Annotated in this window: 51 protein-coding genes, 1 tRNA gene and 1 pseudogene (1 of these 53 running past the window's edge); 26 read left to right on the top strand and 27 right to left on the bottom strand. The window is 61.0% G+C overall.

Features of this window, described 5'->3' with window-relative positions; translation table 11 throughout:
- The 7 genes from VIO10_RS04825 to VIO10_RS04800 form a co-directional block, all read left to right on the top strand.
- Positions 1-2834, top strand: the end of a protein-coding gene (locus VIO10_RS04825) for a beta-ketoacyl synthase N-terminal-like domain-containing protein (RefSeq protein ID WP_331960176.1). It extends 3190 nt beyond the left edge of the window; 2834 of the gene's 6024 nt are visible here — the last part of the coding sequence; the start codon falls outside the window, past its left edge; its stop codon occupies positions 2832-2834.
- Positions 2831-4414: a condensation domain-containing protein gene (locus tag VIO10_RS04820; RefSeq protein WP_331960173.1), complete on the top strand. Its 1584-nt coding sequence runs from the start codon at positions 2831-2833 to the stop codon at positions 4412-4414. The genes VIO10_RS04825 and VIO10_RS04820 overlap by 4 nt, the downstream gene beginning before the upstream one ends.
- Before the next feature lie 16 nt (positions 4415-4430).
- Positions 4431-11660, top strand: coding sequence for an amino acid adenylation domain-containing protein (locus tag VIO10_RS04815; RefSeq protein WP_331960170.1), 7230 nt, complete (start codon positions 4431-4433; stop codon positions 11658-11660).
- Positions 11657-11896: an MbtH family protein gene (locus VIO10_RS16195; RefSeq protein WP_349259224.1), complete on the top strand. Its 240-nt coding sequence runs from the start codon at positions 11657-11659 to the stop codon at positions 11894-11896. Before VIO10_RS04815 ends, VIO10_RS16195 begins: the two co-directional genes overlap by 4 nt.
- Before the next feature lie 34 nt (positions 11897-11930).
- Positions 11931-12683, top strand: coding sequence for a thioesterase II family protein (locus VIO10_RS04810; protein ID WP_331960167.1), 753 nt, complete (start codon positions 11931-11933; stop codon positions 12681-12683).
- Between the two features lie 19 nt (positions 12684-12702).
- A complete protein-coding gene (locus tag VIO10_RS04805; RefSeq protein WP_414645317.1) occupies positions 12703-13485 on the top strand; it encodes a 4'-phosphopantetheinyl transferase family protein in 783 nt (260 codons plus the stop codon).
- Between the two features lie 324 nt (positions 13486-13809).
- Positions 13810-14814: a hypothetical protein gene (locus tag VIO10_RS04800; protein WP_331960161.1), complete on the top strand. Its 1005-nt coding sequence runs from the start codon at positions 13810-13812 to the stop codon at positions 14812-14814.
- A gap of 13 nt (positions 14815-14827) precedes the next feature.
- Here the strand turns inward: VIO10_RS04800 and VIO10_RS04795 are convergent, their stop codons facing one another.
- From VIO10_RS04795 to VIO10_RS04770, 6 genes are all read right to left on the bottom strand, one after another.
- Positions 14828-15544, bottom strand: coding sequence for an ABC transporter ATP-binding protein (locus VIO10_RS04795; protein ID WP_331960159.1), 717 nt, complete (start codon positions 15542-15544; stop codon positions 14828-14830).
- Between the two features lie 29 nt (positions 15545-15573).
- Entirely contained in the window at positions 15574-16845 is a 1272-nt protein-coding gene (locus tag VIO10_RS04790) for an ABC transporter permease (RefSeq protein WP_331960156.1), read from the bottom strand.
- Between the two features lie 23 nt (positions 16846-16868).
- Positions 16869-18059, bottom strand: a complete 1191-nt coding sequence (locus VIO10_RS04785; protein WP_331960153.1) for an ABC transporter permease — start codon at positions 18057-18059, stop codon at positions 16869-16871.
- A 68-nt stretch (positions 18060-18127) separates the two neighbouring features.
- A complete protein-coding gene (locus VIO10_RS04780; RefSeq protein WP_331960150.1) occupies positions 18128-18886 on the bottom strand; it encodes an outer membrane lipoprotein-sorting protein in 759 nt (252 codons plus the stop codon).
- Positions 18887-18891: 5 nt separating this feature from the next.
- On the bottom strand, positions 18892-19869 hold the full coding sequence (locus VIO10_RS04775; protein WP_331960147.1) for a lysylphosphatidylglycerol synthase domain-containing protein: 978 nt from the start codon (positions 19867-19869) through the stop codon (positions 18892-18894).
- A gap of 188 nt (positions 19870-20057) precedes the next feature.
- Positions 20058-20132, bottom strand: a tRNA-Gly gene (locus VIO10_RS04770).
- A 293-nt stretch (positions 20133-20425) separates the two neighbouring features.
- Here VIO10_RS04770 and VIO10_RS04765 point away from each other — a divergent pair.
- Positions 20426-20890, top strand: coding sequence for a hypothetical protein (locus tag VIO10_RS04765; RefSeq protein ID WP_331960144.1), 465 nt, complete (start codon positions 20426-20428; stop codon positions 20888-20890).
- A gap of 8 nt (positions 20891-20898) precedes the next feature.
- Positions 20899-21504 carry a DNA-3-methyladenine glycosylase gene (locus tag VIO10_RS04760; RefSeq protein ID WP_331960141.1) on the top strand — a complete coding sequence of 202 codons (606 nt, stop codon included), beginning with the start codon at positions 20899-20901 and terminating at the stop codon, positions 21502-21504.
- On the opposite strand, the gene VIO10_RS04755 is transcribed toward VIO10_RS04760, so the two are convergent.
- A complete protein-coding gene (locus tag VIO10_RS04755) occupies positions 21501-22973 on the bottom strand; it encodes a hypothetical protein (RefSeq protein ID WP_331960138.1) in 1473 nt (490 codons plus the stop codon). The two genes, VIO10_RS04760 and VIO10_RS04755, sit on opposite strands and share 4 nt — an antisense overlap.
- Before the next feature lie 77 nt (positions 22974-23050).
- Here VIO10_RS04755 and VIO10_RS04750 point away from each other — a divergent pair, with 77 nt between their 5' ends.
- From VIO10_RS04750 to VIO10_RS04715, 8 genes are all read left to right on the top strand, one after another.
- Positions 23051-23881 carry an SAM-dependent chlorinase/fluorinase gene (locus tag VIO10_RS04750; RefSeq protein WP_331960135.1) on the top strand — a complete coding sequence of 277 codons (831 nt, stop codon included), beginning with the start codon at positions 23051-23053 and terminating at the stop codon, positions 23879-23881.
- Between the two features lie 2 nt (positions 23882-23883).
- A complete protein-coding gene (locus tag VIO10_RS04745) occupies positions 23884-24966 on the top strand; it encodes a site-2 protease family protein (RefSeq protein ID WP_331960132.1) in 1083 nt (360 codons plus the stop codon).
- A gap of 36 nt (positions 24967-25002) precedes the next feature.
- On the top strand, positions 25003-25521 hold the full coding sequence (locus VIO10_RS04740) for a cytidine/deoxycytidylate deaminase family protein (RefSeq protein ID WP_331960130.1): 519 nt from the start codon (positions 25003-25005) through the stop codon (positions 25519-25521).
- 50 nt (positions 25522-25571) lie between these two features.
- A complete protein-coding gene (locus VIO10_RS04735) occupies positions 25572-26057 on the top strand; it encodes an HIT family protein (RefSeq protein WP_331960127.1) in 486 nt (161 codons plus the stop codon).
- Positions 26058-26241: 184 nt separating this feature from the next.
- Positions 26242-26364, top strand: a complete 123-nt coding sequence (locus tag VIO10_RS04730) for a hypothetical protein (RefSeq protein WP_331960124.1) — start codon at positions 26242-26244, stop codon at positions 26362-26364.
- Between the two features lie 81 nt (positions 26365-26445).
- Positions 26446-26841, top strand: coding sequence for a thioesterase family protein (locus VIO10_RS04725; RefSeq protein WP_331960121.1), 396 nt, complete (start codon positions 26446-26448; stop codon positions 26839-26841).
- 19 nt (positions 26842-26860) lie between these two features.
- Positions 26861-27742 carry an FAS1-like dehydratase domain-containing protein gene (locus VIO10_RS04720; protein WP_331960118.1) on the top strand — a complete coding sequence of 294 codons (882 nt, stop codon included), beginning with the start codon at positions 26861-26863 and terminating at the stop codon, positions 27740-27742.
- A gap of 29 nt (positions 27743-27771) precedes the next feature.
- Positions 27772-28002: a hypothetical protein gene (locus VIO10_RS04715; protein WP_331960115.1), complete on the top strand. Its 231-nt coding sequence runs from the start codon at positions 27772-27774 to the stop codon at positions 28000-28002.
- Positions 28003-28075: 73 nt separating this feature from the next.
- Here VIO10_RS04715 and VIO10_RS04710 read toward each other — a convergent pair whose 3' ends face one another.
- The 11 genes from VIO10_RS04710 to VIO10_RS04660 form a co-directional block, all read right to left on the bottom strand.
- Entirely contained in the window at positions 28076-28957 is an 882-nt protein-coding gene (locus VIO10_RS04710; RefSeq protein ID WP_331960112.1) for a carbonic anhydrase, read from the bottom strand.
- Between the two features lie 68 nt (positions 28958-29025).
- Positions 29026-30348: an aminopeptidase P N-terminal domain-containing protein gene (locus tag VIO10_RS04705; RefSeq protein WP_331960109.1), complete on the bottom strand. Its 1323-nt coding sequence runs from the start codon at positions 30346-30348 to the stop codon at positions 29026-29028.
- 52 nt (positions 30349-30400) lie between these two features.
- Entirely contained in the window at positions 30401-31243 is an 843-nt protein-coding gene (locus tag VIO10_RS04700) for an SMP-30/gluconolactonase/LRE family protein (RefSeq protein WP_331960106.1), read from the bottom strand.
- A 14-nt stretch (positions 31244-31257) separates the two neighbouring features.
- Complete coding sequence (locus tag VIO10_RS04695; RefSeq protein WP_331960103.1) at positions 31258-32502, bottom strand: CoA transferase; 1245 nt, start codon at positions 32500-32502, stop codon at positions 31258-31260.
- 2 nt (positions 32503-32504) lie between these two features.
- Entirely contained in the window at positions 32505-33710 is a 1206-nt protein-coding gene (locus VIO10_RS04690; RefSeq protein ID WP_331960100.1) for a CoA transferase, read from the bottom strand.
- Positions 33711-33741: 31 nt separating this feature from the next.
- Positions 33742-34014, bottom strand: a complete 273-nt coding sequence (locus VIO10_RS04685; RefSeq protein ID WP_331960097.1) for a YciI family protein — start codon at positions 34012-34014, stop codon at positions 33742-33744.
- 104 nt (positions 34015-34118) lie between these two features.
- On the bottom strand, positions 34119-34505 hold the full coding sequence (locus VIO10_RS04680) for a DoxX family membrane protein (protein ID WP_331960094.1): 387 nt from the start codon (positions 34503-34505) through the stop codon (positions 34119-34121).
- Between the two features lie 833 nt (positions 34506-35338).
- Positions 35339-36388 (bottom strand): 1,9-bis(guanidino)-5-aza-nonane synthase, encoded by a 1050-nt coding sequence (locus VIO10_RS04675; RefSeq protein ID WP_331960091.1) that lies wholly within the window; start codon positions 36386-36388, stop codon positions 35339-35341.
- 58 nt (positions 36389-36446) lie between these two features.
- Complete coding sequence (locus VIO10_RS04670; RefSeq protein WP_331960088.1) at positions 36447-37238, bottom strand: energy-coupling factor transporter transmembrane component T; 792 nt, start codon at positions 37236-37238, stop codon at positions 36447-36449.
- On the bottom strand, positions 37238-38983 hold the full coding sequence (locus VIO10_RS04665; protein ID WP_331960085.1) for an energy-coupling factor transporter ATPase: 1746 nt from the start codon (positions 38981-38983) through the stop codon (positions 37238-37240). The genes VIO10_RS04670 and VIO10_RS04665 overlap by 1 nt, the downstream gene beginning before the upstream one ends.
- The gene (locus VIO10_RS04660; RefSeq protein WP_331960082.1) at positions 38980-39765 is read right to left on the bottom strand and encodes a QueT transporter family protein; all 786 of its coding nucleotides are present in this window, start codon (positions 39763-39765) and stop codon (positions 38980-38982) included. The genes VIO10_RS04665 and VIO10_RS04660 overlap by 4 nt, the downstream gene beginning before the upstream one ends.
- A 53-nt stretch (positions 39766-39818) precedes the next feature.
- On the opposite strand from VIO10_RS04660, the gene VIO10_RS04655 reads away from it, so the two are divergent.
- The 3 genes and pseudogenes from VIO10_RS04655 to VIO10_RS04650 all read left to right on the top strand — a co-directional run bounded on the left by VIO10_RS04655 (position 39819) and on the right by VIO10_RS04650 (position 40997).
- Positions 39819-40592 (top strand): TatD family hydrolase, encoded by a 774-nt coding sequence (locus VIO10_RS04655; RefSeq protein WP_331960079.1) that lies wholly within the window; start codon positions 39819-39821, stop codon positions 40590-40592.
- 48 nt (positions 40593-40640) lie between these two features.
- Positions 40641-40778: pseudogene (locus tag VIO10_RS16190) on the top strand (FmdB family zinc ribbon protein); the annotation flags it as partial.
- Between the two features lie 24 nt (positions 40779-40802).
- On the top strand, positions 40803-40997 hold the full coding sequence (locus VIO10_RS04650) for a hypothetical protein (RefSeq protein WP_331960076.1): 195 nt from the start codon (positions 40803-40805) through the stop codon (positions 40995-40997).
- 21 nt (positions 40998-41018) lie between these two features.
- Here the strand turns inward: VIO10_RS04650 and ispF are convergent, their stop codons facing one another.
- Positions 41019-41504 (bottom strand): 2-C-methyl-D-erythritol 2,4-cyclodiphosphate synthase, encoded by a 486-nt coding sequence (gene ispF, locus VIO10_RS04645; protein WP_331960073.1) that lies wholly within the window; start codon positions 41502-41504, stop codon positions 41019-41021.
- A 126-nt stretch (positions 41505-41630) separates the two neighbouring features.
- Between ispF and VIO10_RS04640 the strand changes: the two genes are divergently transcribed.
- Positions 41631-41915 carry a hypothetical protein gene (locus VIO10_RS04640; protein WP_331960070.1) on the top strand — a complete coding sequence of 95 codons (285 nt, stop codon included), beginning with the start codon at positions 41631-41633 and terminating at the stop codon, positions 41913-41915.
- Here the strand turns inward: VIO10_RS04640 and glp are convergent.
- Positions 41831-43093: a gephyrin-like molybdotransferase Glp gene (gene glp, locus VIO10_RS04635; protein WP_331960067.1), complete on the bottom strand. Its 1263-nt coding sequence runs from the start codon at positions 43091-43093 to the stop codon at positions 41831-41833. The genes VIO10_RS04640 and glp overlap by 85 nt on opposite strands.
- Positions 43094-43184: 91 nt before the next feature.
- Complete coding sequence (locus VIO10_RS04630) at positions 43185-44168, bottom strand: lytic transglycosylase domain-containing protein (protein WP_331960064.1); 984 nt, start codon at positions 44166-44168, stop codon at positions 43185-43187.
- Positions 44169-44415: 247 nt separating this feature from the next.
- Between VIO10_RS04630 and VIO10_RS04625 the strand changes: the two genes are divergently transcribed.
- The 4 genes from VIO10_RS04625 to VIO10_RS04610 all read left to right on the top strand — a co-directional run bounded on the left by VIO10_RS04625 (position 44416) and on the right by VIO10_RS04610 (position 49315).
- Positions 44416-45516 (top strand): two-component system sensor histidine kinase NtrB, encoded by a 1101-nt coding sequence (locus VIO10_RS04625; protein ID WP_331960061.1) that lies wholly within the window; start codon positions 44416-44418, stop codon positions 45514-45516.
- Between the two features lie 1056 nt (positions 45517-46572).
- Positions 46573-48081, top strand: coding sequence for a sigma-54 dependent transcriptional regulator (locus tag VIO10_RS04620; RefSeq protein WP_331960058.1), 1509 nt, complete (start codon positions 46573-46575; stop codon positions 48079-48081).
- Positions 48078-48695 carry a thiamine phosphate synthase gene (thiE, locus tag VIO10_RS04615; protein ID WP_331960055.1) on the top strand — a complete coding sequence of 206 codons (618 nt, stop codon included), beginning with the start codon at positions 48078-48080 and terminating at the stop codon, positions 48693-48695. Before VIO10_RS04620 ends, thiE begins: the two co-directional genes overlap by 4 nt.
- 80 nt (positions 48696-48775) lie before the next feature.
- Positions 48776-49315: a hypothetical protein gene (locus tag VIO10_RS04610; RefSeq protein ID WP_331960052.1), complete on the top strand. Its 540-nt coding sequence runs from the start codon at positions 48776-48778 to the stop codon at positions 49313-49315.
- Positions 49316-49331: 16 nt separating this feature from the next.
- Here VIO10_RS04610 and VIO10_RS04605 read toward each other — a convergent pair whose 3' ends face one another.
- From VIO10_RS04605 to thiD, 4 genes are all read right to left on the bottom strand, one after another.
- Complete coding sequence (locus VIO10_RS04605) at positions 49332-50573, bottom strand: MFS transporter (RefSeq protein WP_331960049.1); 1242 nt, start codon at positions 50571-50573, stop codon at positions 49332-49334.
- Between the two features lie 94 nt (positions 50574-50667).
- Entirely contained in the window at positions 50668-51339 is a 672-nt protein-coding gene (locus tag VIO10_RS04600) for an SH3 domain-containing protein (protein ID WP_331960046.1), read from the bottom strand.
- 40 nt (positions 51340-51379) lie between these two features.
- On the bottom strand, positions 51380-53140 hold the full coding sequence (locus VIO10_RS04595; RefSeq protein ID WP_331960043.1) for a radical SAM protein: 1761 nt from the start codon (positions 53138-53140) through the stop codon (positions 51380-51382).
- Positions 53141-53350: 210 nt separating this feature from the next.
- A complete protein-coding gene (thiD, locus tag VIO10_RS04590; RefSeq protein WP_331960040.1) occupies positions 53351-54163 on the bottom strand; it encodes a bifunctional hydroxymethylpyrimidine kinase/phosphomethylpyrimidine kinase in 813 nt (270 codons plus the stop codon).
- 128 nt (positions 54164-54291) lie between these two features.
- Between thiD and VIO10_RS04585 the strand changes: the two genes are divergently transcribed.
- Positions 54292-56001, top strand: a complete 1710-nt coding sequence (locus tag VIO10_RS04585; protein WP_331960037.1) for a DUF6178 family protein — start codon at positions 54292-54294, stop codon at positions 55999-56001.
- Here the strand turns inward: VIO10_RS04585 and VIO10_RS04580 are convergent.
- Together VIO10_RS04580 and VIO10_RS04575 are read right to left on the bottom strand one after the other, a co-directional pair.
- On the bottom strand, positions 55998-56843 hold the full coding sequence (locus tag VIO10_RS04580) for a bifunctional nuclease domain-containing protein (protein WP_331960034.1): 846 nt from the start codon (positions 56841-56843) through the stop codon (positions 55998-56000). The genes VIO10_RS04585 and VIO10_RS04580 overlap by 4 nt on opposite strands.
- A gap of 63 nt (positions 56844-56906) precedes the next feature.
- Positions 56907-57500, bottom strand: a complete 594-nt coding sequence (locus VIO10_RS04575; protein ID WP_331960031.1) for an RlmE family RNA methyltransferase — start codon at positions 57498-57500, stop codon at positions 56907-56909.
- Positions 57501-57671 lie beyond the last annotated feature (171 nt).

Raw genomic sequence — 57671 nt, 5'->3', positions numbered from 1 at the left:
AAGGACTCGCGGTGCTTCCCGCCGCGCTCTATGTCGAGATGGCGTTGGAGGCCGCGGCTGAGGCGTTCCCGTCGCAGTCCTTTGTGCTGAAAGATGTGGAATTCCGCAAAGCGCTCTTCGTCCCCGACGGCGCAACTCTGACCCTTCAGGTGATCCTCTCTCCCGGCGCCGACGCCGCCGCATCCCTTCATATCTACAGTTGCCCGCGCGACGCGGAGCAAGCCAATCGATCGTGGACGCTACATGCGACGGCAAAGATTTGTCCTGAGCCGGCCCCCGGCATTGCCTCGGTTATCGAACCCGAAGCGCCGGCTCAAGTCCAGGCTCGATGCTCGGAACAGATCTCAGGACAAGACTACTACCTCAGGCTTGGCGAAAGTGGCGTCGCCTATGGCCCGTCTTTCCAGAGCATTACTCAGTTGTGGCGATGCAATGGTGAAATGCTCGGTGAAGTGCAAGTCCCCGATGGATCGCATCGAGAGTTCGACGCCTGTCAATTCCACCCTGCCCTCTTGGACGCTTGCTTTCAGACCCTAGGAGCGGGTGTAGCCGCTCAAGCGGCGGAAAACGACGAACAGGGCGCCTACATGCCCACTCATATAGATGAGATTCGGGTCCATGGTGCTCCGGCTTTGCATCTCTGGAGTCACGCCCATCTGCAAGAACCCGACGCCGGCAGCGTCAAGGGAGACGTGCGGCTCCTGGATGAAACTGGCCATGTTGCGGTCGAAATTGTAGGACTGCGCTTCGATAGCATCGGCCGCGATCCAAAGCGCGGCGCCGATGAGAATATTGACGACTGGCTCTACGAATTTCAGTGGCAGCCAAGAGAGCGTTCGAATGAGCAGCCGGCCCCGGAACCGTCCGCGCCCGCCAGCCCGGGCAACTGGCTTATCTTTGCCGACAGCAGCGGCGTCGGAGAAAAGCTTGGAGCACTGATCAAGGCGCAAGGAGACAACATCATCGTTGTCACGCGCGGCGAATCGTACGAGCGCACGGACGGCGAGCATTTTCGCATCAATGCCGAACGACCGCAGGACATGCGACAGCTTCTCGATGCGGCATTGGCGCAGGATCAGCCGATCTGCCGGGCGGTTGTGCATCTCTGGAGCCTTGATGCGTCCCTTCCACAGGACTCTACCGTCGCTTCGCTGAAGACAGTTCAGACTCTTGGCTGTAACAGTGTATTACAGTTAGTGCAGGAGCTGGCTCGGGTCGAACGCAGTAACTTACCCCGCCTGTGGCTGATCACACGCGGCGCACAGCCGGCGGGGGAAGAGACCTTGCCCCTGGACACGGCTCAATCGCCTCTTTGGGGATTGGGTCGCGTTGTCGCTCAGGAGCATCCCATGTTCTGGGGAGGTCTGATGGACCTGGAACCCAGGCCTTCGGTTCCCGGCGATGCCGCTCATCAGTTGTGGAAAGAAATCTCCGCTCCGGACGGCGAGGATCAGATTGCGTTCCGGCAAGGTCGGCGACACGCAGCCCGCTTGATCCGCAAACCTCGTTGCGCCACGCAGCGCGCTCCACTTGGCTGGCGCGCTGACTGCAGCTACTTGATCACCGGAGGGCTCGGAGACCTGGGCCTTTCGGTCGCCCGCTGGATGGTAGAGCAAGGGGCGCGCCGGCTGATCCTTATGGGACGCACCAGGCTTCCACCGCGCGCGCGATGGAACTCAGCGGAACCGGGAAGCCGCCTGGCCCATCAAATTGCCGCGATTCGCGAGCTGGAAGCTTTGGGAGCGAGCGTGCATCTGGCCTCGGTGGACGTGGCTGATGAAGGACAGTTACGCGCCTACATAGATGAGTTTCGAGCCGAGGGTTGGCCGCCGATCCGAGGCGTAGTGCACGCGGCGGGAGTATTGCAGGACGGACTGCTGGCGCAACTCGATACGGCGGCAATGGATTCGGTCATGCGGCCCAAGATGATCGGCGGCTGGCTGCTGGATCGACTCCTCAAAGACGACCCCTTGGACTTCTTTGTACTTTTTTCGTCCGCCGGTTCCCTCTTAGGCCAGCCTGGCCAGGGGAACTACGCGGCGGCAAACGCCTTCCTCGACGCACTGGCTCATCATCGACGGGCGCTAGGCAAACCGGCGCTGAGCATCAACTGGGGAGCATGGAGCGGATTGGGCTTCGCGGAAACTGCGGGAGGAAAACGCCTTGCCGCGCGCCTCGCGCTGGCGGGAATCAGGAGCATCGCACCCGCACAAGCGCTGGACGTGATGGAACGCCTGCTTCGTCAAGGCTCGACCCAGGTCGCGGCCGTACCCGTTGACTGGGCGCTCTATCGCCAGTTTTTTCCTGCGGGAACACAACCACCGCTGCTTTCTGAGCTCGCACGTGAGGAAGCAGACAACTCGCCCCAAGCGGGTCATTCCGCCGAGAAGCGAAATACGATCCTTGCCGCAGAGCCGGCGGAACGCCTTCAATTAATCCGGTCCCATCTGACTGAGCTGGTGGCTCGTGTGCTTGGGTTGCCCGCATCCAGGCTGGACCTAGAGCAACCGCTCAGCAATCTGGGACTGGACTCCTTGATGGCGGTCGAGTTGAAGAACCGGATCGCGGTGGAGCTGGGCGTGAACGTGCCGATGGTTACGTTTCTCTCGGGACCCAGCGTCGAACAGGCTGCGTCGCAACTGCTTCATCTGCTTACATCTGAGACTCCTGACTCATCAGCTGCTCTTGCCTCGGCAAATGGCCACCTCCAGGGGCAGCAAGGAAACGGCGGCGTCGATGAGCATCTGTTGGATAATCTCGACCAGTATTCGGATGAGGAAGTGAATTCGTTGCTCGCTGATCTATTGGCTAAAGAGGAAGTCGGTGGAAAGTGAATAGCAGCACTTCCAGGCGAATCACCGATCTTTCACCGGGCGAAAAGCGGGCGCTCCTTGCCGAGCTTCTTCGCAAGCAGGCGCGCGACTCCAAATCACTTTATCCTCTCTCGTACAATCAGCAGGGCATTTGGTTTCTTTATCAACTGGCGCCGGATAGCGCGGTTTACAACGTCAATTTTGCGGCACGTATCTCGTCCGGCGTAAATGTTGCGGCACTGCGACGCGCGTTGCAGAGGTTGGTCGATCGCCATCCTTCGCTGCGCACTACTTTTCCCGCACACTCCGGCAAACCGGCCCAGCAGGTCCACGAACACCTGAAGGTTAGCCTCGAGGAAGTGGATGGCTCGGCCTGGAGCGGCGACGAACTGAACGCCCGGCTGCTCGAGGAAGCGTATCGCCCGTTTGATCTGGAACGAGGGCCGTTGCTGCGCGTGAGCCTGATCATGCGCTCGGCGCGGGAACATATCCTTCTGCTGGTCGTGCATCACATAGCGATCGACTTCTGGTCTCTCGCGATACTTTTGGATGAACTCGGCGTCCTATACCCGGCGGAAAGCGCCGGTGTGAAAGCGCATCTGCCTCCTCTTGATCTGCAATACACTGACTATGTCCGTTGGCAGGCCGAGATGCTGGCAGGCCCGGATGGAGAGCGGCTATGGGCATACTGGCGCGAGCAACTGGCCGGCCAGCTGCCCATCCTGGACCTTCCGACCGATCGGCCGCGTCCGGCGGTTCCGACTTATCAGGGGGCATCGCACGACTTCACTATGGACGCGGAGCTGAGCTCCGGGCTCAAGGCTCTCGCCAAGGCTCATGGAGCGACGCTGTACATGGTGCTTCTGGCAGCGTTCCAGGTGGTGCTTTCTTACAATAGCGGCCAGGAAGACCTATTGGTGGGAACTCCTATGGTGGGTAGGAGCCGGGCGGAGTTCGAAGGTATAGTCGGCCTCTTTACGAACCCCGTAGTCTTAAGGGCGAATCTTTCCGGGAACCCTGCGTTCGGGGTATTTCTTGGCCAGGTTCGCCTCAATGTGCTGGCGGCTCTCGAGCATCAGGATTACCCTACCGTTCTATTGGTTGAGCGCCTACGGCCGCCCCGCGAACTCAGCCGCCCACCTCTGTGCCAGGTGATGTTCGTGCTCGACAAGCCCCACCGGATCGCGCAACAGGGCGCGTCTCCATTTCTGGCGGCCGAAACAGGGCTGCGCATGAATTCCGGGGGACTTGTTATGGAGTCGGTGGCGCTCGAACGCCGCGCCGCCACTCTCGACCTGGTGTTGTTGATAATCGAAACGCCCGAATCGCTTTCCGCCTCGATGCGCTACAACAGCGACCTGTTTGATAACGCGACGATTGCCCGCATGTCGCAGCATTTCGAAATACTTCTGCGCCGCATACTTCAAGAACCGACCACCAGACTGGACGCACTCAAGCTAACGCTCGCCGCAGCGGACCGGCAGCAACGGGTTGCTGTCCGCAAGGAGCAGCAGGAAGTTAATCTTCAAAAACTGAAACACGTCAAGCGCAAGAACCTCATACCGTCGCAACCGAGCATTGAAGCCGTCGCGCGAAAGTAGAATTACTCGAATGCAAATGGACGTGATCGAAGGGTTCCGGCTTTCACCTCAGCAGAGGCATCTGTGGTCACTGCAGCAGGCCGGCGACCAACTGCCGTATCGTGCGCAATGCGCCGTCCTCATCGAGGGCAGCCTCAACCTGCAGGTTCTAAAGGCTGTCCTGCGGGACATCTCCGACCGGTACGAGATCCTCCGAACCGGCTTTCGTTGTCCGCAGGGAACAAACATTCCTCTCCAGGCGGTGAACGAGCAAAGTGCGCCCTGGATAGAGGAATGCAACTTGAGCAACCGGGACACCTCACGCCAAGAGGCGGAAATCGAGGCGCTGTTTGAGAAGGTTGGCCGGATTCCCTTCGACCTTGCGAACGGTCCGGTTCTGCGCATCTCTTTGCTGACCCTTGCGGCCGACCGGCACATGTTGCTCGTCAATCTGCCATCGCTGTGTGCGGATGCGGCATCGCTCAGGATTCTGGTGCGTGAGATTAGCCGCCGCTATTCCGGTTTCGTACGTTGCGAGGAACCATCAGGCGACCCCAGTCAATATGCCGATCTCGCCGAGTGGGAAAATAACTTGTTGGAATCGGAAGAAACGCACGAAGGAAATAAACACTGGCGCGAAGCGGACGGCTCAGCTTTCCGCGTTCCGAAGTTTTCTTTCGAAAAGCGACCTTCCGCAAGGGCGGCCTTCGAGCCCCGGATTCTGGCGTCGCCGGTCAATCTTGAGTTGACCCCGAAGATTAAAAAGCTCGTGGCCAGGTATGATGCTTCGGCCTCTGCGTTCTTCCTGGCTTGTTGGCAAATCCTGCTCTGGCGTCTCACTGGCGAATCAGACTTTGTGGTCGGCTTGGCGTGCGATGGGCGTACTTACGAAGGGCTGCAGGAAGCGCTGGGCCCGTTTGCAAAGACTTTGCCTGTTCAATTCCAGCTCGAAGAGCAGCTTCGGTTCAGTGAAGTTCTGGAACGGACTAATAGATCGGCGCGAGAAGCCGTTGAATGGCAGGAGTATTTCGACTCTGAACAACTTACTCGATTGGATGCCGAAATCGAGCCGTGCCGCTTCTTTCCGGTAGCTTTTGAATTCCAGGATGCGGACGCGAATCATACCGAGGGCGCCACGATATTTTCCATTCAGAAGCAATACAGCTGTTTTGACCGGTTCAAGTTGAAACTCTCCTGCCCGCAGCGAGGGGGCCTTCTGGTCGCGGAGCTTCACTACGATTCCAGCTTTTTTAGCGCGGAGGATGTCGACCGCCTGGCGCAAGAGTTCCGCACTCTGCTCGAGAGTGTCTGCGCAAATCCGGAATCGCCAATCGCAGATCTGGATATCGTGAGCCCCGACGAGCAGCGCCAGCTGCTGGTTGAGTTCAACGATAGGCGAACCGACTACCCTGAAAGCAAGTGTATCCACGAGCTCTTCGCGCAACGGGCCCGGCAACAGCCAGAGAATGTAGCGCTCGTTTTTCAGAACCGCCGTTTGACCTACGCTGAACTCGAGGCTCGCGCCAATCAACTTGCGTATCACCTGCAAGGTCTCGGTGTCGGAGCGGAAGTTCCAGTCGCAATCTGCATGGACCGTTCGCTGGAGATGGTCGTGGGGATCCTTGGCATTCTTAAGGCGGGCGGAGCTTACGTGCCGTTGGATCCGGAGTATCCCAAAGAGCGCATAGCCTACGTGATGGAAGATGCTCGCGCGCAGGTGCTGCTGACTCAGAAAACTCTGCGGAACATTATGCCGGAGCTTGGAATCGCGGTGGTGTGCGTGGATTCGGACTGGGAAACCATCGCCAGGCATGGCGAAAACATCCCGCAGGCTAACGCAACCGCCAAAAGCCTCGCGTACGTGATTTACACTTCAGGTTCGACCGGACAGCCGAAGGGAGTAATGGTCGAACACGGCGGACTGACTAATGCTGTCAACTGGATAATGGAGACACTGGAGCTGTCATCCAGCGACCGCTGTCTTTTGAAGACTCCCATCACCTTCGATGCCGCTGGACGCGAATTGCTCGCGACGCTGTTGGCGGGAGGAACCCTGATAGTTGCGGAACCTGGCGGTCATCGTGATAGCCGATACCTGGCAGACACCATCCGCAGCGAGCGAATCTCAATTCTTCACTGCGTGCCATCGCTTCTCCGGCTTCTGGTTGAGGAGCCCGCCTTCGACGAAAGCCTCGCCCTGCGCGCTGTGATGTGCGGCGGTGAGGCGTTGGCGCCCCAGATCGTCACGCGGCTCCAAAGCCGCGTTGGGGCGAAGCTGTACAATGTGTATGGGCCGACTGAGACAATCATCGATTCTACATATTGGCCGTGCGAAGAATACAGCCCTGATTGTGCAGCTCCTATCGGACGACCTATACCGAACGCACAAGCATATATTTTAGATGACCTGCTTCGCCTGCTTCCGATCGGCGTCGCGGGTAACTTGTACATCGGCGGCGTGGGCATGGCGCGAGGCTATGTCAGGCGCCCTGATTTGACCGCTGAGAAGTTTATTCCAGATCCCTTCAGCGGGCAGCCGGGAGCGCGGCTGTATAAGACCGGGGACCTCGCGCTCTACCGGCCGGACGGAAACATCGAGTTCCTGGGTCGTAGCGATCATCAGGTCAAGATCCGCGGGTTCCGAATCGAGCCTGGCGAAATCGAGGGGACACTCGGACAGCACCCGGCCGTGCTGCAGGCTATTGTACAGGCTCAGGAAGTTGGGGCCGGAGCGAAACGGCTGGTGGCCTATGTAGTCGCCGAGCGAGAGTCACGTCCCACCGCCAGCGAGCTGCGCAGTTTTCTAAAGGACAAGCTGCCCGAGCACATGGTGCCAGCGGTCTTCGTGCTACTGGACGCCTTCCCGCTGACCGCTAACGGTAAGGTAAACCGCCGCGCACTGCCGACACCCGATGACCGGCGGCCCGAGCTGGACCAGGTATTCGTGGCATGTCGCACGCCTACGGAAGAGCTGCTCGCCACGATATGGAGCCAGGTCCTGAGCGTCGAACGGGTGGGCATCTACGATAACTTTTTTCAGCTAGGTGGGCACTCGCTGTTGGCTACCCAGGTCGTTTCCCGAATCCGCGAAGCCTTCCAGGTGGAGATGCCGCTGCGCCGCCTGTTCGAAGCGCCCACCGTTGCCGGCCTGGCTGAAAGCATTGATGTAGGCTGCGGAGCAGGACTACTGGCTTCCCCCATCGTGCCTGTTCCTCGGGACGGGGAACTACCTCTGTCCTTTGCACAACAGCGGCTATGGTTCATCGATCAGCTCGAGCCGGGCGGCTCTGTCTATAATTTCCCTGCCGCCGTCCGTCTCAAGGGACCACTCAACATGGCGGCGCTGAAGCAAAGTCTCGACGAAATCGTGAAGCGCCATGAAGCCCTGCGAACGACCTTTGCCATTGTGGATGGTCGCCCGGTTCAGGTTATCGCACCGCTTCTATCGTTGACGCTGCCGATAGTAGATTTGCGAGAGCTGCCTGAGCCCGAGCGGGAGAGCGAGGTCCAGCGGCTTGCGACCAACGAGGCGCGGCGGCCCTTCGATTTGGCCGAAGGTCCGCTCGTGCGGGCTACAGTGCTCCGGCTGGGTGAAGCCGAGCACGTCGGGCTGCTGACGATGCACCATATCGTTTCCGACGGGTGGTCAACCGGAATCCTGATCCGGGAGATGGCGGTACTCTACGATGCCTTTTGTTCCGATAGGCCCGCATCGCTGCCTGAGCTACCCATCCAATATGCAGATTTTGCTCATTGGCAGAGAATTTGGTTGCAGGACGAGGTCCTGGACACTCAGCTTGCCTATTGGAAGCACCAATTGCTTGGCGCGCCTCCGCTGCTCGAGGTCCTCACGGACCATCCGAGGCCGGCTCTACAGACCTTTCACGGTGCGCACCAAGCTATTCTATTGCCTAAGGCCTTGGGCGATGCGTTGAAGGCGTTAAGTCGCCAGGAAGGGGTTACTTTGTTCATGACCCTACTGGCGGCATTCCAACTTTTGTTGCACGGATACACGGATCAAGACGACGTCGTTGTAGGAACGCCAACCGCCAACCGTAACCGCCTGGAGATCGAAGGCCTAATAGGCTTTTTCGTAAACACGCTTGTTCTGCGCACTGACTTCTCCGACAATCCCACTTTCCGGAATCTATTACGCCGGGTACGTGAAGTGTGTCTGGGAGCGTATGCCCATCAGGACCTGCCCTTTGAGAGGCTGGTAGAGGAATTGCACCCGACGAGAGATTTAAGCCGCAACCCGCTCTTCCAGGTGATGTTCGTACTGCAGAATGCCTCGCTGCAGCCGGTGGAACTGCCGGGATTGAGCCTGAGCCCAGTAGAAGTGGACACCGGTACGACTCACTTTGACCTAACCATGCATATCGTGGACACCGATCAAGGTCTAGTCGGTACATTAGCATATAATACGGACCTCTTTGAGGCTGTCACTATTACACGTATGCTTGGTTGTTTTAGGACTCTACTGGAGGCCGTGGCCGCTACTCCCGAGCGACGCGTCTCGGACCTGCCCCTAATAACCGAAACAGAGCGACAACAACTACTGGTGGACTGGAACGATAACAGGGCTGATTGTCCGAAAGGGCTGTGTATCCATCAACTGTTTGAGGCGCAGGTCGCGCGAACACCTGACGCGACAGCGTTAGTACTTGAGAATCAGCAGCTGACGTACGACGAACTGAACCGCCGGGCCAATCAACTGGCGAATCATCTACGCCTTCTGGGAGTGCGCCCTGAGTTACCGGTGGCAATCTGCCTCAAGCCATCCGTGGAGATGGTCGTTGGACTGCTCGGCATTCTAAAGGCGGGCGGCGTCTACCTGCCGCTGGATCCAGCGTATCCGAAGGAACGGCTCGCTTTCATGTTGGAAGACGCCGAGGTCCCTGTAATCCTCACCCGGGAGGCGTTGCTGGTGGGATTGCCTGAACACCATGCAAAGGTGGTCTGTCTGGATTCAGATTCGGAGGTTATCACCCAGAGGAGTAAAGAAAACCCGGTCTGCTTAACCACGCCCGAGAATCTGGCTTATGTAATCTATACCTCAGGGTCGACCGGCCAGCCAAAGGGAGTCCTCGTTTCGCATGCTTCGATCGCGGCGCACTGCCTTAGTGTTCAACGGTACTACGAGCTGGATTCAAGCGATAAGGTGCTGCAGTTTGCCTCACTGAGTTTCGATGTATCATTGGAGCAAATGCTGCCTACCCTGATTGTCGGCGCTACCCTGGTTATGATGACTACCGACGTATGGCGTACTACGGCTTTTTACAAAGTGAGTTCTGAGTGCGGACTCACTGTGCTCAATATCCCAACCGGCTATTGGCAAGAATTGGCCAGAGAGTGGGCAGACGTCTCGGAGTTAGTTCCAAATATTCAGCCCAGGGTTTTCATCGTCGGTGGAGATACGATGCTGCCCGAGTTCCTCGACTTATGGCAGCGAACACCGATGAGTTCAATCCGTCTAATCAATGCCTACGGGCCGACGGAGACCACCATTACGGCAACTGCCTTTGAGGTCGCTTCACGGCTTCGCGAGCCCTCGGCTCTCCATAGGATTCCCATCGGCCGTCCCCTCACGAACCGGGAGACCTATATTTTGAACAAGTACGGTGATCCGGTTCCCGTTGGAGTTCCCGGTGAACTGTATATTGGCGGTGACTGCCTGGCTCGAGGTTATCTCAAGCGGCCCGATTTGACTGCGCGGAATTTCGTACCTAACCCCTTCAGCAGCGAGCCGGGAACGCGACTGTACAAGACGGGGGATCTCGCCCGCTATCTTTTCGACGGAAATATCGAGTTTTTGGGTCGAATTGATGATCAGGTGAAGATTCGCGGGTTCCGTATCGAACTCGGGGAGATCGAGGCAGCGCTTCGCCAACACCCTGCCGTGCGCGAGACTGTTGTCTTGGCTTGGGAAAATGCTCCCGGAGAGAAGAAGCTGGTGGCCTACGTGGTCGCCGAGGGGGAATCCCCGCCAACGGCTAGCGAGCTGCGGGTCTTTCTGAAGGAGAGGCTGCCCAACTATATGATGCCGGCGGTCTTCGTGCCGCTCGGTGCTTTGCCCTTGATGCGCAACGGGAAGGTAAACCGCAGCGCCCTGCCGGAGCCCGGGCGAGCACGCTTTGAACCGGGAAGGTCGTTCGTAGCGCCGCGCAACGCTTTGGAACGCCAGCTCACTAGTCTGTGGGAAGAGGTTTTGGGTATCAGGCCCATCGGCGTGACGGACAATTTCTTTGAGCTGGGAGGACACTCCCTTGCAGCCGTTCGTTTGTTCTCATTGATAGAAAAGAGACTGGGCAAGAAAGTTCCCTTAGCCACTGTATTTCAGGGAGCAACCGTTGAGCATCTAGCGAAGATTCTCCACCAGCACGCCAAAGTTCCGCCGCATTCATCTTTGGTGGCTATTCAACCGGGAGGTAACAGGCGGCCCTTCTTCTTGATACATCCGGCCGGTGGACATGTCTTCCCCTATGTTCACTTGGCGCACTACCTAGGGTCCAACCAGCCTTCTTATGGCCTACAAGCAAGAGGACTCGAGGAGGGGCAGGAACCACACGCGCGCATCGAAGACATGGCCGCTTATTACATCGAAGCGCTACGGACGGTGCAGCCGTGGGGTCCCTATCTTTTGGGCGGATGGTCCATGGGAGGCGTCGTAGCTCTCGAGATGGCTCAGCAGTTTCAGGCTCAGGGTCAGACGGTAGCTTTGTTAGCCTTACTGGATACTCGGATCCCAACTGCCGATGAGGAGCTCGACGATGAGGACTTTGACGCGCGCCTGCTGATCGATTTTGTCCGCTATTTCGGTCTTTCGCTCGACCTTCGCGATTCTCTCGCCCGCCTTCCAAAGCACGAACTGCTGGAGCGCGTCCTCGAGCACGCAAAAAGAGCCGGACTAATGCCCTCGGATATCGACGTTTCCCAAGCTCAGCCATTCATCGAACTCTGCAAAGCCGATTTTCGAGCCACCCAGAACTACGCACTGCATCGCTACCCAGGTCGAATCACGCTCTTCAAGGCTGGTCAGGAGCTTGCGGGAACCTCGTCAGACCCGGCCTTGGGTTGGAGCGACTGGGCTGCTGGAGGAGTTGACGTTCATATCGTTCCGGGTAATCACGCAACGATGGTTTACAAGCCTCACGTTGAAGTGTTGGCTGAGAAGCTACGGGCTTGCCTCGATCAGGCGCAAGCGACTGAAGGATGGTTTGCCGATGGGGCCAATCCACCGATAAGGTCAATGAAGGATGCAATATGAATAGTGACGGCTGGGAAGACTCGGCAACATACAGAGTCGTCGTCAATCATGAAGAGCAGTACTCTATCTGGCCCTCCGAAAGGAAAGTTCCTCTTGGCTGGACGGTCACAGGCAAGACCGGTTCCAAGACCGAATGCCTGGCTTATATTAAGGAAGTGTGGACCGACATGAGACCGCTAAGTCTGAGAGAACAAATGGAGCAGCGCGACAAACAGCGCCATTCATCAAAGAGTTAACTTGGATGTGCTACTTTGTAAGGACAGCTTTTGAATGAGCCGCTCGACAACCGCCGCTGCTTTCGACCCCTGGATTTCACACCGTAAACTCGGGCCAAAGACGCGCCTTCGCTTGTTTTGTTTCCCTTACGCCGGAGCCGGCGCGTTGATCTTTCGCACCTGGTCCGACAATTTGCCGGCGGATGTCGAGGTATGCCCACTTCAACTCCCGGGACGGGGGACTCGGATGACGGAGCGTCCTTTCACTCACCTCTCGCCTCTGGTCGAGGCCCTCGCTCAAGCCCTGGCTCCACTCCTGGACAGGCCTTTTGCCTTCTTCGGCCACAGCCTCGGAGCATTAGTCAGTTTTGAGCTCGCTCGCCGGATCCGAAGACAGTACGGCGTGCATCCTGTTCACCTATTTGTATCTGCTGGTCGTGCTCCTCAAATCCCTCATCGCGGGCCGTTTATCCATACCCTGCCAGATAGCGAGTTTTTAATGGAGCTGCGGCGGCTGAATGGCACGCCCAGCGAGCTTTTGGGCCACGAGGAATTAATGGAAATCATGCTTCCTGTCTTACGGGCAGACTTTGCGGTGTACGAAACCTACCTGTACTCGACTGAGCCGCCCCTGAACTGTCCCATTTCCGCATTTGGCGGCTTGCAGGATAACAAGGTGAGCGACAGCGATCTTGAAGCCTGGCGCGCCCAGACGAGTGTTTCGTTCTCGCTGCGGATGTTTCCCGGCGACCATTTCTTTTTGAAACAGCCTCTTCTGCTTCGGGCGCTTTTTCAGCAGCTGCAATAAAGCCGGTACGAACGTCCACATGAAGACACTACCCATCACCTCAACTCCCACACCGTGGGGGTTCCCACCGGCGACGATAAGATTAGGTAGTAACGAAGTACATGTCTGGCGGGCCTTTCTGGACGAGCTCCCGCCGCAGCGCGATAGCTTCCTGCATACCCTTGCGGCAGAAGAGCAAACGAGGGCCCAGCGGTTTTACTTTCGGACGGACCGCGAGCGCTTTATCAACGCTCACGGAGTACTTAGGGCTATACTCGGTTTCTACTTGAATAGAGAACCGAAATGCCTATCCTTCGGTTACAGTTCTTATGGAAAGCCCGCATTGAGCCGGGACTCTGGCGGAGATGCTATCCGCTTTAACATGTCTCACTCTCGCGGAGTGGCCCTCTATGCGGTTACTCGTGGTCGCGGGATCGGCATCGACCTTGAATTCATTCGCTGCGATTTGGAAGTCGAGCAGATCGCTGAGCGTTTTTTCTCGCGCAACGAGATTGCGACACTCCGTGCGCTCCCGACAGACTTGCAGAGATACGCGTTCTTCCTCTGTTGGACCCGCAAGGAAGCCTACATCAAGGCGAGAGGCGAAGGACTCTCTTTGCCTTTGGATCAGTTCGACGTGTCGCTCATTCCCGGAAAACCTGCAGCGTTGTTAAGCACCCAGCCAGATTCAGACGAAGCCGGTCGTTGGTCTTTGAAGGAGTTGACCCTCGCATCCGGCTACGTAGCTGCTCTTGCGGTCGAAGGACGCGGCTGGACTTTGTCCTGCTGGCAATGGCCGCGACCACTTCGAAGTACCGCGTGAGCGCCAAAATGTATATTTGTCATTTTCGCTTCTGGCAGTGCCAGCCGGGACGGTCGATGGCCGGCCACAACACCGCGGGCGATCGTGTCGATCCCGTGCCGCGCTCCGAGATTGAGCGCTAATCGTACTCCACTTCCCTCTCCAACGCTCTTTGCCCGTCGCGTCCATTTGGTGTACTATTTAACTACCTCGTCCGAGAGTTTCCTCACATCTCCACACTTTGCTCGAGGTAGAAGAGCCGCCGCCGGCACGCAGTATGCGTTTTGGGCACTTGCGCTAAGCAGGCCCCTAAAATGCGTCAAAAGGCGTGCCAGGCTGCGGTCGATGCTCGTCGGCCAGGAATTGGGTTTCAAAATGAAGACCTTATCGTTCCGATTCTGGATTCTGATTCCATCGCTGACCGTACTGGCAGCAGTTTTAATTCTATGGCCTGCCGTGGGCGGCACCGATGTTGTTCTGGCGCCGGGGACAGAGTCGAGTGCAGGTGGCGCAACGGATGCCTGGCTTGTGACGCGCGGCCTGATCGGTCACGGGATGATCGGCGAACAATCCGGCACCGATATAATAACCCCGCCGCCGAGCACCGAGGTAGACGAAACCCAGCAAACAGAGGACGGTACGGGCGAGCTCCTGACCCGGGTCAAGTCGTGGAACGAAATGGTCGACGACGACACGATCCATATCGAGGTGACCACCCTATCGACCTATCAGTTCGAAGTCGCATTCTGGCTGTTTCCCAATCATCGTCAGGGTTGCACCATGTATCAATGGACGCTGTACGATCATGGTCGCGCGCTGCAGAACACGTTCTGGCGTAACGATGCGACGGTGTTGCGGCTGGCGGGGGCCGCAGACCTGCCACATGACTTGTATCCGGACTCGGTTCCGTGGGTGGCGTTTCTACGCGTGCTCGGCGCGCCGCGCGACGGCGCCGAAGGTATGCTTCATCAGCAGATCACGCCCTACAGCTACGTAGGTCAGGAGGTTTGGGCCAACCGGTCCAGACAGATCACCGTGCCGGCCGGTAGCTTCCCCGCGCTCAAGGTAACCGCACAAGTCGATGTCGCGACGGTAATGCCGAACTGGCCGCGCTTCGTCCTGCACGTCATCGAGCCGGTAGTTCCCAAAAACACCCTCTATTTCCAGGCGGCGCCGCCCTACAGGCTGCTCAAGCAGGAAGGCACCACCTTTGTCGGCGGCCCTCAGGTCACCACCGAACTCATTCGCTTCTACATCACAGGCGCACAGCCGGTCGTAGCTGCAGCGGCCGTGTCCGCCGCCCACGCGCCGATCGCTGCCGTGCCCGGGGACGCATCGATTCCCAAGTGACTCCTTTCTGCAGTCAGCCAGCGTCTCCTCTTGCCGCCATACCCGCATCTTGCCTGTCACGCGTCTCGTCGCTCGCTATTTGACCGTCCCGCAAGCGGATCAAACGATGAGCCCGCTCCATGACCTGGGGATCATGCGTGGAAAAGATGAAAGTCGTACCAGTAACACGATTGAGATGCTCCATCACATCGAGGAGAGCGATAGCCGTGGCAGAGTCCAGATTCGCCGTGGGCTCATCCGCTAAAATGAGCGCAGGTTCTGTAACCATGGCGCGAGCCACGGCAACCCGTTGCTGCTGCCCGCCAGACAACTCCGCCGGGCGACGGTCCTCAAGGCCGGCGAGGCCGATTTCAGAAAACAGCTTTTCCACCTTTTCTCTACGCTTATGCGCAGGTATCCCCTGTAGGAGCAACGTAAACTCGGCATTTTCCAAAGCGGTAAGGACAGGCAGCAGGTTGTACGTTTGGAACACAAAGCCGATGCGCTGTAAACGCAGATGCGCCAACTCACTTGAAGATAAGAGCTGAAGGTTTTGCCCTGCCACCCATATCTCGCCCGCGTCCGCCCGGTCGAGCCCGCCGATGATGTTGAGCAGCGTGGTCTTGCCGGAACCCGACGGACCGGCGGTAGCCACGAATTCCCCTGGAGCAATCTGGAGAGAAATCCCACGCAGTGCCGGGACCTCGATTATTCCAGTGCGGTAGGTCTTCCTCGCGTCCTTCAGTTCCACCGCCCATTCTGTCACCATCGCCCTCATTGCTAGAGCACCTTCAACGCGCCCGGCAGTTCTGTTCGCGCTGCCTTGAGCGCCGGATAAACGGAAATGATCGTCGCCATCATGAATACAATGCTAACAGACCAGACGATTCGATTCAGGCTTAAGCGTGAGTAGAGAATAGGATCAAACACAAGCGCCGGTGGAAGACCTGCCTTGAATATCCAGCGCAGGTCCAATCCCGACGTTGCGAAATAATGGGCGACGCTCAAACCCAACGCTAGTCCCAGGGCCAGGCTTATCGCCGTGAGGGCCAGAGACTCGCCGATGACCATTGCAGCAAGCTGCCGAGGCCGAAGACCAAGAGCTTTACAAACGCCAAATTCATACCGGCGCTCCAGTACTCTCATGAGAATCGTGTTGAGTATTCCCAACCCTACCATCGCCAGTATTACGCCGTTCATGATGTAGTTGAAGGCGTGGTCCAGCCCAAGAATCTGAGCAAGCATCGGTATTGATTCTCGCCAGGTCAGGACTTCAACCGAAGCTCCGCTCAATTGCTTCTGCAAGGCTCTTGCTACCAGCGGCGAGTCACCCTCCTGTTGCAACAGGAGAGCTACCTGAGTCACCTGGCCGTCTAGAACTCCGAGCAGGGTCTGTGCCGCGGGCAACGGTAGTTGAATGATGTTAGCGTCGATCGCTTCTAATCCCGTGCGGAAGATGCCACTCACCCGCAAAAGAGTGCTTTGCATCTCTTCTCCGGCTCCATTCCTGGTTTCATTGCCGGGCTGTCGCAGCGCCTGAGTCATGAGAACCACGCGAGAACCTATCTTTACCTCGAGCTTGCGAGCCAGCTCGGCGCCAATGACAACGCCAGAAGGCTTGTCGTTACGCAGATACGTCCCTTCGACTATCCGCTCCGGGATCAGCGATACCGCGGGTTCGTCTTGCGGATTCACCCCCGTGATTCTCACGCCGGCAGAATTGGCCGAGGAACTTAGAAGCCCGGTTGCTAGAAGCCTCGGACTGACTCCTCGCACAATCTTCTTCATTTCCGCGGTTTGCAAAAACGCTTCGATCCTGGAGACCACTTGGGCCGGAAGCAGCAGCTCGTCAGAGCTCGAGTCTTGATACCCTTTCGCCTGTATCACTACATGTCCCGGACCAAACCGCACACCGTCGGCGATCATTTGCTCGTGCCCGCCATCGAGCAGCCCCAGAGAGATCAGAAGCAACGCGAGACCCAAACCCAGAGCCAGGGCCGTAAGCGCTGTACCTCGGGGATTGCGCCAGAGATTGCGCCAGCTGATCTTCACCAGAAGAAAAACACTTCTCACCGTTAAACCTTACGAATCGCTTCCGTCGGCCGAAAATGAGCAGCTCGCCAGGCGGGATAGAGCGCAGATACCAGAGCTGTGACGGCCAGCCCGAGTGCCGCTTGCCCATAGGCGGGAAAATCCTGCCGGCCATACCAGAGGCGCCCCACCACTACTCCTGCCAAAGAGATTACTCCGCCGGTGGCGCCACCCAAATCCAGACCGTGCACCTGCAAATACCAGAGGACCGGGACGCCAAGCGCGCCTCCCACAACCAGGCTCGCCACCGCCAACCCGCCAGCCTCTGTCAGGATCAAAACAATCACCTGACCTGGGCGCATTCCTAAAGCCATGAGCATGCCCAGTTCACGCGTCCGCTCAAACACCGCCATTAGCATGGTGTTCATGACACCGATCACCGCCAACAGGAAGAAAATGAAAAAGAGAACAAAGGTGATGCCGTGATTGAACTGCACGTAATTGGCCAGCTCCGGCGCCAGCTCAGGCCACGCCATTACCCGTACGGGAAGAGTTTTATCCAGTTGAAGCTCAAGTGCGGCAGCCACGGTAGTAGCCGCCGTTATGTCATTCAGCTTGATACCAACTTCATGAATCCTCGCCGGTGCCAGGTGCAAAAGGTCCTGTAGAGAAGACAGAGACATGAGAACCAAACCCCGATCCACAGCATCAAGACCACTGCAGAAAGTCCCCACGACTGTGTACACGTCGTTGCCCATCGAACCATCGGCAGCCTGCGTCAGCAAAACGATTTCCGAGCCCACGCCTATGCCAATCGTGCTCGCGAGCTTATCTCCTATCACTACCCCCTTTGGCATCCGCGCAGTCAGGTAACTACCTTTTACTACCTGCCTATTTAGAATAGTAACCTTCGGTTCCTCATCCGGAACGATTCCCATTAGCTCAACTCCAGCGGAGCGATGGGCCGCACTTAGCAAGCCGTATCCGTAGACTCTGGGCGCCGCAGCATAAACCCGGCGATCTGAAATGACGGCTGCCAGCAAAGCGCTGACATCTGTCCCTTGCCTCCCGCCCAGGGTCTTCTGAATAGAACGGCTGGGGTAGTAATCGGGAGCATGCACCTGAATCTGGGACATGACAAGACAAGTACCGTTCTCGATCATCTGCCATCTCAGGCCGGTCATCAGGCACGCAACGAACAGTAGCATGACATAGCCAAACGCTATGGCGGCCATCGTAATGAAAGTACGCCGACGATTGCGCCACAGATTGCGCCACGCGAGCTGTAGAAGCCGTGCGCTCATCACTTCAAGTTGGGCAGCGAAAACGTCCCTTCGTTGATCGGCACATCGAACGCGATGTCTTCGTACTCGATCGTCGTCTGCGCACCAGCCTTGCCCGTGGACCGCATGACGAGTCGCGTAGGAATAAGCCTGCCGCTCATTGACTTGTAATCAGAAAAGGTAAGCTCTCGGACCAACTGCCCGTCCTCATCATAGAAACCCTGCCATGTGGGCACGGCGTCGGCATTGCGAATCTGCAAAATAATCTTCCCCCACACCACCGCGGCATCCGGCTTCGGTGTCAAAGTATATTCATCGACCGCGACTCCGCCGCGCTTTCCTTTGAAGAAGGTACTGATGGAGTAATCGCGTGTCAGGAAAGTTTCCTTTACCAGGTCATCAATAGTGAAGTCGCTTCCCATCCATGAATTCATTGCCATTGAAGGCGGAATTTTAACCGTGCGATTCGACTTAGGAAGATAATACCAGATGTCGCTGCCTTCTTTCAGGATGGCGGTGCCTGCTTCGTCTTGAGGACTGGTGATGCAGACAAGAATCTTTTCTCCCAGCGACCAGATCTTCATCGAGATATCGCGTTGCCCATCTTCATTGGTGATCTGCATTTTCACCGTAGCGATGCTGGACTTGCTGCTAAAGAGACGCGCTACCCGTTCCACAGTCTGTCGCATCTGTTGCTCGTCAGCAGCATGAGACATCAAAGCCACACTCGACAATGCCAGCCCTAGAAACATGGCGACGCTTCTCTTCTGCCAACGCATGAAAGTCATAGCTGCCCAACCTCGCGCTTGGTCACTAATTCGCTTTCGACCTCGACTGCTTCTTCCACAAGCGGTGCACCCATGGCCAGTCCCATCGGTATACGGACCGCGAGGTTGAAGGCGGTCACGGCCAGGGACAGCGCAAACAAATCGTCCTTGCTGGCAAACCGGGCAAACGCCAGGGTGAAGACCAACTGAGTCGTTCCGATTCCACCTGGTGAGAAGGGCGAATTCCCAATCGCCACAATGAATGGCGTCAGGGCCAACGTCTGCATGAGCGGGACCCCGATATGAAAGCTGACGAACTGTCCGTAGAGCGCGAAGGCCGCTCCCAGAACGATTAGAAACCTGATGGCGAAGAGCTTGATGTAATGCGACGGCCGCGCCATGCGGAAACTCGCCATCGAGGGCCGTTCGTGGATCCATCGGAGCCAGTTGCCGGTCCGGAGCCGCGCTCCCCATAAGAGCCAGAACGAAGCGATGAGACAGCCCGCGCCCAGCACGCCTGCGGCGTAGTTGAGACCCAGCCGAATCGGTGACGTCGGCACGAGAGCGATCGCCAAGAGCGTCAATGCGGCCAGCAGCAGGGCATCCAGGTAGCCTTGAAACAGCAAGGTGCATCCGCCCATTATCCAGGGCACACGCTTGCGTGCATGCAGAAAAAGCACAAACGCACCGCTTGCGACATAGGAGTTCACAATCTGAAGGAAATAGACGGCGGCCATGGTCGGAAGCAGTTCGACCGCTCTGGTCGGACCGTGAAAATAACTGAACAAGCGGGAATACAAGACTGTCTCGCCGATAAACCAGCATAGAAAGCCGCCCAGGCTGGCGATGAGAAAAATCCACACCGTGGCGTGACTTCCGGCGCCGGCCACCTGCCTCCAGGAGACGCCGCGTGCAGCGTAGCATACGATTGCGGCCGCTATCGCGTAGGCTACGAGGTTTTGCACCACCGTTTTGCGCACCGGATCGCCACTCACTCAGATGACAGTAGTGTACGCATCGTGGAACCTCCAATATAGGCTGTTCGTCGCAAGCGTGCCGTGACGCGATCAGCCGGTTCGACTCGTGCAGCCGCTTGTAAAAACTCTACGACGTTTCGTAGCATGATGCCCTGAAGGCTCGACTCGGAGATAGTCATTGACCATATGGTTCTCAAAAAAATTGATGGAGCGGGCGACCGGGGTCGAACCGGCGACGTCCAGCTTGGGAAGCTGGCATTCTACCACTGAATTACACCCGCTCTTATGCGAGTCTAGGTACTGGCCTGCAGACTGTCAATTGAATCCGCCATGGACTCCTCGCGACCATCGACAGCGAATACAAGCGCTCTTCGCCATTGACTTCGTTGCCCCTGATCGAGCAAACCTCTCAGGTATGATTTCCCGCTTTTCAACCGGCCCAGCGCGCGTATCTCAACGTACCCTGCATGGAGCCGTTCTTTCGCTCATCGTGGGATGCCTGACTTTCGCGTCTGCCGGATGCTTCCATTCTGCGGCCAAACCCGCTCCCCCAAATTCCGCGGTTGAGCAACAAATGGCGGCCTACGCCGAACAGCAGACCGCGCTTCGAAGAGAGGCGAGCCTTCCCAGCGAAGAACCGCGGGAACATTGCGATCAACTTGCCATGGCCACGCCCGGTGTCGAAGAGCTTCGAAATAACCACGGCTCCATCCAGAGCCGCCAATGGACGCTCGTCGCAAATGGCTCCGCGCCGCGGTGGGCTTTCGTGAGAGCCAAGGATGGCCCGCCTGACGGCTGGGCGCCGAAGCCGGGAATCGCCAAGCTTGATTTCCAACCGCCCCTCGAGCCTGCTCTCACGGCCGGATCCAGCCACTTCCTCGCCTACGCTCCGGTCGATTCCGCCAGCTTCGAGGAGAGCCGGAAATCTGCCACCGTCAGGGAGGTTTTCGGCGCCGCGCAAGGCCGCTTTACGTGGCGCGGACGAAGGTACAGTTACACTCTGACCTCCGAATTGCCCTGCTTTCCACTGCTACAGTAAAAGTCGCGATGACTGAATCGCGAAGGCTGCCGCGCGAATTTTACGCCCGCCCCGTCCTGGTCGTGGCCCGCGAATGCATCGGCAAAGTCCTCGTCCATCGCACTGCCCAGGGCGTGGCGGCCGGCCGAATCGTAGAGGCCGAGGCCTATCGCGGCCCCCTCGATCTTGCAGCGCATAGCGCGCGCGGTCTGACCAGGCGAACCGCCGCCATGTACGGGCCGCCGGGCTACGCATACGTATTTCTGCTCTACGGAATCAGCTGGGCGATGAACCTGGTGACTACCGCCGACGGCGAACCGCACGCAGTACTGATTAGAGCGATCGAACCGATGCGAGGTATCGATTTGATGGCGCGGCGGCGGCGCAAACCGCCGGATTCTCGTGAACTGACTAATGGCCCCGGCAAATTGACTAATGCACTGGCTATTACCGGCGCCGACTATGGTCGGGATTTGTGCGCTGGATGGCTATATCTAGAGCACTCCCAACTTCCGGTCGGGAGAATCGGCCGGTCGCCAAGGATCAACGTCGATTACGCCGGCCATTGGGCCTCGAGGCGATGGCGCTTTTATGAACGCGGCAACCGTTACGTCTCGGTCGCGCCGCGCGATTAGCTGGCCGGAGCATTCTGCACGCCCGCCTCAGGCCGCGATACTACGATCACATTCTTGAACCTCGCCACGACCACCGGATACTCCCGGCGAATCTCGGCGACCTGTGCAGGCGGCGCGGTCGGCGAAATGATCGCCACTCGCGGCGCTTCGCTCTCAGCTCCGTGGAAAGGGATTCGAACTATTTGCAGATTGTCCCACTGCGCCGCAGAAACGTAGTAGCTAACGAGATAGTAATCGTGAGAAGCGCCGACGCGGCGGTCCACACCCGCTTTAGTCAGTGCCACCTGACATGCATCGCGCCAGCGGTGGTCTCCCGGCCTCAGATCCGACGACACTCGCAGTATAGAGAGACTTACTATGGCGATGGTTGCGGCCGCACGGTAGTTTCGCGACGGTAAAGACTCAATCCCTATTGCAGTGAGTATAAACACCGGAACGAACGAGGATATCAGGAAGCGCGTGACGAGCATCGGAGTAACCAGATACGACCCCGCGAACAGAATAATCGGCGGCAGCCCGATCCAGAGCAGGATCAACACCGCCTCATTTCGATGCGAACGCCAAAGCCGAATCCCGCCCATGATCGCGAACAGCGCAAACAGCGGGAACGGCCAGCTGCCAAGTCCGCTCTCGAACGTCGCGAATGGCTCCCATGGCCCCGGCGGCTTGATCCAGTCGTAATCGCCCCGCTTCACGCCTTCGACTCCATATCGCAAGCCGGCAAAAAAGGGCAGCAGCAACATCATCGCGGCAACGAGTGCGGCCCCCATCAGCCATGGCGCCGCGCTTCGCACGCCTGCGTCACTTCGCGCATCGGCATCAACCAGCAACAGGTAGATCAGCCACAGCGCCTCCGCCGCCATCACCAGCACCGCGGTAAAGTTGGTGGCCACTGCAATCGCTGAAAAAATCGTAAGACCGGCGTAGTTCTCCAGTCCTCCCAGCCGCCGCGCGCGGAACAGGAAAATCACCTGCGCGAGAATCCATGCCTGCATCATTGAATACATTCTCGCCTGACGGGCAATTTCGACCGACGGAAGCCCGACCGCAAAAATCAGCGCGCACAACGCCGACACCATGTAGATGCCACCCTTGCCGCTGTCGTCCGATCGTGTGGGCGTGACCGCCGACAGCACTTCCACCGTGAGGATGAATACCAACACAATCGACAGCGAACCGATTAGCGCTGGCAGCGCCCGCATCGCCGCCTCGCTTTCACCGAACACCCGCATCCATCCGTGTTGCGCAAGTTCGTAAATCGGGAACTTGCCCGAATCCAGCCGATGCTGTACCCGCAACACGTCCGTCACGCTTGGCGCTGCCGACTCGGCCCACGAAAGCGACTCGTCAATCGACAACTCGCGCGCGCCAAGGCGAAAAAACCGCAGCATCGTGCCCACCGCGACGGCCATCAGCAGCACTGCCCCAGCCTGTTCTCGCCAGCCGCCCGGCACAAAATTACGTTTCATTGACCTGTTAGATGCGCGAGGGGACTCGACTTCGGGAAATTGCGCGACGCCGCTGTTTCGCGGTCTACTATCCCGTGATGCCGACGCTCGCGCGAAGCCCTTTCCCGATCGCAATCATAACCGACTTCGGCTATCGCGACCATTATGCCGGTGCGATGAAGGGCGTCATTGCGTCGATCGCTCCCGGCGCAGCCGTGATCGACATCACTCATGGCATTCCCGCACAATCCGTCGTCGCCGGAGCGATCGCTTTGCGCCAGAGCTGGCGCTACTTCCCTGCGCGTACGGTATTCCTTGCGGTTGTCGATCCTGGAGTCGGCACCGCGCGCGCGCCAATTGCAATCGAGACTTCTGCCGGCGCACGCTTCGTCGGACCCGATAACGGCCTGCTGTGGCTCGCCGCGAGCCAGGCTGGAATCAGGCGAATCGTGAAACTGGCTTCGCCCCGCCATCGTCTTACCAACGTGAGTGCCACCTTCCATGGCCGCGACATCTTCGCGCCTGCCGCGGCGTATCTCTGGCGCGGCACCCCGATTTCCGCGCTGGGGCCCGCACTCCGCTCGATCGTGCAGCTCGATCTGCCGCGTCCCGTGGATTCGGCGCGCGAGTTGCGCGGTGAAGTGATCTATGTGGACGGCTTCGGCAATCTGGTAAGCAATATCGATCGCCAGGCGGCCGAACAGTTCGGCTCTCGCTTTCGCCACAAATCCCTTTCCGTTAGGATCAAACGCGGCGCGGCGATGCGATTACTTAATGCTTATGCTGACGCGCCCAAAGGTGCTCCTCTCGCAACATTCGGAAGCCTTGGCCTGCTCGAAGTCGCGGTTCGCGACGGCAACGCTGCCGCGCACTTCGCCGCTGGACCTGGCTCATCGGTGTCGCTGGCCGCGGCCGCAGGCCGCACTTAATCATGGATGAAATAGCCGCACACAAGGACGCTCCCACGGTCCTTACCAGTATTCCGCGCCACACCGCTGCGGTGGAACCGGCCGCGCGCTCGCTCGAGCCTCGGCGAATCCCGCCGCTCAACATCGCTCTGTTCTTGCTGACTCTGCTGACCACCACCACCGCCGGCGCGTACATGAATGGCGAGGAGGTCTCCTTCGCGCATCCGTTTCTCGCCGTTGCGGCGCTGCGCTCGGGACTCTCGTTCTCGATTCCCCTGATGATGATTCTCCTCGCGCATGAGATGGGACACTACCTGACCTCGCGCTACCACGGCGTCGATGCCTCCCTGCCTTATTTTATCCCGGCGCCGCCGTCCCCCTTCATCATCGGGACCTTTGGCGCATTCATCCGGATGCGAGCGCCTGCGCGCACTCGCCGCGTGATGTTCGACATTGGCGCCGCCGGCCCGTGGGCGGGTGTGATGCTCGCGATACCCGCCGTCATCATCGGCCTGTATCTTTCCGACGTGACGCCGCTGGACAAATCTGCCGGCGGTCTCGAGCTGGGCAACTCGCTCCTGTTTCTCGGTCTCTCGCGCCTGGTGCTGGGCGTCGATCCTTCGACCGTCAACGTGAACCTCAATCCGATCGCATTCGCGGGATGGCTCGGGCTGTTCGTCACCACGCTGAACCTGTTGCCGGTCGGACAGCTCGACGGCGGCCATGTGATCTACGCGCTGTTCCCGCGCCGTCATCGCACGATCTCGGTGCTGTTCGTTATCTCGTGCGTGCTGATGGTACTGGTGCCGCTTGCGCTCGGGCTGAATTTCTGGGGCGGATGGCTGCTGTGGGCTGTCCTGTCGGTCGCGCTCGGATTGGGGCATCCGTCCACCATCGATCGCGACACCCCGCTGAACCCACGCCGCGCTCTGGCGGCATGGCTTACCGTCGCGCTGTTCATCGTCACCTTCAGCCCGGTGCCTCTCGCTTTCGTGCAACCCGAGGCGCCTTTGCAGCCGCAGCAGGATGAACACTCTCAGGAAATAATCCATCACGTGCCGCACTACGACGAGATGCTGCGCCGTCTCGGTTGCGTCCGAATCTGAGCGGCATTTGATCGATCTGGATCGAGGTGAACCGCATTGGGATTGACCGACGGCTCGAACAAACCGACTCCCGAGACCAGGCCCCGCCGCCCGAGCTGGGACAATTACTTCATGACGATCACGCGCGAGGTCGCGGAGCGATCGACCTGCCTGCGCGCCAAGGTCGGCGCCGTAATCGTGCGCGACCGCAGCATCCTGGCGACCGGCTACAACGGCTCGCCGGCAGGATTGCCGCATTGCACCGAGGCCGGATGCCTCATCTACGAATCGCGCACGCCCGACGGAGAAATCGAGCAGAATTGCTATCGCACCATCCACGCCGAGATCAACGCGATCTCGCAAGCGGCGCGCAACGGCGTCGCGATTCGCGACGCCGACATTTACGTCACTCACACGCCGTGCATCCATTGCCTCAAGGTGCTGATCAACACCGGTGTGCGCACCGTGTACTACGCGCGCCCGTACAAGCTCCACACCATCGCCGAGATGCTTAAGCACGCCAGCATCAAACTCGTCGAGGTCCCCGCCGACAATCCTGTCACAGGCGCCGCATGACGTCCGACCGCCCTGCCCCAACAACGAAGCCCGCTTGCGGTATCTGCACGATGATCGATCGAATCAAGTCCGATCAAATCAAGTGCGATGAAATCAAGTCCGATCGGATCAAGGCCGGCAGCTTCCCCGATTTTATTGCGGAGCTGAACAGTTCCTACGTGATCCTCGGCGATCAGCAGCTCTATCGCGGCTATTGCGTGCTGCTCGCAAAGATCCACGCGACCGAACTTTACCTCATGCCCGCCGACGCCGCCCGCCTGCTCTGCGACGAGATGCGCCTAGTCGCGCACGCCATCGCCGCGGTCGTCAAGCCGTGGAAGATGAACTACGAATGCCTGGGCAATTCGGAGCCGCACGTGCATTGGCATCTGTTGCCACGCTACGAAACCGACGAAATGCGGCGCGGACCAATCTGGCTGCGCCCCGAGACCGAACGAAAGGTAATCCTTGACGAAAATGACCGCCGCGCGCTTATTGGATCGATCCGCAGCCAGCTTGCCGCCCGCTTTCACGACGCGCGCATCCCGCCCGGCTAGGAATCCAGCGTCGCCAACGAAAACGCAAATACCGCGCGCCGCCCTCGCACTCTCGTTCTTCGCGATCCTCATTTCAGGATGCAGGGCTCCGCTCCCCGACGCGGCCAGTCCCGCCGCGCAGCTCTACGCCCGTCGATGCGACAATTGCCACAAGCCGTACAATCCCCATGGAATGACGTCGGCGATGTGGGACACCAAGGTCCCGCTGATGGAAACGAAGATTCGAGCCGCCGGGATGCCGCCGCTTACTCCCGACGAGCGCGCGTCGATCCTCAAATACGTCGAACGCTACGCCGGCACCGATTAACTATACCGCGCGATTGTTCCAATTCCCCGCGTGGTGCTAAATCCTCAGCCACGGTGATCGCATGGCCGGCGAATCAAGTCGATGAAACCAATTCCAATCGGAACCACGGGAACTTACGCCAGGACCGTTGCGCCCACCGACCTCGCCAGTCAGCTCGACGCGTCGCTCGCCGCCGTCATGTCCACGCCGGCGATGGTCGCGATGATGGAGCTGGCCGCGATGGATGCCATCCGGCCGTTTCTCGATGCGGGCGAAAGTTCGGTCGGCATGTCGATCGAAGTACATCACAGCGCCGCGACGCCGCCGGGGCATCGCGTTCGCGCCAAAGCTGAAGTGACCAAAGTCGAAGGCCGGCGCCTCGATTTTTCCGTGCGCGCCTTCGACGAAGTCGAGCAAGTCGGCTCCGGGACGCATCGGCGCGCCGTACTTGACGCCGCCAAGTTCAACGATCGGATCAAAGCCAAGCGGAAAAATTAGCTGCGCGCAGGACACGACAATGACCAACGAAATTTTCGACCGCAACGAGGTGTACGTGGGCCGTGACTTCGGCGCCGTGACCGCCGACATCACCCCCGATCTGGTCGCGACCTACATCGCCGGCACCGGCGACGACAATCCATGGTACCGCGGCCCCTCTCCGCTCGGCGGCCCCATCGCGCCTGCGCTGATTCTCCACAGCGCGGTTTACCAAACGCTCCAATGGTATCTGCCGAACATTTACGGCAATCTGCACGCGCGCCAGGAATGGGAGGTGTTCGCGCCCGTGATGGTCGGCGAGCGGCTCACGACTCGCTCCGTCATCATCGACCGCTATCTCAAGCGCGACCGCGAATACGTGGTCAACGAAGTGCTCGTCAGCAACGCGTCGGGACAAATCGTATCGCGCAGCCGCACCCATCAGAGCTTCCTGCTCCCCGAACAGGCCAAACAGGGTTTCGTCGTCGATCGCGCGCGCGAAAAAGATTCGTCACGTTCATTCAAAATCGGCGAGCGCGGCGGCGATCCGATCGGCGCTCCGATGCGCACGATCACCGACGACATGTGCATGGCCTTCTCGGGACCGGCGCGCAACTATCACAACGACAAGCAAAAGGCCGTCGAGCTGGGATTCCCGGAAATTGTCGTGCAGGGGATGCTCTCGGTCTGCCTGGTGGCCGAAATGATGACGCGGCGTTTCGGCCTTGGCTTCCTGTACGGCGGCAAGATGGATCTGCGGCTGGTCAACGTGCTGTGGGGCAATGACGTCACCGGGCCGAAAGGATTGATCGTTGAACGGCGGCCCGAGGGGATACGCTCACGCGCCGAAGTGGAAGCCTGGTGCGACAAGGCCGATGGAACCAAGACCGTAGTCGGCAGCGCCAGCGCGATCGAACTGTAATGCCCGCGCGCTCGCGCCGTTGTTCAATCGTGAGCGCGAAAATCTTTCTTCTCGCCGCCGCCGCGGCGTCGCTGTTCGCCGCGGGATGCGCGAATCGATGCGACTACGCGCAGACCAAATGCCAGTACCAATGCAATCGCAATTACCAGGTATGCGAACTACATGGTAACGACGAATTCTATTGCCGAAACGAAATAGGCAATTGCGTGTCGTCCTGCGAGGCCGACCGCAGCAGTTGTCATTCGTGGCTATGGTATTAATCGCGAATTCCGCGATGGTCTCGGTCTGACCGGCAACACCGATGCGCTCGACCTATCCGGCAGCGTCGCCTCGCTACTGAGTCAGACCCGCGGTCGCGCCGACCGTATAGGTCAGAACCGTAACCAGCTGGGTGCCGAGGTCATAAACTCCTCCGGCGACCAGGAGTGTGCCCGCATTGACTTGACTTCTGAACTGCCTTCGCAGCCGGTCGACAGTGATGAGCACATTCTGGTTGGTGGCGAGCGGGATCACTAGCGCTGGATCGTTCGGGTTGCCGCCATTCTTCTTGACGATAGCTCTGGCCTGTTTGACCGCCGGAAAGATCAGATTCACAAATTGCAGGCTATGATTCTTCGGAAAGCTATTAACCGCGGTTGTCACCGCACCACAGACAGAGTGGCCAAGCACGAACAAAACCGGAGTCTCCAGATTGTTCGTGCCGTAAAGCAGGCTGTCGATCAATCTACCGCTCGCCGTATTGCCTGCCACGCGCGCCACAAACAAATCGCCCAGACCCTGATCAAAGATCAGCTCAGGCGGAACTCGTGAGTCCGAGCAGGAAAGGATCGATGCGAACGGAGTCTGGTGGTGATTCGCAAGACACACGCGACGGTCCGTATCTTCGCCCGGGTGCTCCTGGTCTCCCAACGCCCACCGCGCGTTGCCATCGATCAAAGCTGTCAGCGCTGTGGCAGGAGTCCTGGGGGCCTCAGGGTTGCAGACTTCGTCAGCCGCCAGCACCTCGTCGCGCCGGATCATTGGCGAGACTGCGGTCGTCAGGACGCTTAGTGCGCCGAGCCGTAACAGCCCCCGCCTGCTAATCGAATAAGGGCTCGTGGTTGTCATCAATCGTCCTTTAGGTTCGCTTTCGTCCGGGATTTTCATTTGAACCAGAATTTCCATTTTTGACTTTGCAAGTTTACGATTGCTACCCAATAGCCACGCCAGCGTCAACTCGGCGCCAGTCCGGCGGTTGTGGTCCGCTCGCAGCACTTGTCATTCGTGGTGTGAGTATTGAATGACTATTGCGCCGTGGTGAGCGCTTCGATGTCCGCAATCGACTTCGGCGTCGCCGCGGTCATCACTTCGCGGCCGTCTGGCGTCACCAGCACGTCGTCCTCGATTCGAATCCCTATTCCGCGGAAACTTTCCGGAACGTCCTCGTCGTCCTGACAGATGTACAACCCCGGCTCGACCGTAAGCACCATCCCGGGTTCGAGCACTCGCGACGCGCCGTTCACCCGGTACAGCCCCACGTCATGCACGTCCATGCCGAGCCAGTGACCCGTGCGATGCATGTAATAGCGCTGATAGGCGCCCTTCTCGATTATCTCTTCGGCCGATCCATGCAGGATTCCGAGCTGACGCATGCCATCAACCAGCACGCGCAGAGCAACTTCGTGCGGATGGTCGAAATGGGCGCCCGGTTTGATTGCGTCGATCGCCTTGAGCTGCGCGTCGAGCACGATTTCGTACAGGCTGCGCTGCAAGCCCGTGAAGCGCGCCCCGATCGGCGACGTGCGCGTGATATCCGCGGCATAAAAGTCGTACTCCGCACCCGCGTCGATCAGCAGCAGCTCGCCGGTGCGCATCTCGCGATCGTTGTTGATGTAGTGCAGCGTCGCCGCGTTGGGTCCCGACGCGACGATCGACGGATAGCTCGGACCCGTCGCCCCATTGGAGCGAAACGCGTAATCGATCTCCGCCTCTATCTGCCACTCGCCCGTTCCGCCGCGCGCCTTCATCATCGCGCGCTTGTGCGCGTCGGCCGAAATCGCCATCGCGCGCCGCATCGCCTCGAGCTCCGCCGGCTCCTTCTTTACCCGCGCCTCGTGAATAATGTCGCGCGGATCGATTATCGACGACGGCCCCACTCCGGTTCGCGGCCGCATCGTGTGCGCCCATCGAATCAGTTTCAGCACCCGCTCATCCATCTTCTCGTTCAGTCCGAGCGGGTAATGCACGCGTTCAGTCTTTTCGAGGTAGCGCGGCAGAATCTTTTCAAGTTCGTCGATGACGTAGGCCTTGTCCGCCCCGTACTCGACGATCGCGCCCTCGACTCCCGCGCGCCTGCCTGTCCACGTCTCGCGCTCCTTGTCGCGCGGGCGCACGAACATCACGAACTCGCCGTCCGGATGCCCCGGCGAAAGCACCGCCACTGATTCCGGCTCCGCGAATCCTGTCAGGTAGTAGAAGTCGCTGTCTTGCCGATAAACGAACTCGACATCGCCCGATCGCACCGCCACCGGCATGCTCGGCATGATCGCGGTTGCGCCCGGCGCGATCGCCTCCAGCATCCGCTTGCGCCGCGCGCGAAAATTGTCGTGGTTCCCGCTAAGCGCCATCGCAATTCATTACGCCACGCAGGCCGGCCTCACGCCAGCCCTCTGCATGCGCTCACGGCAAGCCGGCTCGCGGCACTTCCACTTGCGTGATTTCGATTTTTCCGCCCCGCGTCGCGCGGCATTTCTCCGGATCGGAACTCGGCGCCGTCGCCACAAACAGCGTCCGCCCGCCTGGGCCGCCGAGCATGCATGCGAACGCGTCCGTCTCCACCTTGATCCGCTCGGCGACCTCGCCGCCCTGCCGCACCCGAATGACTTCCGACTTCGTCGGACACGCCACCCAGATTGCATTCTCCGCGTCCAGGCAAATTCCATCGGGCGGACTGGTTCCCAACTCGGCCCACACGCGCCGATTCGTCAGCGATCCGTCCGCGCCGATATCGAACGCCGTCAAGCGGGCGGCGAATGACTCGCCGGCGACGAGCGTCCTTCCGTCCCGCGTGATCACCATCCCGTTCGGGAACATCAATTCCTCGGCCACGATACGCGCGACGCCGTCCGGAGCGACCATCACCAGCGTGGTCCCGCGCGGCTGCGCGCCCGCGTGCAGATCGAATCCAAAGTTGCCGACGTAGGCGCGCCCTCGCGCATCGACCACCATATCGTTGCAATCAAATGGCGCCAGCATGCTCAAATCAGCGGCCATCTTCAGCCCGTCGCGATCGAGACGCATCAGCTTGCGATCCCTCATCGACACCACGAGCATCCGTCCATCCGGCAACCATCCAAGTCCCGACGGCCGCGCCGGCGCCTCGCAGACGACTTCGCGCTTGCCCGCCATATCGACCGCGAGCACCTGATGCGCGTGCATGTCGGAGAAAAACAATTTCCCGCTGTGCCATCGCGGCCCTTCAGGAAACGCAAGCCCGTCGATTAAAACTTTCAGCGTCCGCATCGTGGTTCTGAACCTCAGTCCAGCGCGCCCTTCGTGCGCATCGCTTCGACTTCCGCCGCGCTGTAGTCGAGCAATCCCGTCATCACCTCATCGGTATGCTGCCCCAGCACGGGCGCCGCCGTCTTGATTTCGCACGGCGTGCCGCTCATCCGCCACGGGATTCCGCAATGCTGGCGTTTGCCGACCAAGGGGTGCTCGCGATAGACGAAGTAGCCGCGCTCATTGAGCTGCGGATCCTCGGAAAGGTACTTGGCATCGGCGCAGGCTCCGGCCGCGACTCCAGCCGCTTGCAGAGCCGTCACGACATCCGCGACTTTGCGCGTCGCCGTCCACTGAGTGACTATTGCTTCGAGTGCGTCTTCGTTGAGCTTGCGCGCGGCAAGCGTGGCGAACCGCGAGTCGCTGGCCAGCTCGGGTTTGCCCATCGCACGCGCCAGCCGCGCCCATTCGGCGTCGTCGGCGCATACGATCGACACCCATTGATCGACGATCTGGTCGAGGATTTTCTCCGGCAGATCGAGGCACTTGAAATTCCCGTGCGGCGCCATCTGCGGATCGCGATTGCCATTTCGCTCGGGCTCGCGCCCGTTCATCGTGTACTCGAGAAGCCCCTCCGCCAGCAGGTCGATCGCGCATTCCCACTGGCTCATGTCGATATATTGTCCCTCGCCGGTTTTCGCGCGATGGAACAGCGCGCTTATCACCGCGAAGGCGCCATGCACTCCCGCGTTGGGATCGGCGTAGCTGAAGCCGGCGTGCATCGGCGGAAATCCCCTATACCCCGTCAGCGCCGACAGCCCCGACAACGGCACCTGCGCCGGCCCGTACGACACGTAATGGCTCTCCGGTCCCGTGTCGCCGTAGCCCGACAGAGTAATCATAACTACATTCGGATTGACCTTCTTGACCGCCTCGTAGCCGAAACCCATCTTGTCGATAACGCCCGCCGCGAAGTTGTTGATCACCACGTCGCTCTGCTTGATCAGGCGCCACGCCGCTTCCCTGGCCTCGGGATGCTTGAAATTCAACGACAGCGATTTCTTGCCCTGGTTGTATTGATTGAAGTAGCCGGACTTGTTGATGCTGTCGAACACGCCGTCGGGCCACGGCGGCAGCATCCGCGTCACGCATGGCCGCGTCTTGGTCTCGATCCTGATCACTTCGGCGCCAAGATGAGCCAGTTGCAGGGTGCAGTATGGTCCCGCCCACACCCAGGTAAAATCGCAAACTCGAATATCCGACAGAGGAGGCTTCGCCATCGCTAAATCACACCTTTGCGCTTGAGTTCGTCGAGCCGCGCCGGCGAAAGCCCAAGCTGTGTCTTGAATACTTCCGCATTATGCTGCCCCAGCGTCGGCGCCGGCCGCCGAATTGCCCACGGCGTGCGCGCGTACTTCAGTGGCGCGCCCGGATACGTGTGCGTGCCCGCCACCGGCTGCGCGATCTCGGCGAAAAATCCGCGCGCCTTGAGATGCTCCGAGTTGATCAGATCGCCCATCGTCGATACCGGCGCGAACGGCACCCGCCTGGCCTGCGCCTTCTTATACAAATCCTGCACGGTCTGCTGGGCGACCCATGGTTCAAGCAACACTTTGAGCGCGTCCCAGTTCACCGCGCGCACCAGCCGATCCTTGAAAATCTCCTCTTCGGCCCATTCGGGATTGCCCATGATCTCCACGAAGTTGCGCCACTGATGCTCTTCGATGCAGCACAGAAAGATGTAGCCGTCTTTGCACTGCATCGGCGCGACCGGCGCCAGCGGCTTTTGCCCCCACCGCGTCGACAGCATTTTCATATACGGCCAGTATTCGAACGTCATCTCGAGCATCGAGGCGACCGATTCCTGCAGCGAGACCTCGACATGCTGCCCCGTGCCGCCGCGAAGCTGCGCGAACGCCGCCGCGATGGTCGCGGTCGCGCCATGCGCTCCGCCCTGGTATCCCGCCTGCTGTCCCGCGGTTTTCAGCGGCGGCAACTGCGGAAACTGCGGGGCGCCGTTGAGCACGCACACGCCGCCCGCGCACCAGGTTGTCAAATCCTCGGCGCGATAGTTGCGATACGGACCCGTCAGTCCGAACGGCACGATCGACGTCATGATCAACTTCGGATTCGCGCGGCGCATCCGCTCGTAGCTGAGCCCGACCCGATCCATCTCGGGCGGCGTGACGTTGTGAATCAGGATGTCGGCATCCGCCACCAGCTTCTCCAGGATCTCGAAGCCCTCGGGCTGCGTGACGTCGAGCGTGACGCCGCGTTTGTTGGTGTTGAGATAGAGGAACAGTCCGCTTTTCTCGGGATGCGCGACATCGCCGGGAAACGGTCCGCGCGTGCGCGCGCGATCACCGGCGCCGGGCCGTTCGATCTTGACGACCTCGGCGCCCATGTCCGCCAGCAGCTTGCTGCAATACGGCGCCGATACCATCTCGCCCACTTCAACTATCTTTAAACTGGATAACGCTCCCGCCATTGATACTCCGTCGATAAGAGATTGCTAAATTCTACTCCGGGAAAACCTGCCGGAACGGCTTCACCTCAACCCGCTCAAACACGCCGCCGGTCGTGTACGGATCGCTATTGGCAAAGGCGATCGCTTCCGCCTCGCTCTCCATATCCACGATGATAAGACTGCCGCTGCCGTCGGTGAATGGCCCTGCGATCTTCACCTTGCCGGCCCGATCCAGCGGCCGCAGATTGTCGAGATGAGCCGGCCTTACCCGCGGCCTCAGCGCAGCGCCGCCGGGTCCGTCATGGCCGATAATCACGAACAGCATCGCATCGTCCTTCTGAAGAAGTACGCCGAAATTAGCCCGTGATAATTAGCACGGCGCGGCTGCGCGGGCAAAATCAGCCGCAACCGGCGCGCGCGGCAATTCGATCAGGGACGGGAGGCGGGGCCGAACAACGGCGCGAACGCCGCGCGATAATGCCATGCCAGGATCGCCTCGAGCGCAGCCATCACCAGCGCCATCGGCAACATCGCCGGTGAGAGAAACAAGTGGAACGCGACGATGTTCACCAGCACGGGAGCCAGAATCACCAGCGCAAACGGCACCGCCACGCCCAGCACAAGCAGCGCTCCTCCTAGAACCTGGGTCCCGGAAATCAGCGCGAACATGTAGTGCGTCTGCCAAAGCGCGCCGAAGAACGCAGCCGCAGGCGGCGGTTCCGGAGGATTCGGCATGAAATGCAGCAGCCCGTTCAAACCGAAGACCAGGAACACCAGGCCCAAGAGAATACGAGCGACGATAACTACGATCCTCATCACCATTTCCTCCTGAATCACCCTGGCTAAGAGCCGGGGGCGCGCGGCAATCTCTTCGAGATCGTCAGGTTTCTCCAACGCCGTGTGAAATAAGCGGCGAGGGAGTTCTCCCAAGCACTCAAACTGCAGTCAGCATCGCAAACGTCATTGCTATGCGGCTGAATGCAATCTTACTCTTACATCGAACCCCTCATCACGAGAACTAATGGAGATATCATTGTGAGACACTCATTGAAAACTGCAGCTCTGTCTTTTGGGATCGCGGTGCTGTTCGGAACCGTAGCCGTCGGCTTCGCTCAAAGCACTGACACGACAAGCTCGACGAGCCAGACCACGACTTCGGCGCCGGCCCCGGGGGTCGTCGCGGTAGTCCCGGCCCCGGTAATGGTAGCACCTGCCCCAGTAGTCGTGGTGCCGGCCCCGGTAGTCGTGGCGCCAGCAACAACCAGCGAACACTCATCGTCATCTTCGAGTTCGAACGAGGGCTCGCCCGGTAGCAGCTCAAGTGAGCATACCTCGAACAGTAGTACCAGCAACTACTAGCAAGGTATCTCGCCTGCGGAGCGGCAGACCTGTTCGATGCGAATTAACGTCGCGTCGGGGCTGCCGCTCTGAGTGATCCCACTCTTCCCCTTTACTTGTTCTAACAGGGCGAAGCCCGCGTCTTTGTTTTAATACCGGGTGCAGGGGTCACCCATAGCGTAGTCGCGAAAAGATGCGCTGCGCAGATTTTCGCGTCTTCTCACTGCGGGTGCAGGGGCCGCAGCCCATGCCCAAGGAAGTGTGAAACCCACGGTGGGTTTCACATTCAATAAAGTGATCTACCCTTCCCGTTATATCGGGTCCTTATCCAGCGCCGAGCTCCACTTGCGCGAGGTGCGCCCTTCCCATCCGCGCTTGTGATACGCGTAGCCCACGATAAGCGGCACCGCGATCGTCGCCTCGCAATACACCATCTGCTCGTAAGTCGTATCGACCTTGCCCCAACTGCTGGCCTCTTTGAGCGTGCTGCCCGAGAGCGCGCCATCGCGCACGTCGGCCACGGTGATCTGAACCGCGTACTTATGCATCGGCACGTCATGCCCCAGCACCTCGGCAGCGACCACGATATCCTGTGCAAAATTTTTCGGCACGCCGCCGCCGATCATGAACAGGCCCGTCGTTTCGTTCTTCACTTTGAGCCGCGTCAGCTCGTAAAAATCCTTGGCGCTGTCGAGCGAGACCTTGGGTTTCCCGTGCCGCGCCGCCTGATGCGCCACCAGCCCGAAGCCCGCCGAGCAGTCGCTGAAGGCAGGACAGAAAATCGGCACCTCCTCGCGATACGCCTCGAGCACGATGCTGGCGCCGGTCTTCGCGCCCGTCTCGGCCAGGTACTTGCCCATCTCGCCGACAAATTCGCGCGACGAATACGGCCGCGGGTCGAGGCGGTCGGCGATTTTCCGGGTGGTCTCGTCGCACACGCGCAGTTCGTCTTCGTCGATAAGCGTGTCGTAGATGCGATCGATATGCAGTCCGCGCAGCTGGTCGTCGTCGAGCCCGTACTTGAAGCGGTCCTCGGCCATCCAATGCCTGAAACCGAGCGCCTCGAAGAAGTCCTGATCGACGATGTTGGCGCCGCTGCTCACGATCGCATCGACCATGTGATTGCGAATCATGTCGGCGAAGACCCGCTTCAGTCCGGCGCTGATCAGCGAACCCGCCAGGCACAGGATTATGCCGCAGTCGCGATCGCGCAGCATCCGATCGTAAATCGTCGCCGCGCGATGCAGGTCGCGGGCGCTGTATGCCATCTGCCCCATCGCCTCGACGATCGGCACGACGCTTTCGCGCGTGATATCGACGTGTTCGATCGGTTTTTTCAGAAATTCTGATTTGGCACTCATTACCGTTCCTCGCGATGTCGATTTACTCGCCGATAGTAAACAGCGGCCGGGTAGTACGCTACTTCAGCGGACCGATTCCGCCCAGCCCCGTCCAGTAGAGCATGAAGTATAGCGCACCGAGTCCGATCAGAAACGCGAACGCCGCGATATCCGCGGGCGTCACCTGGTACTCGATAAACGTCGTCGGCTCGTGGCTGAATCCGAAGCCGCGCGCTTCCAGAGCCATCGCCATGTTATTGGCCTTGCGCAGCGCGCCCATAAAAACCGGAATCACCACCGGCACGTAGCGCCGCACGCGCTCGATCGGTCCGCCCTGGTTGAAATCGTAGCCGCGCAGCCGCTGCGCATCGACGATCGTCACGGCCGAGTCGATAAACAACGGAACCAACCGGAATGAGAGCGAGATGGCGAAGCCGACGCGATACGGCACCCGCATCCGTTGCAGTCCGTAGGTGAACTCCTCGATCTTGGTGGTCGAAAGAAACAGCACCGACGCCGCCAGCAGCTCCGCCAGCTTGATCCCGCGCCCGACGCCAAATACCAGCGACAACCTGCTGACGTGAAAAATCGGCACATTCACCAGCACCGCACCGCGCCGGTAGAAAACCATCCACGCAATCGTCGTGGTGAAAACCAGAATCGCGAACAGCCATCGCAGACGGTAGAAGTTCGGCCACGAATCGGTAAGCTGCGCGACCCACAGCATCAACACTCCGATCGGAATCAGCAGCGCGATCGGATTGTCCACCCAGTACACCGACCAGAACATGACGAACAGCGCAAACACCTTGACCGTCGGGTGCAGCCGATGAACGAACGTGCCGCGATCGATGTACAGATAAATCGGCATCAGGCGCGCCCCCTGGCCCACGCGACGAATTCGCCGGTCGTCAGCGCCAGCGTGCCGAAGCGGCGGCCGAGCTCGGTGATCTCCGGCGCCCGGAATGACGACGAGCGCAGCAGTTCGTCCTGCATGAAAAACTCGCGCACGCCGCCGTCGAAAATCTTGGCGCCTTTGCGCAGCAGCACCACGCGCCGCGCATACTCCGCGACCAGCCACGGCGTATGGGTGATGATCACGATCGCGATTCCGGCGCGGTTGAGATCCCGCACCAGCGCCATCATCCGAAGCTGCTCGCGATGGTCCAGCCCGGTGGTCGGTTCGTCGAGAATCAGCATCCGCGGCCTGAGCACCAGCACGCTCGCAACCGCCAGGCGCTGGCGCTCGCCCTTGCTGAGCAGGAACGGGTCGCTCCCGCGCTCGTTTTGAAGGCCGACCGCCTCGAGCGCTTCATCGCATCGGCGCCGAATCTCGCCGTCCGCCAGGCCGAAGTTGCGCGGGCCGAACGCGACTTCCTCCTGAACCGTGGCGGCGAAAATCTGATGGTCCGGATTCTGGAAAACGTACGCGACTTCGCGCGCCGTCTCGGCCGGCCGCATCTGCGCGCGATCCTTGCCTTCGATTATCACGCGGCCCGTCGCCGGCTGGAGCAGACCGACAATTTGCTTGGCCAGCGTGGTTTTGCCGGAGCCGTTCTGCCCGACGATCGCGATGAAGTCGCCGGCTTCGACTCTGAGATCGATCGAATCGAGCACGCGCGGCCCGTCCCCGTAGCTGAAGCTCACATCCTCGATTGCCATAAACGCGGAGCCGATCGAGGCGTTTTCGGCAGTCGCCGGAGGTTCGGGTGCGCGGGGATCGGGGATGTTGCCAACAAAAGTTGCGGCCAGACGCGGGTAGGCGCGCACGATCGCGTCGTAAGCCTGCTCGACGCTTTGCGCTTGTGCGTCGATTCCGAGCAGTTTGAGTGCGTGGCTCAGTCCGGGCGGACGCACGCCGCATTCCCTGAGCAGGTCGGTGCGCGCAAAGACCTCGGCAGGCGGACCGTCCGCGGCGATTTCCCCCTCGCGCAATATCATTATCCGATCGGCGGCGCGCAGCTCCTCGGACTCGTGCTCGATTACGATCAGGCTCAAGCCTTGCGCGCGCAGCCGGGCGATCAACTCGAACACTTCCGCCCTGCCCTCGGGATCGAGATCGGTGGTCGGCTCGTCGAGCACGATAACCGACGGTCGCAACGCCAGCACCGACGCGATCGCCAGCCGCTGCTTCTCGCCGCCCGACAGCGACATGGGATCGCGATGCTCGAAGCCGCGCAGTCCAACCGCCTCCAGCGCGGGAATGATTCGCCGGTCCATCTCGGCGCGCTCCATGCCGACCTGTTCCATCGCGAACGCGACTTCATGCGCGACGTTGGTCGAAAACAATTGCGACTCGAAATCCTGGAAGACCATGCCCACCTTCGGCGCGACGTCGCAGACGCGAAGATGCTCGAGCGGCTCGCCTGCGATTTCGATCGCGCCGCGAAAATCGCCGTCCTCGAACTCCGGGATGATGCGATTGAGGCATTTGGCGAGCGTGGACTTGCCCGCGCCCGACGCGCCCATCACGCCGATCATCTCACCGGCCGACTGCACGAAGCTCACCGCTCGAAGGGCCGGACGATCGGCGCCGTGATAGGTAAACGTGACGCCCTGGACCCGAACTGCGTGCGGGCCGCGAGTTCCTGAAACAATTGCCGCGTCGATTTTCACATCATCAACAGGCCCGCGAACGCCAACAGCAGAAACGGGCCGGCGATTATTGCGACCGGCTTATCGTACGGGGCCACAATCATCCATGCGGGCAGAAACTTTGGCTCCCAATACCCGGTCGAAAGCAAATTTCCAAAAATCCAGGCGCCGCCCTCGCCCGCTATCAGCAGCGCGAAACCGCAGGCTCGAATTCCCACCGGCTTCAGCTTCACCTCAGGCATCACGTCGGCGTAAAGCATCCGGCCCTTTTTCACCCGCGGATAAACGGCCGCGAGGATGAACGGCGAGAGCACCAGCGCCGACACCATGTTGTTGAAGATGATCACGTTGCCGAGCATCGCGAACGGCCTGATGACGAGCACGTTGTCAGCCCATCCGACCAGGTCGGCGCACAGCACGCTCGCGGCCAGGCATGCGATCGCATACTTGAGAATTCCAAGCGGCGAGCGGCTGATGGGACTTTGGCCGCGGCCGATCAATTCCCAGACTTTGTACGGAATCCAACCGTAGGCCAGGTTCGCGAAGAAGCCGAAAATGTCGCCCGGCGAGACTCCGCCGAAAAAATCGCCAATCATATTTCCGATCGCCGAACCCCAGGCGGCCGCGGGACCGAACAGGAACGAGCAGACAATCGGAATCGCGTTGGCGGGGCGCAGCTCGGTCACGCCGGGAATCAGCGGGACGACCTTGAACGGCACCAGCACTGCCGCATAGAGCGCCGCCGAGATCGCGCATAGCACGACCATCCGCGTGTTGCGCCACATCAGGCGAAGATCGCTCATCGCGCCGCGCCCGATACGATGCGCGCGCGGCGCATGCCTGCTATACGAATGAAATGATCGACAGCCACGTTCATCTCGACGCTGACCAGTACCCCGACCGTTGCGGCGCAATCAAGCGGGCGCGCGATGCGGGAGTATCGGCGATGGTCGTGCCGGGAGTCGGGCCGGCGTCGAATCGAGCTGTGATCGAACTGGCAAAGAAATATCCGCGCGTCATTTTCCCGGCATTGGGATTTCATCCCGAGCAGGCCGAACATAGCGAACATGACGCGCTCGAGGCGCTCGAGACGATCGCGCGTGAGCGCGACTCGATTTGCGCCGTCGGCGAAGTCGGACTGCCATGGTACGGCGACCGCGCGGGAGACGCGGGCGTGCGGGACGCGGCGAAGCGGACGCTCGCACGCTTTGCGAAGCTCGCGGCCGCGATGGACCTGGCGTTGATACTGCATGCGCCGCATCGATCCGCCGCCGAAGCGCTCGCGATAATTGGCGAGGCTGGAGTGACGCGCGCGGTCTTTCATTGGCATAAGTCCGACGAGCAGACCACCCGCGCGATCCTCAACGCCGGATACTTTATTTCGCTGACTCCCGAGGTCGCCTACCGGGAGCGCGACCGGGATCTCGCCCGGATGATCCCTTCGAACAGGATACTGGTCGAGACCGACGGGCCGTGGCCGTACGGCGGCCAGTTCGCGGGGCGGTTGACCGAACCGGCGATGATCAAGGATGTGGTCGCCGCGATTGCGCATCTGCGATGCACTACGTTCGAGGAAATCGCCGCGGCGACAACCGCCAACACACGCGCGCTGTTCAGGATCGCAGAGTAATTAATTGTCCGTGAAATCTGCGCTGGCAGCGGATACAATACCGTCGCCATGCCGATCTACGAATATCGATGTGAGAAGTGCCGGCGGATCACCAGTGTCTTAACGACGCGCGTCAGCGAAAAGGTTGCCGCCGTTTGCGCGCATTGCGGGGGAAAGAAAATGCGCCGCCTGATGTCGCGGTTCGCGATGCCACGCAGCGAGGAGTCGCGAATGGAGTCGCTCGGGGATCCGTCAAAGATGGGCGATGTCGACGAGAACGACCCCAAGAGTGTGGCGCGGATGATGAAGCGGATGGGCAAGGAGATGGGCGACGAGTTCAACGGCCCGGAATTCGACCAAGCGGTCGAAGAACTCGAAGGCGGTGGTGATTTGGGCGATGACGGATCGGGCGACGACGATCTCTAGCAGGACTGGGCTGCGCGCGGGCTATTCCGCTTCGAGCATCACGATCGCCGCAGCCGCCATCCCGTCGCCGCGGCCTAGCGCGCCGATTCCCTCGGGACTCGACGCTTTCACGTTGACGCGCGCTTGATCCGCGCCGAGTGCGGCGGCGAGCCGCTCGCGCATCGCGTCGAGATACGGCCCCAGCTTCGGCTGCTCGGCGAAAATCGTGAGATCGGCGTTGCCCAGCCGCCATCCGCGGCCGCCGGCGAGCTTCCAGACGGCCCCGAGCAGCGCGATCGAGTCGGCGTCTTTATAGCGGGGATCGCTGTCGGGAAAATGCCGGCCCAGGTCGCCCGCGCCGATCGCGCCGAGGATCGCGTTGGCGAGCGCATGCGCCGCGACGTCGGCGTCCGAATGGCCGCGCAGTCCCTTGTCGTGCTTGATTTCGACGCCGCCCAGCACGAGCCGGCGGCCCGCTTCGAGCGGATGAAAATCGAATCCGTTGCCTACGCGATAACGCGTCGCCATTGCTCCAACCCTCGCGCGGGAATTACTCCCGCCAGCGCATCATTTGCACTGCGCCCCACTCGCGTTGACAATCGCTACTTCAGCCGCCAAGCTTTTTCTCATCGCCCGTCAGGAGGATCACCCGCGATGCCCGCATTTGCCAAAAACCCGAAATTCATCATCGGCACGATCGTGGTCCTGTGGGTGGCGTACGTCATTTACGCAAACTTCCAGATCGAGATGGTCACGTTTTACCTGCTGCCTTTCAACATACTGAAACTCCAGCTCAGGCTCTCGGCGGTGATAATCGGCGCTGCGATTTTCGGCGCCGTCGCGACCATCGTGATTCAGTGGCTATGGCGCCGGCCCTCGAACAGTTCATCGGCCGCAACCGCGTCGCCGTCAGGCCCCAAGAGCAGCACGGTCGCCTGAGCGCCAGCCTTCAGCAGAGTTTCGGTTGACGGACCGACCAGCAAACCGTCGGCGCGCGAGAGCGAGCTTAAAATCCCCGATCCCTGGCTGCCGGTCGGCGTCGCCAGCCAGCCGTCCGCGCCGCGCTCTAGTTTAACTCGCACAAACTCGGTGACGTCCCTGCCGATCTTGATATCGACGGCGCATCGCGCACGGACCCGCGGCAGACCGACGCGCCGCATCCCGCTCATCTTGAGGATCGCGGGGCGCGCGTACAGGTAGAAGCATACGAGAGTGGATACGGGATTGCCCGGCAGGCCGAATATCGGGCGGTAGCCGACGACGCCGAACTTGAGCGGACGCCCCGGCTTTTGCGCGACGCCGTGAAAAAGCTGGCGCACCCCCAGTTCGTCGAGCGCGCCGGTGACGTGATCGAACTGGCCCACCGAGACGCCGCCGGTCGATAGCACCACGTCGAAGGTCATCGCCTCGGCCAGCCGCTCGCGAATCTCGCGCGCGTCGTCGCGCGCCACTTTGAGGATGACGGCCTCGGCGCCGGCTTCGCCAATCGCGCCGGCCAGCGCGTAGGCGCTGGAATTGACGACCTGCGGACCGGCCGGCGATTGATCGACGTCCACCAGTTCGTCGCCGGTGCAGACAATCGCAACCCGCGGGCGGCGAATGACTTCGACCATCGCGCGATTCACCGACGCCAGCATCCCAAGGTCCGCCGGCTTAAGCGTCTTGCCCGCCGACATCACGAGATCGCCCAGGCGCAAATCCTCGCCGCGCGGCCTGATGGAATCGCCTTTCTCGGCGGCGACGAGAAACTCGACCACACTCCCGCTGCCGCGCGTCCGTTCGACCGCAACGACCGCGTCTGCGCCCTCGGCGATCGGCGCGCCGGTCATCGTGCGAACCGCCTCACCCGCGCTCACGCGCCGGGTCGGCATCTTGCCGGCGCCCACGGTCTCGACCACGGTCAGCTTGACCGGGCTTTTCTCCGACGCCTTGGCAAGATCGGCGGCGCGCACTGCGTAACCGTCCATCGCGGAGTTGTCGAAGCCGGGGATATCGCGCGGCGAGCTGATATCCTGGGCGAGCACGCGGCCAAGCGCCGCGACCATTGGAATCCGCTCGACCCCGAGCGCAGCTACGTTTTCGAGTACGATTTGCAGGGCTTCGTCGGCGCTAATCATGAAGGAAAGAGGATACGCCGCTTCGGCTCACGAATGAACCGGCGACCGGCCAATGCCGGTCTGGAGCAAGCAGCGAAAAGAGCCTGAAAAACTAGAATTCGACGTGCTGCGCGCTGGCGTGGGTTTCCACGGGAACGCGGACGCTGTACGACCGGTGGTAGGGAGGAACGACGTCGCGCAGCAACGCCGGGTTGAGATCATGCAGGCGCTGCAGCGTCGTCCCGTGATCGAGCGCGACCCGGCTCAGAGGAGTGCCGCCGCGAACCGGCAGCATCTGATACGCCGGTGGATCGTCGAGCTTGATGGGCGTGATGCCGTAGCTATTGGCATGATGCGCGATATACGCGACGGCCATGAAACGCCCCAGCAGCCCACGGGTTCGCCGCGGCAGCCGATTGCCGAACTTTTCGATATTGGGGCCGCGCAACGACCAATAACGATCGATCGCCTTATCGCCGTTGTTCCACGCGATCAGCGTCACCGGCCAATCGTCGCCGGCCTCGTCGTGCAAGGTGGCCAGATACTCGGCCGCTGCCTTGGTGGACATTACGGGGTCGCGGCGCTCATCGACGTAGCTGTCGATATGGAGGCCGAAGCGCTTGGCGGTGTCGCTATTGAACTGCCACGGACCCCTGCCGCGCTTGGAAAATTCGCTTTCGGCGAACGCCAGGTACACCAAGTCGTCGGGAAGGCCATAGCTTCTCAGTACCCGGACCATATCGGGCAGGTACGGGTGACTGCGGTCGAAGGTATCTTGGAGTTGGTCAGGGTAATTCAGAAAATCCGACACATAGCGGCGAACGGACCGATTAAGCAGAATCGGGAACGGCGCAACCGCCTGAGGCAGCGCAATCACGTATGGCGACGCGATCGGCTGGGCGCCGGCTTCCGCAGGAGTCTCGAGATCAAAGCCTGTGTGTTGTCCGACCAGGCTTGGAGGCGGGGCATACACCCCGGACGGAGCCTCGGGCGCGTAAAGTTCGTCAGCGAGCGCACGAGTGGACGCCCATCCGGCGACAGCCAAGGCCGCCAGCAGGGCAACAAACACTCGATAGATAGACTTCGTCCTAAGCATTCTCCTCCGAGAAGGTTGCCCACAACCGTACCGACCGATACGACCAGAATCAACCCATCGGCGGTGGATAATCTATTAAAAAGGCTAATGCTTGATAATCATATTTTTAATAATCCTTGGAAATGCTCACGAATTTTTGCGCTCAGAGGCGGGAATATATTCGCAAACTCCAGGCTTAGCCGATCAAGTCCTTTATGTTACGCTTGATAATCGCAGCGCTCCTGATGGCGACTGACCGAGGGTAAACTTGAGCCTCTGGCACGACATTATCGATAGCCTGACCGATGCGATCATCGTGCTTTCGCCCACGATGGAACCCCAAGCGGTCAATCCCGCGGCTACGACGATGCTCGGGGTTTCCCAAATGAGCGCCGCCACCGTGGCCGATCTCCTGCGCCAGAACGACTGGTTGGGGCGAATGGTCGGCGCGTGCCTAAAAAGCGGTCAGAACCTTGGAGACATGGAGACAGTTCTGACGGCGGGGCCTCGGGAACTGACGATTCGCGCCGAAGTTTCCCCCCTGCTCAACGCCGAGGGACGGCTCGCCGGGGTTATTCTCCTGCTTCACGACCTGTCCCACGAAAAAGGCGCCGCCGAGGCACGGACCACCGGCGACTTGAACCTGCAGCTGTCGCCGGCCGGCCTGGCCCATGAGGTCAGGAACCCGCTGACGGGCATCAAGGGCGCCGCCGAGCTGATGGCCGGGATGTTTCCCGATGACGGACGCGCGCAGCAGTACTGCAGCGTGATTCTCGACGGCGTCAATCGGATCGCCTCGCTGGTCGAGCAGGTGCTGATGGTCAGCGGGCCGCAACGCCTGGCGGAGGAGCCGGTCAACATACACCTGGTGCTGCACCAGGCGATGAGGATGGCGGGGTTGTTCCCGCAGCCGCCCGACGGTGTCGTGGTGCTCCAGGATTTCGATCCCAGCCTGCCCGACGTGGTTGGCGACGCAGGCGCATTGGAACGAACCTTCCTGAATTTGATCAAGAACGCGGCCGAAGCGATCGGCTCGTCGGGCACGATTCGACTGCATACGCGAATCGAACGGGATTTCAAAATGACCGCCGAGGGCCGCCACCGCCAGTTCCTGCGGGTCGAGGTCAGCGACAGCGGCGTAGGCATCGCCGAAGATCAGCTCGCGCAACTGTTCACCCCGTTCTTCACCACCAAGCCGGCCGGAACCGGGCTGGGTCTCGTGCTATGCCAGCGGATTATCGCGCTTCACGGCGGCAGGCTGTGGGCGCAGCGCGGCGGCGTCGAAGCCAAGGGCGCAGGCGCATCCAAGGATGGGATGACGTTCAAGGTGATGCTCCCAATCGTCCCGCCCGAGAAACCCCCGCAATGAGAAATCCGGGAGAGCGAAGCGAACGATCTCGGATCTTTGCCTCGCCCCGGTTAGGGCGTCGCCTCCGAGGCCAGCGCTCTTCTTTTGTGTCATTCTAGAGCGAAGCGAAGAATCCCGATTCCTTCCTCGCCCTGTCAGAGAGCTGTGCGTAACGAGCGCCGGACGCCGGAGCGACCGTCGGGATTCTTCCCCTTCGAGTACTCAGGGCTTCGGCTCAATCACACCACTTTCGCTCAGAATGACACGGGTGGCCGCTCGCTTTTTTGTGTCATCCTGAGCGCAGCGAAGGATCTCGCGCGCCAGCGCGTATAGCTTCAGCATCAACCTCCGGTTATGCAAAGCTCTCCTGTCAGGGCGAGGATGAAGGCGAGGGTCATTATCCAGCGCGCCCTGTTTCCCGTTTTTAATACTGGCCTCCCGTGCCCACGGGCGCGCGATTCAAGATTCTGCCTCCGCCCTGAGCGCTTTGTCGCTAAGCGCAATTTGTCGGCAGCGCGGCAATCCGCTAACTCCCCGCGCGCGCCGTCTCGCTGCGCGACATCTCGCAGTAACCGACGCATCGCGCGCCGAATCCCCGCCCGGCCCCAGATCGAACTGCTGACCTTGAGATCACCGCGAGACCCCACCACTGCAAACACCGCGCACCCGCCGCAGCGGGAAACACTGCGTACCCGCCGCAGTACCCGCCGCAGCGGGTGAACTGTTCAGCCTTACGCTCGATCGCCCGCCGTGCTACTCGATCACGTTATGGTCAACAGCCAGGATCCTGCACGCCCTCTCGCTCGAAAAGTCGCCCGACGACTCACCACCGGCCACAACGACCCTTGCGTTTCCCGCAAAAATAAATTTGACGGAACAAAGCTAGCCCTGGAGCGCAGCCGTCCCAAAACCACAAGGGATTGTGTATTTCTCCCTTTCCCTGCCGATCGACCCGGTCAAGATTGCGCCGCTTCCACTCGTAACGGCGGCGTAATGCTTAGATTTTGGGCGACTCTCAGCCCATTGGCGATAAGATCAAACTTACTGTTACGATTGTAACCCGTGAGCATGATGACCATGGGCGCAAGCGCATCGAACCAGAACCTCGCCGAACGTGTGACGGATCCCGGCGCCGGCGCCGCGGTTCTGATCGCCGACGACGATCCCGCAATTCGCCTCGTTTTGCGCCATCGCCTCGAAGCCGACGGCCATCGCGTCGAAGAGGCGGTGGACAGCTCGGCCGCGCTTGCGGCCCTGCGCACCAATCGATTCGACGTCGCATTGCTCGACATCATCATGCCGGGCGCGGGCGGACTCGACGTATTGTCTGCCGCGCACGCCGACGCCGTCCGCACGCTGATCATCGTGATCACCGCGGCCAGCACGATGAACAACGCCGTCGAAGCGATGAAGCGCGGCGCTCACGACTACCTGACCAAGCCGTTCGCCAATCTCGATCTGGTCGCGGCGGCGGTCAAGCGCGCGGCGGAAGTCGGCGCGCAGGCCGCGGATCTCAACCGCCTGAAAGACGAGGTGAATCGCCAGCTCGTCGGTGGCGAGATAATCGGCCGCGGCCCTGCGATGCAGGAGGTTTACAAGCTGATCGGGCGCGTCGTCACCAATGACGCCACCGTTTTGCTCAGCGGCGAGAGCGGCACCGGCAAGGAGCTGGTCGCGCGCGCGATCCACTTCAAATCGGCGCGATGGCGCTCGCCGTTCGTCGCCGTCAACTGCTCCGCCATCCCGCACGGTCTGCTCGAGAGTGAACTGTTCGGGCACGAACGCGGCTCCTTCACCGGCGCCTCCGAGCGGCGCGCCGGCAAATTCGAGATGGCCGACAGCGGCACGATCTTCCTCGACGAAATCGGCGACCTGCCGGTGGAATTGCAGCCCAAGCTGCTGCGCGTGCTGCAGGAGCGCGAGTTCAACCGGGTCGGCAGCGCCGAGACGCTCAAGCTCAGGGCGCGCGTAATCGCCGCGACCAACCAGAACCTCGAGACCCTGGTGGCCGCGCGCAAATTCCGCGAGGACCTGTACTTTCGGCTCCGCGTGATTCCGATTCAGATGCCGGCGCTGCGCGAGCGGCGCGAGGACATCGCGGAGCTGACCGATTATTTCGTCTCCAAGGCCGCCCAGGAGATGGGCGCGCGCGCCACCACCATCAGCCCCGAAGCGCGCGCCAAACTGGAGTCCGCCGATTGGCCGGGTAACGTGCGCGAACTCGAAAATGCCGTGATGCGCGCCGCGCTGCTCGCGCCGGGCACTACCATTGGCGCCGACGATGTCGAGCTCACGCGCCGTGGCCGCGCGGGCGGCGCAGCCACCGCGGCCGACGCCGGCGCCACGCTCGGCGATGTCATCTCGGGGCGCATCGCGGGATGGTTCGATTCGCCCGGCGGCGAGGAACCGCGCGACCTCTACCATCGGCTGGTGGCGGAAATCGAGCGTCCGCTGGTCGAACTCGCGCTCAAGCGCGCCGGCGGCAACCAGGTGCGCGCGGCGCGGATGCTGGGGCTCAATCGCAACACGCTGCGCAAGAAGATCACCGACCACAAGATCGTACTGACCAAATTTCCGCCCGCATGATGCGGCTGCCCTCGCATTTTTACGCGATCGTCGATCCGGCCGGCGGACACGAGCCGGTCCGGCTCGCCGAGATTTTCCTCGACGCCGGTGCGCGAATCATGCAGCTGCGGCTGAAGGATGCGCCGGGGCGCGACTTTCTGGCGGCAGCGCGCGCGATTGCCGGGCTGTGCCGCAGCCGCGGCGCGATTCTAATCGTCAACGACCGGGTCGATATCGCGATTCTCGCCGGCGCGCACGGAGTGCATCTTGGCCAGGAGGATCTTCCGCTCGAGGCGGCGCGGCGGATCGCCGGTCCTGGCAGGATAATTGGAATTTCGACTCACACCGTCGAGCAGGCGCGCGCGGCTGAAAATGGCGGCGCGGACTACATCGGATTTGGGCCGATGTATTCCGGCGGACTGAAGCACATCGCCGCGGGGATGGGCCTCGACCGTCTTCGCGCGATGCGCGCCGCCGTAAGGATTCCGATCGTCGCGATCGGCGGGATCACCGAAGCGCGAGTCGCGGAAACTCTCGCGGCCGGCGCAGACGCCGTGGCGATCATCACCGACGTGGTCAATGCGCCCGACATCGCCTCCAAAGTCCGCTCGCTCCTCGCGCTGGCGCGCAACTGACTAAAGCCGCAAGCTGCGATTGGGAGTCGTTGGACCAAGGTCACCTATTTTTAGCGCAGGCTTCTTGAAATAGTGCCGGAATGATTCTGCAATCGATCGAGCGACGGCTGGTCAACCTATTGCGCGAGATGGCGCCGACGGTTCTTTTTTTCTTCGTCGCGTTCCTGCTGATCGCCGTGATGTACAAGCTTTTCGTCGCGCAATATCTGATCGAGTTCTCTGCGTTCACCAGTGCCGCCGTAGCGGCACTGGTCCTCGGCAAAGTGATCCTGCTCATTGACTGGGCGCAATCCGAACACAACTTCGGTTCCCATCGGCGCATCGTGGTGATTGCATGCAAGACCTTCGTTTACGCGTTGGCGGTCATTGCGTTGGGAATTGGCGAACGAATCCTTAAGGCGGCGCGCGAGGCACACAGCCTTAGCGAAGGCGTCAACGCTTTTATCGCCAGTGCCAACCTCGACCGCTTCCTGGGCCTGGTGCTGCTCATCAGCATGGTCGTTTTTCTCTATCTTTTGATGCAGGAGATTGAACGCGCGATGGGCAAAGGCGCCCTGTTCCGTCTCCTCTTCAAACGGCCCGACCCAATCCCCGACGGCGCTCTGCCACGGACGCCGTAAATTACCGGTCTCCTGGCTATGCGCTGGCGGGGAGGGGCGCTGCGGTTTGGCGGGCTTGCTCTGACGCTAGCGATCGGCACGAAAATGCTGCCGCCGCGCCCAGCATGCACATCACGACGAACACTTCGAACGCGGGCGCATAGCTGCCGTGCAGATCGTAAATCTTGCCCGCGCCGACCGAGCCGGCGAACGCGCCGATCGTGTTGAAGACGCCCGCGATACCGCCGATCGAGCCGAAGCGCTTGAGCCCGAGCGACTCCGCCACCAGCATCGGAATCAGCACCAGCGGCGCGCCGAGCGACAGTCCGAAAATCAGCACGAACGGAATCAGCACGGCGGTTCGCGCCGCACCGAATATCAGGATCATCCCGACGCCGGCGGCGAGAAAGTTGAACGTCAGCGCGATTCTTGCGCTCACGCGATCGGCAAACAGGCCCATCCCAAGCTTGCCGAAGGCCGCGAACACGAACCCCAGGCTCATCATGCCGGCCGCGAATGACGGCGTGTAGCCGAGTTCGGTGAGATAGGTGATCAGATGCAGAGTCGCGCCAGCCGCGACCGCGGCGAAAAAGAACTGCGCCGCGGAAATCATCCAGAACGAGCGCGCGCGCAGCGCTTCGCGCAGTTCGAATCCCGGCAACGCGTCGCTGGCCTGCGCGACGCTGACGCCATCGGCCTGCGCCGGGCGGGTCCTGACGACCAGGATTATCAATGGGACCACGATTACGAATATCGGAATCGCCAGCGCGACGTAGCCGGCGCGCCATCCCCCGCGCACGATCGCGAAGTTCCCGACCATCGTCATCGCTGCACCGCCCAGCGAGGTCCCCGCGAAGGCCAGGCCCATCGCCAGCCCGCGCCGCGCACCGAACCAATTGGCGATCACCAGCGAGCACGGCAGCAGCGTCGATGCGCCGATGCCGACGCCAAGCAGGATGTACGCGCCGAACAGCGGACCGAAGGAATCGACGCGGCTGGCGATCAGAAGAGCAACGCCGGTCATGATTGCGCCGGCAACCATCACGACCCGCGCCTCGACGCGATCGAGCAGCCATCCGATTAGCGGAGTGCTAAGTCCCGCCGACAGCGGCAGCGCGGCACCCTGGAGGGTGGAGAGCTGTGCGCGCTTCCATCCAAAATGTTTCAGCAGATGCGGAAAGAACAGGCCGCCGGTGTTGTAGCCGGAGCCGAAAACGAACACCAGCGTGACAAACAGGCTCGCGACGATGATCCAACCCTGTCGTTCCCGCTGCGTCATCCAAGACTCCCCGAGTCGAGACTTATAGCGGCGCGACGCAGCAGCGTCGAGCGCGAAAAGCTCGATCGGTGCGCGCGACCGATGGCGCCCCTGGCTATTCGAGCGCGGTGATCGGGATGAAGCCTTCGAGCCCGCTCTTCATCCGGATTTTCATGTAGTTCAGCGAGAGGCCGACGATGTGAACATTGCGGCCCCGGTGAACCTCGGCGAGTTTTTTCGCCCATCGATTCGGCTTTTCGAGCACACCGGCGTCGTGGGTGAGCACGAAGTCCTTGTCGGTCGGCGTCACCAGTTCCACCGCCGACGGATCGATGTATCCGGTCTGCCCGTTCTTGAGCTTCACCTGCAGATAATAGTGAGTGGAGCCCGTCACGATCACGAAATTGTCCTGCGACACTTGTGCGATATGCTTGCTGCTTTTCGCGGGCGCGGAATAGACCGGCACGCTCTGAAGCAACTTCAGCCGAGCCTGCGCCGGTTCGATCTCCGGTTCGCGGACGGTGTTTTTACTTTTAATCGGCGCGCGGTGCACAGGGGGCTTTGCCGCCGGCGCGGGAAGGTAGGGCATACCGGCTGCGGCCGGCGCCGACGATGGAGAATTGACCGGCGCGGGCGCGCTCTCGCCGCCGGCCGGGACAATCGAGGTCGCCGGAACGTCTTCCTCGCCGACTGGCGCCGTGAAGGCCGGCGCCGACCATGCGAGCATCGCCACCGCCGCAACCGCGGTAACCGTTATCCGCGCTGAACGAAAATCACGATGAACCATCTTCCTCTTCCTCCTCTCCTCCTCGACTTGCGAATTTATTCTAGCAGGCTCCGCACACGGTGCATCGGACCACGTCGCACGGAGGACTCTGATGCTCATGATGCGCCTTTTTTCGTTCCGCGAGCAGAAACCATTTGTGAATGTGATGATCGATAAAGTCCCACGGCAGCAGCTCGTCGTGGGCGTAAGCACGGGTGACGAAGAAATCGGGGTCGGGCAAAGATGAAGCGTTACTGCCCGCCTGGACTTCGCGATGAATCTCCGACAACTCGTGCCAGATGGCTCCGGAACCTTCGCAGCCCGCGGCTTCCAGCCGTTCCAGGATACCGCCGACGCGGCGATCGCCTCGCGAGACCATCGTCTGGAAATACGCCTCGCGCGGCGACTCGGCATCGAGCTCGACCTGTCCCAGCCGCGTCAGGCGCTGGCGCAGCATCGCGACCTTGCCCTTGATCGATCGCGCGTCCTGCATCGGGTCCCATTGAAACGGCGTCCACGGCTTGGGCACAAACGGATTGAGCGACACGGTCACCGACCCGATGCGGGTGCGGCGCGCGCGGGCGCGCTCGAGCACCTTGGCCACCAGCTCGGCAATCGCGAGCACGTCTTCGTCGCGCTCCTCGGGCAAGCCGATCATGAAATAAAATTTCAGGTTGCCGACGCCCTCGCCCAGCATCATGTCGGCGGCGCCCAGAATCTCGGCCTCGGTAAGATTCTTGTTGATGACCTTGCGCATCCGCTCGCTGCCCGCCTCCGGCGCGACGGTCACGCTTTGATTTCCGCCGCGCGCCAACGCCGATGCGAGCGCGGGCGAAATGCAATCGGCCTTCAGCGACGAGGGCGACAGCCGGCCGCCGCGATCGGCGACGGCCGATGCGATGTCGGCGACGCCGGGAACGCTCGCCATCTCGGCGCCGACCAGGCCGATCACCTTGCGCTCGCCAAGACCGCGCTCGGCCTCGGCGATTAGAGTTTCAGGCGCGCGATAACGAATCGGCCGATACATGAAACCGGCCGCGCAAAAGCGGCATCCCCATTGGCATCCGCGGCTCGCCTCGACCAGGAACATGTCGCCGAAGACGGATTCCTCGGTGAGAATCAGCGACGAGGTGGTAAAGCGGTTGAGGTCGCGAATCAGGCGGCGATTCACCTGCGCGCTCCCGGGGCCGCTGTAATTCACCGCGGCGAGGCGGCCGGCGTCGTCGTAAACGGGAGTGTAATAGTCGGGGAGGTAGGCGCCCTGCACGGATGCGAGCGCGCGCAGTTGATTGGGCGTCGCGCGCGTCGCCTGCCATCGCTCGATGAACTCCGGGACCATCTCCTCGCCCTCGCCAATCAGAAACAGATCGATGAAATCGGCGATCGGTTCGGGATTGAGAAAGACGGCGGAGCCACCGGCGATGATCAGCGGGAAATTGCGGCCCGCGCGCTCAGCACGACGAGCCGGAATCCCGGCCATCCGCAGCACGGTCAGGACATTGAGATAGTCAGTCTCGAAGGAAATCGAAAACGCGAGGATGTCGAAATCAGAGAGCGGACGGCCGCGCTCGAACGAGACCAGACGCTCGCCGCCGCCGCGCAACGGGTCGCGCTCGTCGGCGTCGGGGATGAACGCGCGATCGGCGGCCACGGATGGATTGGATTCGAAGATGTGAAAAACCGCCTGGAAGCCGAGGTTGGCCATCCCGAGCCGGTAGATGTTGGGATAGATGACGCAGACCGAGATGTCGCCGCCGGGATGGCGCTGGTAGAGCACTTGTTCGCGCGCGATGCGCTCGAGCGCACGCTTACGCGGGTACATTCGCCTTCTTTGCCGCCGGCATCATCATACAGGTTATCGCCGGGTCGATGGCCCGCTCAAGAGCAGCGGCAATCGCGCGCTCAAAGCGTTATCCGGTCGCCTTACCAATCTCGTGCCCTCGACCATGCGGGCGCGGGACCCGATGCTGCTGCCGAAGCGATACTGCCCGCGCGCGACAACGGAGCGCAGCCTTAACGGTGCGTGCAGGGGTCACCCCTGCCCGCGCGCGAAGTGATCGAGCAGCGCGCGCCCCTTTCCCAATTTGAAGCTGTGGCTGAGCGCCGCGGTGACGTAACCTTTCGCGCCGCGGACCGCGTCCTCGAGGCTCATCCCGCGCGCCAGATGCGCCGCGATCGCCGCCGAGAACGCGCATCCCGTGCCATGCGCACCGCCGCCTGCTATTCGCGGGCTCTTGAGCTCGATGAAGCGGCGGCCGTCGTAAAACAAATCCGTCGCGGATGCATCGTCCTTGCGATGCCCGCCCTTGATGACGACCGCTCTGGCGCCGAGCTTGACGATCTTGATTGCGGCCTCGCGAATCGCCGCCTCGGAGTCGATTCGAATGCGCGCGAGCGCTTCGGCTTCGGGAATATTGGGCGTGACGATGCGCGCGATGGGAATCAGGCGCTTTCGAATCGCGCGTTCCCCTTTCGGGCCAATCAGCCGCGCGCCGCTGCTCGACACGATCACGGGATCGACCACCGGCGCCGGCAATTTGAGGCGTTCGATCGCGCGCGCCACCGCCTTGACGATCGCCGCGCCGGCCAGCGCACCGGTCTTGACCGCGCGCGGCGCGCATTCCAGCGCGAGAGTATCGAGCTGCGCCTCGACCATCTCGGTCGATACGTTTTCGACCCCGGTAATTCTCGAGCTGTTCTGCGCGATCACCTCGGTGATGACCGAGTAGCCATACACGCCGAGTGCGGCGAAGGTTTTGAGGTCGGCCTGCAGACCGGCGCCGCCACCGGGGTCGCTGCCTGCGATGGTCAGTGCGACAGGATGTTTGGAGTTGGGAGGGGCCACGAATGGGCGCTTATGCGTTGCAAAAATCTTATCTAACCGCGCGGCCAAGCGAAAGATACGCGCTTAGTTGATCCGCCGTGGAAGCGCGCGATACTTTGCCTTGAGATGGAACTGTCGATGCGGGCGATATGGCGGTAAGAGGCGAATCGGAATTTCTCAACCTCCCCTTCCAGGAAAAGCTGGAGTTCCTGTACGGCCTTCCCGCGCGCCAGAAGCGCGACCTGATCCTGTCCGCGCCCGAGGCCGAGCGCCTGGTGCAATCGTTTTCGCCCGAGACGCTTTTCTACACGCTCAAGGAAATCGGCAGCGCCGACGCCGGCGACCTGCTCAGCCTGGCGATGCCCGAGCAGGTCAAGTCGCTCTTCGATCTGGATTGCTGGAATCGCGATCGTCCCAACATGCATCGCATGCGCGAGTGGATCGAGGCGATGGCCGACGGCGGACGGCGCAAACTGGCCGACGCGCTGATGGGCCTGGACATGGAGATGATGTCGCTGTTGCTGCGCGGCTACATAAAAGTGCATCGAATCGACGACCCGGCGTCCTCGCCCGACGCGACGGCGAATCGCTTCACGCAGTACGACGAAAATTATTTGATCGAGTTCATCCGGCACGACGCAATCTCGCAGCACATCTCGGACTTCATCGAAGAAGCGTTCGAGCGCGACTACAACTACTTCGCCGGGCTGATGGAAGAAATCTATTGGGGCGTCGAAGCCGAGCTCGAGGAAGAGGCCTACCAGTTCCGGCGCACGCGCTTGAACGACCGGGGCTTTCCCGACTTCTTCGAGGCGCAGAGCGTGTTCGCGTACCTCAAGCCCGAGCAGTTTCTCAAGATTCGCGCGGGATATGAGCCGCCGAGCCGCGCCGATCTGCCCGACGATACCGAAGTGATCGCGCCCGAGATGGCGCCGGCGATTGGCGACGGCGACGTCTCGCTGTTCAACACCGCGCTGACCGCGGGATTCGCGGCGCAAGGCAAACGCCAGCTCCGCAGCGAGATGGCGATGGTCAGCAACCAGGTGCTGGTTGCGCGCGCGGTGGATTTCGGCGATCTGGAGGCGGTGCGCGTCGCGGTCGAGATGACCCATCATTACTTGAACCTGGCGCTCGAGCATCTGGCCGGCGGCGACCTGCAAAGCGCGATCGAGCATCTGCGCGATACGCCGCTGAAACTGCTCTTTCGCCTCGGCGTGAGCTTGACGATCGATCTGCGCGCCAGCGCCGAGGCCACGCTGAAGAAACTCGGCCTCTCGACGGTCAAGGTGCGCGAGATCTCCTACCTCGACTCGCCCTACCGCGAGGCGCTGGCCGGCTTCATGGCGCGGCAGCCGCGATTTTACAGCGGCCTGGACGGCAGTGGCGCGGTCGAGATGCGCGATTTCAGCAGCATGCGCGATCTGCATCTGAGCTACGCGATTCTCGATCAAGTCGATTCGGCCGCTGAATTGTTCCGCGCGATGTTCGCGATCGATATCGCATCGCCGAACTTCCGCGCCCAGATGGCGGCGCGGGAGATTCGCCTCAGTCAACTGGTGCTGACCGGGCTTGCGCGTTTGGCGCTGGACAACCGCCTCGCGATCGATCCAATCGAAGGCGCCAGGCTGACCGCGATGCGCACGGCGATCATGACCGGGCAGCCCGGGACGCTCAACGATGAGTTTCGCGCCAGGGTGCATCAGGCGCTGGCCGAGCGGCTGGACGACGCGGCACGACGGCGCACCGCCGCCTTCCTGAACTCCTGCCTGAACCTGCTCGAAGAAGAGTTCGCCAACCTGGGCGGCGAACGCGAGATCGATCCGCGCTATATCGAAAGCGTGCTGGTGCGCCAGGGCTAAGGCTTCGGCGCGGCAGCGGCGGCGGGCGAACTTTCAAGCGTGACGGTGCGGCTCGAGCCGCCGCGCATCAGCGTCAGCGTCACCGCGCCGCCGCGCTTGGCATCCGCGACTTGCCGGCTGAAATCGCCGAGCGCCGCGACCTCGCGATCTCCCACCTTGACTACGATATCGCCGCGCGCGACGCCCGCTTTCTCCGCCGGCGAAGAGACCCCCGACACCAGCACGCCATGTCCGCCGGCGGGCTGGCCGAAGTAGCTCGCCAGCTCGGGAGTCAGTTGCTCCACGGTCAGTCCCAGCGCCTGCGCGGTGGCGGGGATTTTCCCGCCGGCGCCGAGCCCCAGCGTGGGCGCCGACCCGAAAAGTTTGTTGTTCACGTAGATCGGCGCGTTCATGCCCATCGCCAACGCGATCGCGTCGCTGGGCCGGCTGTCGATCGAGTAACGGCCGCCGTCGAGGTAAATCGTCGCGTAATAGATCTCGTCGCGCATATCCGCGATCACGATTCGATCGACGCGATTCCCGGTCTGCCCGATGATGGAGCGAATCAGATCATGCGTGAACGGCCGCTCGGGCTTGATTCCGTGCAGCGCGAACATGATTGCCTGCGCCTCGCCCTCGCCAATCAGGATTGGCAATTCGCGCGACTCGGTCTCGTCGAGCAGCAGCACGTAATGCGAGCCCGCCCCGTCGTCAAAGCCGACGCGCGCGACGTGGACTCTGACTTCGTCGGGCGAAAGTCCGGTGGCGGTGGACGGCTTGGATGGCGAACGGCCGCATGAGCAGGCCGCCACGACGGCTGCGACAAGCAGCAGGCAGAGATGCCTTCCGCTTACAGCCTTCATAGTCAAACCTTACGCGCGTCGAGCGCCAGATGCCAAGCGCATCGCGGCTGCGTCTCCCTTTGCTCAGCCCCGGAACTCGCGGGCCACGATATACAGTTCGGAAGATCCCGGGCGGCTGGCTTTGGTGCGCGTCACTTCGACCTTTCCGAAATGCCGCTTGAATGAATCGACGATGTCCTTGAATTGCGCGCCCATGAAGAGCTTCACCACCATCGCGCCGCCCGGTTTCAGCATCGTTATCGCGAAGGTTAACGCGCAATCTATCAGCTCCCGCGAACGCGCCTCGTCGCGCGCGGCAATCCCGGTCAGTTTCGGCGCAAGGTCGCTGGTCACGAGATCGGCCCGTCCGCCAAGCTCGCTTTGCACCCGCGCGGCGACAGTTGGATCCAGGATGTCACCGGCGATCGTGATCGCACCGGCTGGCGGATTCTTCACTTGCGCCAGATCGACTCCGACCACGCGTCCGCTCGCGCCCGCCGCGGCCACCAGGATCGCCAGCCATCCGCCGGGCGCGCATCCCAAATCGACGATTCGCGCACCTCTGCCGAGGAGCCGGTTGCGCGCAATTATTTCCTCAATCTTGAACGCCGCCCGCGACGGCAATCCCAGCGCACGCGCCTTGCGGTAAAATTTGTCGTGTGGTTCGTAAGTCGGCACGAATTCACCCGCCTCGACGCCCGCTCGCTTTGCCGCGCGCGCTGGAGCCGCTATCCTGATTGGCTCCGCGACTAAGTTTTGAAGCTGCGACGGTCACCGTGAAGCTCGACGATTTGAATCCTGAACAGCGCGCCGCCGTGCTTGCGCCCGGCGGCCCAATACTCATCCTGG

Origin of the sequence: Candidatus Binatus sp. (assembly GCF_036567905.1) — a bacterium.
Taxonomy (GTDB): Bacteria; Desulfobacterota; Binatia; order Binatales; family Binataceae; genus Binatus.
Note: the sequence above shows the minus strand (reverse complement) of the source record. Positions and strands in the feature narration are given on the sequence as shown.

What these genes read in the sequence shown, in the direction of transcription:
- VIO10_RS04815 (WP_331960170.1), top strand. Translation starts at nt 4,431, where the DNA reads ATGGACGTGATCGAAGGGTTCCGGCTTTCACCTCAGCAGAGGCATCTG.
- VIO10_RS16195 (WP_349259224.1), top strand. Translation starts at nt 11,657, where the DNA reads ATGAATAGTGACGGCTGGGAAGACTCGGCAACATACAGAGTCGTCGTC.
- VIO10_RS04810 (WP_331960167.1), top strand. Translation starts at nt 11,931, where the DNA reads ATGAGCCGCTCGACAACCGCCGCTGCTTTCGACCCCTGGATTTCACAC.
- VIO10_RS04805 (WP_414645317.1), top strand. Translation starts at nt 12,703, where the DNA reads ATGAAGACACTACCCATCACCTCAACTCCCACACCGTGGGGGTTCCCA.
- VIO10_RS04800 (WP_331960161.1), top strand. Translation starts at nt 13,810, where the DNA reads ATGCTCGTCGGCCAGGAATTGGGTTTCAAAATGAAGACCTTATCGTTC.
- VIO10_RS04785 (WP_331960153.1), bottom strand. Translation starts at nt 18,059, where the DNA reads ATGGCCGCCATAGCGTTTGGCTATGTCATGCTACTGTTCGTTGCGTGC.
- VIO10_RS04780 (WP_331960150.1), bottom strand. Translation starts at nt 18,886, where the DNA reads ATGCGTTGGCAGAAGAGAAGCGTCGCCATGTTTCTAGGGCTGGCATTG.
- VIO10_RS04765 (WP_331960144.1), top strand. Translation starts at nt 20,426, where the DNA reads ATGGCGGCCTACGCCGAACAGCAGACCGCGCTTCGAAGAGAGGCGAGC.
- VIO10_RS04760 (WP_331960141.1), top strand. Translation starts at nt 20,899, where the DNA reads ATGACTGAATCGCGAAGGCTGCCGCGCGAATTTTACGCCCGCCCCGTC.
- VIO10_RS04755 (WP_331960138.1), bottom strand. Translation starts at nt 22,973, where the DNA reads ATGAAACGTAATTTTGTGCCGGGCGGCTGGCGAGAACAGGCTGGGGCA.
- VIO10_RS04750 (WP_331960135.1), top strand. Translation starts at nt 23,051, where the DNA reads ATGCCGACGCTCGCGCGAAGCCCTTTCCCGATCGCAATCATAACCGAC.
- VIO10_RS04745 (WP_331960132.1), top strand. Translation starts at nt 23,884, where the DNA reads ATGGATGAAATAGCCGCACACAAGGACGCTCCCACGGTCCTTACCAGT.
- VIO10_RS04735 (WP_331960127.1), top strand. Translation starts at nt 25,572, where the DNA reads ATGATCGATCGAATCAAGTCCGATCAAATCAAGTGCGATGAAATCAAG.
- VIO10_RS04730 (WP_331960124.1), top strand. Translation starts at nt 26,242, where the DNA reads ATGTGGGACACCAAGGTCCCGCTGATGGAAACGAAGATTCGAGCCGCC.
- VIO10_RS04725 (WP_331960121.1), top strand. Translation starts at nt 26,446, where the DNA reads ATGAAACCAATTCCAATCGGAACCACGGGAACTTACGCCAGGACCGTT.
- VIO10_RS04720 (WP_331960118.1), top strand. Translation starts at nt 26,861, where the DNA reads ATGACCAACGAAATTTTCGACCGCAACGAGGTGTACGTGGGCCGTGAC.
- VIO10_RS04705 (WP_331960109.1), bottom strand. Translation starts at nt 30,348, where the DNA reads ATGGCGCTTAGCGGGAACCACGACAATTTTCGCGCGCGGCGCAAGCGG.
- VIO10_RS04700 (WP_331960106.1), bottom strand. Translation starts at nt 31,243, where the DNA reads ATGCGGACGCTGAAAGTTTTAATCGACGGGCTTGCGTTTCCTGAAGGG.
- VIO10_RS04695 (WP_331960103.1), bottom strand. Translation starts at nt 32,502, where the DNA reads ATGGCGAAGCCTCCTCTGTCGGATATTCGAGTTTGCGATTTTACCTGG.
- VIO10_RS04690 (WP_331960100.1), bottom strand. Translation starts at nt 33,710, where the DNA reads ATGGCGGGAGCGTTATCCAGTTTAAAGATAGTTGAAGTGGGCGAGATG.
- VIO10_RS04685 (WP_331960097.1), bottom strand. Translation starts at nt 34,014, where the DNA reads ATGCTGTTCGTGATTATCGGCCATGACGGACCCGGCGGCGCTGCGCTG.
- VIO10_RS04680 (WP_331960094.1), bottom strand. Translation starts at nt 34,505, where the DNA reads ATGAGGATCGTAGTTATCGTCGCTCGTATTCTCTTGGGCCTGGTGTTC.
- VIO10_RS04675 (WP_331960091.1), bottom strand. Translation starts at nt 36,388, where the DNA reads ATGAGTGCCAAATCAGAATTTCTGAAAAAACCGATCGAACACGTCGAT.
- VIO10_RS04670 (WP_331960088.1), bottom strand. Translation starts at nt 37,238, where the DNA reads ATGCCGATTTATCTGTACATCGATCGCGGCACGTTCGTTCATCGGCTG.
- VIO10_RS04660 (WP_331960082.1), bottom strand. Translation starts at nt 39,765, where the DNA reads ATGAGCGATCTTCGCCTGATGTGGCGCAACACGCGGATGGTCGTGCTA.
- VIO10_RS04655 (WP_331960079.1), top strand. Translation starts at nt 39,819, where the DNA reads ATGATCGACAGCCACGTTCATCTCGACGCTGACCAGTACCCCGACCGT.
- VIO10_RS04650 (WP_331960076.1), top strand. Translation starts at nt 40,803, where the DNA reads ATGGAGTCGCTCGGGGATCCGTCAAAGATGGGCGATGTCGACGAGAAC.
- ispF (WP_331960073.1), bottom strand. Translation starts at nt 41,504, where the DNA reads ATGGCGACGCGTTATCGCGTAGGCAACGGATTCGATTTTCATCCGCTC.
- VIO10_RS04640 (WP_331960070.1), top strand. Translation starts at nt 41,631, where the DNA reads ATGCCCGCATTTGCCAAAAACCCGAAATTCATCATCGGCACGATCGTG.
- glp (WP_331960067.1), bottom strand. Translation starts at nt 43,093, where the DNA reads ATGATTAGCGCCGACGAAGCCCTGCAAATCGTACTCGAAAACGTAGCT.
- VIO10_RS04630 (WP_331960064.1), bottom strand. Translation starts at nt 44,168, where the DNA reads ATGCTTAGGACGAAGTCTATCTATCGAGTGTTTGTTGCCCTGCTGGCG.
- VIO10_RS04620 (WP_331960058.1), top strand. Translation starts at nt 46,573, where the DNA reads ATGGGCGCAAGCGCATCGAACCAGAACCTCGCCGAACGTGTGACGGAT.
- thiE (WP_331960055.1), top strand. Translation starts at nt 48,078, where the DNA reads ATGATGCGGCTGCCCTCGCATTTTTACGCGATCGTCGATCCGGCCGGC.
- VIO10_RS04610 (WP_331960052.1), top strand. Translation starts at nt 48,776, where the DNA reads ATGATTCTGCAATCGATCGAGCGACGGCTGGTCAACCTATTGCGCGAG.
- VIO10_RS04605 (WP_331960049.1), bottom strand. Translation starts at nt 50,573, where the DNA reads ATGACGCAGCGGGAACGACAGGGTTGGATCATCGTCGCGAGCCTGTTT.
- VIO10_RS04600 (WP_331960046.1), bottom strand. Translation starts at nt 51,339, where the DNA reads ATGGTTCATCGTGATTTTCGTTCAGCGCGGATAACGGTTACCGCGGTT.
- VIO10_RS04595 (WP_331960043.1), bottom strand. Translation starts at nt 53,140, where the DNA reads ATGTACCCGCGTAAGCGTGCGCTCGAGCGCATCGCGCGCGAACAAGTG.
- VIO10_RS04585 (WP_331960037.1), top strand. Translation starts at nt 54,292, where the DNA reads ATGGCGGTAAGAGGCGAATCGGAATTTCTCAACCTCCCCTTCCAGGAA.
- VIO10_RS04580 (WP_331960034.1), bottom strand. Translation starts at nt 56,843, where the DNA reads ATGAAGGCTGTAAGCGGAAGGCATCTCTGCCTGCTGCTTGTCGCAGCC.